Annotated in this window: 50 protein-coding genes and 1 tRNA gene (2 of these 51 only partly in view); 36 read left to right on the top strand and 15 right to left on the bottom strand. The window is 45.0% G+C overall.

The features are described from left to right. Window positions 1–223 carry the 5' portion of an exodeoxyribonuclease V subunit alpha gene (recD, locus tag NXS09_RS05395; protein ID WP_259291535.1) on the bottom strand. It extends 1,532 nt beyond the left edge of the window, so the window shows 223 of its 1,755 coding nt (coding positions 1–223); the start codon lies at window positions 221–223; the stop codon falls past the left edge of the window. A gap of 222 nt (window positions 224–445) precedes the next feature. Here recD and NXS09_RS05400 point away from each other — a divergent pair, with 222 nt between their 5' ends. Continuing rightward, window positions 446–1,645: an amino acid aminotransferase gene (locus NXS09_RS05400; RefSeq protein WP_259291536.1), complete on the top strand. Its 1,200-nt coding sequence runs from the start codon at window positions 446–448 to the stop codon at window positions 1,643–1,645. 154 nt (window positions 1,646–1,799) lie between these two features. Then, window positions 1,800–2,336: an RDD family protein gene (locus NXS09_RS05405; protein WP_259291537.1), complete on the top strand. Its 537-nt coding sequence runs from the start codon at window positions 1,800–1,802 to the stop codon at window positions 2,334–2,336. Window positions 2,337–2,431: 95 nt separating this feature from the next. Here the strand turns inward: NXS09_RS05405 and NXS09_RS05410 are convergent, their stop codons facing one another. Further along, entirely contained in the window at window positions 2,432–3,331 is a 900-nt protein-coding gene (locus NXS09_RS05410; protein ID WP_259291538.1) for a DUF3089 domain-containing protein, read from the bottom strand. A gap of 412 nt (window positions 3,332–3,743) precedes the next feature. Between NXS09_RS05410 and NXS09_RS05415 the strand changes: the two genes are divergently transcribed. Beyond that, entirely contained in the window at window positions 3,744–5,222 is a 1,479-nt protein-coding gene (locus NXS09_RS05415; RefSeq protein WP_259291539.1) for an efflux transporter outer membrane subunit, read from the top strand. Between the two features lie 156 nt (window positions 5,223–5,378). On the opposite strand, the gene NXS09_RS05420 is transcribed toward NXS09_RS05415, so the two are convergent. Continuing rightward, window positions 5,379–6,242 carry a tetratricopeptide repeat protein gene (locus tag NXS09_RS05420; RefSeq protein WP_259291540.1) on the bottom strand — a complete coding sequence of 288 codons (864 nt, stop codon included), beginning with the start codon at window positions 6,240–6,242 and terminating at the stop codon, window positions 5,379–5,381. Between the two features lie 299 nt (window positions 6,243–6,541). Between NXS09_RS05420 and radA the strand changes: the two genes are divergently transcribed. The 9 genes from radA to NXS09_RS05465 all read left to right on the top strand — a co-directional run bounded on the left by radA (window position 6,542) and on the right by NXS09_RS05465 (window position 18,478). Continuing rightward, window positions 6,542–7,921, top strand: a complete 1,380-nt coding sequence (gene radA, locus NXS09_RS05425) for a DNA repair protein RadA (RefSeq protein WP_259291541.1) — start codon at window positions 6,542–6,544, stop codon at window positions 7,919–7,921. Window positions 7,922–8,471: 550 nt separating this feature from the next. Further along, complete coding sequence (locus NXS09_RS05430) at window positions 8,472–10,640, top strand: ornithine decarboxylase (protein WP_259291542.1); 2,169 nt, start codon at window positions 8,472–8,474, stop codon at window positions 10,638–10,640. Window positions 10,641–10,755: 115 nt separating this feature from the next. Further along, a complete protein-coding gene (gene potE / locus NXS09_RS05435) occupies window positions 10,756–12,069 on the top strand; it encodes a putrescine-ornithine antiporter (protein WP_259291543.1) in 1,314 nt (437 codons plus the stop codon). Between the two features lie 622 nt (window positions 12,070–12,691). Next, entirely contained in the window at window positions 12,692–13,555 is an 864-nt protein-coding gene (gene ygfZ / locus NXS09_RS05440; protein WP_259291544.1) for a CAF17-like 4Fe-4S cluster assembly/insertion protein YgfZ, read from the top strand. Between the two features lie 148 nt (window positions 13,556–13,703). Continuing rightward, window positions 13,704–14,264, top strand: coding sequence for a DUF4442 domain-containing protein (locus tag NXS09_RS05445; protein ID WP_259291545.1), 561 nt, complete (start codon window positions 13,704–13,706; stop codon window positions 14,262–14,264). A gap of 150 nt (window positions 14,265–14,414) precedes the next feature. Next, the gene (locus NXS09_RS05450) at window positions 14,415–15,440 is read left to right on the top strand and encodes a hypothetical protein (protein WP_259291546.1); all 1,026 of its coding nucleotides are present in this window, start codon (window positions 14,415–14,417) and stop codon (window positions 15,438–15,440) included. Between the two features lie 603 nt (window positions 15,441–16,043). Continuing rightward, window positions 16,044–16,322: a FeoA family protein gene (locus NXS09_RS05455; protein WP_259291547.1), complete on the top strand. Its 279-nt coding sequence runs from the start codon at window positions 16,044–16,046 to the stop codon at window positions 16,320–16,322. 126 nt (window positions 16,323–16,448) lie between these two features. Then, window positions 16,449–18,326 (top strand): ferrous iron transporter B, encoded by a 1,878-nt coding sequence (gene feoB / locus NXS09_RS05460; protein WP_259291548.1) that lies wholly within the window; start codon window positions 16,449–16,451, stop codon window positions 18,324–18,326. Next, window positions 18,326–18,478, top strand: a complete 153-nt coding sequence (locus tag NXS09_RS05465) for a FeoB-associated Cys-rich membrane protein (RefSeq protein ID WP_259291549.1) — start codon at window positions 18,326–18,328, stop codon at window positions 18,476–18,478. Before feoB ends, NXS09_RS05465 begins: the two co-directional genes overlap by 1 nt. 167 nt (window positions 18,479–18,645) lie before the next feature. Here NXS09_RS05465 and NXS09_RS05470 read toward each other — a convergent pair whose 3' ends face one another. Continuing rightward, window positions 18,646–19,335: a hypothetical protein gene (locus NXS09_RS05470; RefSeq protein ID WP_259291550.1), complete on the bottom strand. Its 690-nt coding sequence runs from the start codon at window positions 19,333–19,335 to the stop codon at window positions 18,646–18,648. 79 nt (window positions 19,336–19,414) lie between these two features. Between NXS09_RS05470 and NXS09_RS05475 the strand changes: the two genes are divergently transcribed. From NXS09_RS05475 to NXS09_RS05495, 5 genes are all read left to right on the top strand, one after another. Continuing rightward, complete coding sequence (locus tag NXS09_RS05475) at window positions 19,415–19,765, top strand: arsenate reductase (protein ID WP_259291551.1); 351 nt, start codon at window positions 19,415–19,417, stop codon at window positions 19,763–19,765. 214 nt (window positions 19,766–19,979) lie between these two features. Next, complete coding sequence (locus NXS09_RS05480) at window positions 19,980–20,528, top strand: carboxymuconolactone decarboxylase family protein (protein WP_259291552.1); 549 nt, start codon at window positions 19,980–19,982, stop codon at window positions 20,526–20,528. 117 nt (window positions 20,529–20,645) lie between these two features. Next, on the top strand, window positions 20,646–21,749 hold the full coding sequence (locus NXS09_RS05485; RefSeq protein WP_259291553.1) for an acyl-CoA dehydrogenase family protein: 1,104 nt from the start codon (window positions 20,646–20,648) through the stop codon (window positions 21,747–21,749). A gap of 13 nt (window positions 21,750–21,762) precedes the next feature. Continuing rightward, entirely contained in the window at window positions 21,763–22,560 is a 798-nt protein-coding gene (locus NXS09_RS05490; RefSeq protein ID WP_259291554.1) for an ABC transporter ATP-binding protein, read from the top strand. Between the two features lie 98 nt (window positions 22,561–22,658). Next, window positions 22,659–23,828 (top strand): ABC transporter substrate-binding protein, encoded by a 1,170-nt coding sequence (locus NXS09_RS05495; RefSeq protein ID WP_259291555.1) that lies wholly within the window; start codon window positions 22,659–22,661, stop codon window positions 23,826–23,828. A 108-nt stretch (window positions 23,829–23,936) separates the two neighbouring features. Here the strand turns inward: NXS09_RS05495 and NXS09_RS05500 are convergent, their stop codons facing one another. Beyond that, window positions 23,937–24,545 carry a CNP1-like family protein gene (locus NXS09_RS05500; protein ID WP_259291556.1) on the bottom strand — a complete coding sequence of 203 codons (609 nt, stop codon included), beginning with the start codon at window positions 24,543–24,545 and terminating at the stop codon, window positions 23,937–23,939. Window positions 24,546–24,762: 217 nt separating this feature from the next. Here NXS09_RS05500 and gyrA point away from each other — a divergent pair, with 217 nt between their 5' ends. The 6 genes from gyrA (at window position 24,763) to NXS09_RS05530 (ending at window position 32,615) form a co-directional block, all read left to right on the top strand. Continuing rightward, window positions 24,763–27,576: a DNA gyrase subunit A gene (gyrA, locus tag NXS09_RS05505; RefSeq protein ID WP_259291557.1), complete on the top strand. Its 2,814-nt coding sequence runs from the start codon at window positions 24,763–24,765 to the stop codon at window positions 27,574–27,576. Between the two features lie 88 nt (window positions 27,577–27,664). Further along, window positions 27,665–28,381, top strand: a complete 717-nt coding sequence (gene trmB, locus NXS09_RS05510) for a tRNA (guanosine(46)-N7)-methyltransferase TrmB (RefSeq protein WP_259291643.1) — start codon at window positions 27,665–27,667, stop codon at window positions 28,379–28,381. A 387-nt stretch (window positions 28,382–28,768) separates the two neighbouring features. Beyond that, the gene (locus tag NXS09_RS05515; RefSeq protein ID WP_259291558.1) at window positions 28,769–30,097 is read left to right on the top strand and encodes a DEAD/DEAH box helicase; all 1,329 of its coding nucleotides are present in this window, start codon (window positions 28,769–28,771) and stop codon (window positions 30,095–30,097) included. 111 nt (window positions 30,098–30,208) lie between these two features. Next, window positions 30,209–32,116 carry an ATP-binding cassette domain-containing protein gene (locus NXS09_RS05520; protein ID WP_259291559.1) on the top strand — a complete coding sequence of 636 codons (1,908 nt, stop codon included), beginning with the start codon at window positions 30,209–30,211 and terminating at the stop codon, window positions 32,114–32,116. 54 nt (window positions 32,117–32,170) lie between these two features. Continuing rightward, window positions 32,171–32,470: a hypothetical protein gene (locus NXS09_RS05525; protein ID WP_259291560.1), complete on the top strand. Its 300-nt coding sequence runs from the start codon at window positions 32,171–32,173 to the stop codon at window positions 32,468–32,470. A gap of 54 nt (window positions 32,471–32,524) precedes the next feature. Beyond that, window positions 32,525–32,615: transfer RNA gene (locus tag NXS09_RS05530), tRNA-Ser, on the top strand. 127 nt (window positions 32,616–32,742) lie between these two features. Here NXS09_RS05530 and lepB read toward each other — a convergent pair. Continuing rightward, complete coding sequence (gene lepB / locus NXS09_RS05535) at window positions 32,743–33,753, bottom strand: signal peptidase I (protein WP_289623070.1); 1,011 nt, start codon at window positions 33,751–33,753, stop codon at window positions 32,743–32,745. Then, window positions 33,753–35,546 carry a translation elongation factor 4 gene (gene lepA, locus NXS09_RS05540; RefSeq protein ID WP_259291561.1) on the bottom strand — a complete coding sequence of 598 codons (1,794 nt, stop codon included), beginning with the start codon at window positions 35,544–35,546 and terminating at the stop codon, window positions 33,753–33,755. Before lepA ends, lepB begins: the two co-directional genes overlap by 1 nt. A gap of 262 nt (window positions 35,547–35,808) precedes the next feature. Here lepA and dusA point away from each other — a divergent pair, with 262 nt between their 5' ends. The 7 genes from dusA (at window position 35,809) to NXS09_RS05575 (ending at window position 42,708) form a co-directional block, all read left to right on the top strand. Next, window positions 35,809–36,825: a tRNA dihydrouridine(20/20a) synthase DusA gene (gene dusA / locus NXS09_RS05545; RefSeq protein WP_259291645.1), complete on the top strand. Its 1,017-nt coding sequence runs from the start codon at window positions 35,809–35,811 to the stop codon at window positions 36,823–36,825. Between the two features lie 134 nt (window positions 36,826–36,959). Next, window positions 36,960–38,345: a mechanosensitive ion channel family protein gene (locus NXS09_RS05550; RefSeq protein WP_259291562.1), complete on the top strand. Its 1,386-nt coding sequence runs from the start codon at window positions 36,960–36,962 to the stop codon at window positions 38,343–38,345. Between the two features lie 33 nt (window positions 38,346–38,378). Continuing rightward, window positions 38,379–38,828 (top strand): dihydroneopterin triphosphate diphosphatase, encoded by a 450-nt coding sequence (gene nudB, locus NXS09_RS05555; protein WP_259291563.1) that lies wholly within the window; start codon window positions 38,379–38,381, stop codon window positions 38,826–38,828. Between the two features lie 76 nt (window positions 38,829–38,904). Then, window positions 38,905–39,408 (top strand): Fe-S protein assembly co-chaperone HscB, encoded by a 504-nt coding sequence (gene hscB / locus NXS09_RS05560; protein WP_259291564.1) that lies wholly within the window; start codon window positions 38,905–38,907, stop codon window positions 39,406–39,408. A gap of 180 nt (window positions 39,409–39,588) precedes the next feature. Beyond that, the gene (locus NXS09_RS05565; RefSeq protein ID WP_259291565.1) at window positions 39,589–40,251 is read left to right on the top strand and encodes a membrane lipoprotein lipid attachment site-containing protein; all 663 of its coding nucleotides are present in this window, start codon (window positions 39,589–39,591) and stop codon (window positions 40,249–40,251) included. Between the two features lie 92 nt (window positions 40,252–40,343). Then, the gene (locus tag NXS09_RS05570) at window positions 40,344–41,297 is read left to right on the top strand and encodes a nucleoside hydrolase (protein WP_259291566.1); all 954 of its coding nucleotides are present in this window, start codon (window positions 40,344–40,346) and stop codon (window positions 41,295–41,297) included. Window positions 41,298–41,490: 193 nt separating this feature from the next. Further along, complete coding sequence (locus tag NXS09_RS05575) at window positions 41,491–42,708, top strand: aspartate kinase (protein WP_259291567.1); 1,218 nt, start codon at window positions 41,491–41,493, stop codon at window positions 42,706–42,708. A gap of 78 nt (window positions 42,709–42,786) precedes the next feature. On the opposite strand, the gene greA is transcribed toward NXS09_RS05575, so the two are convergent. Further along, window positions 42,787–43,263 carry a transcription elongation factor GreA gene (gene greA, locus NXS09_RS05580; protein ID WP_259291568.1) on the bottom strand — a complete coding sequence of 159 codons (477 nt, stop codon included), beginning with the start codon at window positions 43,261–43,263 and terminating at the stop codon, window positions 42,787–42,789. A gap of 540 nt (window positions 43,264–43,803) precedes the next feature. Between greA and earP the strand changes: the two genes are divergently transcribed. Both earP and efp read left to right on the top strand, forming a co-directional pair. Continuing rightward, window positions 43,804–44,955, top strand: coding sequence for an elongation factor P maturation arginine rhamnosyltransferase EarP (earP, locus tag NXS09_RS05585; protein WP_259291569.1), 1,152 nt, complete (start codon window positions 43,804–43,806; stop codon window positions 44,953–44,955). A gap of 46 nt (window positions 44,956–45,001) precedes the next feature. Next, window positions 45,002–45,562, top strand: a complete 561-nt coding sequence (efp, locus tag NXS09_RS05590; RefSeq protein ID WP_259291570.1) for an elongation factor P — start codon at window positions 45,002–45,004, stop codon at window positions 45,560–45,562. An 82-nt stretch (window positions 45,563–45,644) separates the two neighbouring features. Here the strand turns inward: efp and NXS09_RS05595 are convergent, their stop codons facing one another. The 5 genes from NXS09_RS05595 to NXS09_RS05615 form a co-directional block, all read right to left on the bottom strand. Continuing rightward, window positions 45,645–46,616, bottom strand: a complete 972-nt coding sequence (locus tag NXS09_RS05595) for a class 1 fructose-bisphosphatase (RefSeq protein WP_259291571.1) — start codon at window positions 46,614–46,616, stop codon at window positions 45,645–45,647. 222 nt (window positions 46,617–46,838) lie between these two features. Beyond that, a complete protein-coding gene (locus NXS09_RS05600) occupies window positions 46,839–47,762 on the bottom strand; it encodes a CobW family GTP-binding protein (protein WP_259291572.1) in 924 nt (307 codons plus the stop codon). Then, complete coding sequence (locus tag NXS09_RS05605) at window positions 47,753–48,220, bottom strand: Fur family transcriptional regulator (RefSeq protein WP_289623071.1); 468 nt, start codon at window positions 48,218–48,220, stop codon at window positions 47,753–47,755. The genes NXS09_RS05600 and NXS09_RS05605 overlap by 10 nt, the downstream gene beginning before the upstream one ends. 149 nt (window positions 48,221–48,369) lie before the next feature. Further along, window positions 48,370–49,113, bottom strand: a complete 744-nt coding sequence (locus NXS09_RS05610; RefSeq protein WP_259291573.1) for a toxin-antitoxin system YwqK family antitoxin — start codon at window positions 49,111–49,113, stop codon at window positions 48,370–48,372. A 9-nt stretch (window positions 49,114–49,122) separates the two neighbouring features. After that, window positions 49,123–50,472: an aldehyde dehydrogenase family protein gene (locus NXS09_RS05615; protein ID WP_259291574.1), complete on the bottom strand. Its 1,350-nt coding sequence runs from the start codon at window positions 50,470–50,472 to the stop codon at window positions 49,123–49,125. Window positions 50,473–51,410: 938 nt separating this feature from the next. On the opposite strand from NXS09_RS05615, the gene NXS09_RS05620 reads away from it, so the two are divergent. Together NXS09_RS05620 and pntB are read left to right on the top strand one after the other, a co-directional pair. Further along, a complete protein-coding gene (locus NXS09_RS05620; protein WP_259291575.1) occupies window positions 51,411–52,952 on the top strand; it encodes a Re/Si-specific NAD(P)(+) transhydrogenase subunit alpha in 1,542 nt (513 codons plus the stop codon). Window positions 52,953–52,963: 11 nt separating this feature from the next. Beyond that, window positions 52,964–54,346, top strand: coding sequence for a Re/Si-specific NAD(P)(+) transhydrogenase subunit beta (pntB, locus tag NXS09_RS05625; RefSeq protein WP_259291576.1), 1,383 nt, complete (start codon window positions 52,964–52,966; stop codon window positions 54,344–54,346). Window positions 54,347–54,484: 138 nt separating this feature from the next. On the opposite strand, the gene NXS09_RS05630 is transcribed toward pntB, so the two are convergent. Then, a complete protein-coding gene (locus NXS09_RS05630) occupies window positions 54,485–55,399 on the bottom strand; it encodes an NAD(P)H-hydrate dehydratase (RefSeq protein ID WP_259291577.1) in 915 nt (304 codons plus the stop codon). A gap of 102 nt (window positions 55,400–55,501) precedes the next feature. Between NXS09_RS05630 and NXS09_RS05635 the strand changes: the two genes are divergently transcribed. Then, window positions 55,502–56,161, top strand: coding sequence for a cytochrome b/b6 domain-containing protein (locus NXS09_RS05635; RefSeq protein WP_259291578.1), 660 nt, complete (start codon window positions 55,502–55,504; stop codon window positions 56,159–56,161). 72 nt (window positions 56,162–56,233) lie between these two features. Here NXS09_RS05635 and htpX read toward each other — a convergent pair whose 3' ends face one another. Beyond that, window positions 56,234–57,079, bottom strand: a complete 846-nt coding sequence (gene htpX / locus NXS09_RS05640) for a protease HtpX (RefSeq protein WP_259291579.1) — start codon at window positions 57,077–57,079, stop codon at window positions 56,234–56,236. 334 nt (window positions 57,080–57,413) lie between these two features. Here htpX and glnD point away from each other — a divergent pair, with 334 nt between their 5' ends. Further along, on the top strand, window positions 57,414–57,671 hold the beginning of the coding sequence (gene glnD, locus NXS09_RS05645) for a [protein-PII] uridylyltransferase (RefSeq protein ID WP_259291580.1). Its footprint extends 2,313 nt past the window's final position; only the first 258 of its 2,571 coding nucleotides appear in the window; its start codon is at window positions 57,414–57,416; its stop codon lies off the right edge, out of view.

Consider the following 57,671-nt stretch of genomic DNA (forward strand, 5'->3'; position numbering starts at 1 on the left):
GCGGCGTATTGCCTTTATCGCTGACAATGGTTTCCAGTTTGCGCAGGGTGTCGGCTTCGTCGTCATCCAGCCATAAAAAAGCGTGCCCTTCCTGCAAGGCGGCAAACAGGCGGTACACATAATCTTTAACCGCTGCCGTCTCTTGCGGCGCATGGCGTTGTAATACCTCAACCGCGGCTTCGGCGGCGGCCTGATTTAAATCTGCAACGGGAGCTGGCTGCATGGTTCCGATTCCTGACTTTGAAAATAATCATATGGATAAATGATGGATAAGTGCCGATTATAAGGCTTTATTTGTCGGTATAACATCAATCGGGCCGTCTGAATGAATAAAAAGGATAATATTTTCAGACGGCCTTAGATTGTTTTGTTTAAGCCTTTATGCCAAAATCCCCAAAATACTTTTACACAACCCCCTTACCTCTATATACAACAGGAAACCAATATGTTTCAGCATGTGGCATACTATCCCGGCGACCCGATTTTGGGTTTGGTCGATACGTTTAATCAAGACCGGCGACCTCATAAAGTAAATCTCAGTATCGGCATTTATTTTGATGAAAACGGCAAACTGCCGGTATTAGATTCAGTGCGTAGTGTCGAAATAAAACGGGCCGAATCCGCCCAACCGCGCGCCTATCTGCCGATGGAAGGCTTGGAAAGCTACCGCAAAGCCGTTCAAGCATTGTTATTCGGTGCGCATCACCCTGCCCTTCAAGAAAAACGTGTGGTCACCATGCAAACCATCGGCGGTTCGGGCGCATTAAAAATCGGTGCCGATTTTTTATACAATTGGTTTCCGAAATCTGAAATTTATGTCAGCGATCCGACTTGGGATAATCATAAAGGCATTTTCGAGGGCGCGGGCTTTAAAAAAGTCGGCACTTATCCGTATTACGACCCGGCTACTAACGGTGTGAAATTTGAAGAAATGTTGGCATTCTTTATGCACCTGCCGGAAAATAGTGTTTTGCTGCTCCACCCCTGCTGCCACAATCCCACCGGTGCGGATTTAACCCATGCCCAATGGGATGCGCTGCTGGAAATCGTACAAACCCGCAAACTGATTCCGTTTATGGATATCGCCTATCAGGGCTTCGGGGAAGATTTTGAAAGCGATGCCTATGCTATCCGCAAAGCGGTAGAAATGGGTTTGACTTTATTTGTGAGCAATTCTTTTTCTAAAAATATGTCGCTCTATGGCGAACGTATCGGCGGTTTGTCGGTGGTATGCCCGAATGCGGAAGAAGCCGAATTGGTGTTCGGCCAATTGAAACTGAATGTGCGCCGCATTTATTCGAGTCCGCCGGTACATGGTGCGTTTGTAGCTACCGAAATATTGAATACGCCCGAATTGTTCGCACAATGGCAACAGGAAGTTTATGTGATGCGCGACCGTATCCGCGCCATGCGTCAAAAACTTTATGAAGTCTTAACGGCAAAAGTGCCGGGTAAAAATTTTGAATATTTGATTAATCAAAGAGGTATGTTCTGCTATACGGGGCTGACGCAAGAGCAAGTGCAACGTTTGCAACAAGAGTTTGCCGTTTATTTGTTGGCATCGGGCAGAATGTGCGTTGCCGGTTTGAACGAATCGAATATTGCTTATGTAGCCGATGCCTTTGCAAAAGTGATGGAATCATAAGCACTCACCATTATCATCAATACGGGCGGGATTTATTTATCCGCCCGTTTTTACTTTAATGATGTGTAATAACCGTCGCTTTTTCAGGGCTGCCCAAGAATAAGGCTTTCTGTTAAGATATTTTCAACCTTTCCCGAATTTTAAATCATTATTTATGGCCTCTTTCCATACCGTTTCCCTTAAACGCCGTTTTGCCGCCCTTTTATATGAATCGCTATTAATTGGTGCCGTTAGCATGCTTGCCGGTTTGTTGGCAGGTATCGTTACCATCCTATTAAACCCTGTTTCTTTAATGCTTTCCAGCTTTGCCGCCACCGTGATTTTTATTGCGGCATGGTGGTTTTATTGCAAAGCCAACTGGCACAAACAGGGGCAGACCTTGCCGATGCGGGTATGGAAAATCGGTTTGGTGAATACTGCCGGCCACCGCCCTGCCCTTAACCAATTGCGCCTGCGTTTTATTTGGAGCTGTATTTTTATCGTGTTTGTGCCTATGCTGGCTTATGCCGCTTTACGGCATTTAAGCGGCATTCCGCCCAAGCCGGCATTCGGCGCCGCATTGATTTGGTGGATTTTGCCGTGGGGATTTGCGTTATTGAATCCTGACCGTCAGTTTTTATACGACTATCTGGCCGGAACGCGTTTGATTGATTTAAGGGTGGATAAACCATCAAATACCGATAGCCAGTAATATAAACATTAAAAGGCCGTCTGAAAGATTGATTTCAATATCTTTCAGACGGCCTTTTACATACCAATTCAAACAATGCTTGGGCTAAATAGTTATCACAGACCCCGTTGTGTTTTTTCCTGCCATGCTTTTAAGCGCTCGGCCACATTTTGTACGATATTGCCGTAGAAGAAATTATAATCATATATGTGATAGACTTCTTCACCCATTGGCATAAGCAATTCATCAATGATTTCCGGCGTAGGAATCACTAACGCACCATTATCATCAATTTGGGCAGAGGTAAAATGCGGAATTTTCCTGCCATTTATATAAGCGTAAGTGTTTTTACTATTGGGTTGATTTTGTTTGCTATTAGTCCAATCAAGCGGATTAACCGCCAACGCACCTTCTTTAATCACTATCGATTGTCCGCCTTTGCCAATGGTGTTCCAAGTAATCAAGGCAGGCGTTTGCGTTGGTGTAATCCCAAGCGGCACGCCGATTTTCTCAATATCTTGTTCGGTAACGGTATAACCAATCGCATAAATACCGACTAAATTCTCTTTCGGAATACTGTTTGGCTGTTCAACAAGCATATCCTTAATGTTATTCGAGCCTTGACTATGGCTTGCAATAAAATAAGGTTTGTTTTGATTAATGTTATCTCGATAATACTGCCATGCATTTTCAACATCTTTACGGCCAAAATCCAGATACTGCTTACCTTCCTCGGCAGGTAATGTTAAAACATTGATTGAGGCCTGACGGTATTTAGGGGCATAAATATTACAGCTTTCGGCGAATGTGCCTACTAATTCCTGTACCAATTGCGCCGTAAATGCGTTTAACGCCACATTATCCAAACGGGCGTTCATACCGTCGCTTTCGTCAAGATAAGTGGTCGGATGTACAAAAAATACATCGCACGGCTTATTGCCGTTATTTTCAAAAGCAACCCAATTGTCTTTTTGGGAATAATCGATTTGTTGAACGGTTTTTTCTGTGTGGGTCATTGTTTGTAAGCCTATATTGGAGCAGCCGGTTGTTAATGTTACTACTGCGATGCTACTAATTTTTTATTAGTACACATCTTTATTAAAAAGTTGCATTTCGTACCATTATAGTCCGAAATAGGATTTCGTAAGGCATTTAATGATGTTATGAATAGTGGGATTCCGCCGAAAACAACGTTCGGGGTTACATTGGTTTGGCATTGGGATGTGCACTATTAGATCCGAATAATCGGTTTTTATACGACTATCCGGCCGGAACGTGTTTGATTGATTTAAGGTCAGATAATCCGTAATCTTAAAAAAATTAAAAAGCAGCCGTATTAACAATATCAATAAAAGAAAATATTCAAATATGTATCGAAATATCTTTCAGACGGCCTTTTATAACGGTATGCACTTATAAGGAAGAATTATGAACATCCGTTTTCCATCTTTTCCGGTTGCATTGCTTGTTTCATTTATCACCGCAGCCTGTCAAAGCCATACCATTGCGCTTGACAGCAAGGTCGACGTCCCCACCGCTTTTAATCAGACCCAAGCCGCGCAAGGCAGTGCTGATATCCGCCATTGGTGGCAATCTTGGCACGACCCTGTTTTAAACAACTTAATCGAACAGGGTTTGCAAAAAAACTTCGATATTCAAACCGCCCGCAGCCGCTTGAACGAAGCCCGCGCCAATGCCCGCCTTGCCGGTGCCGATAAGGGGCCTGCTGCGGTTTTAAGTGCGGATGCGGCGCATTCGGAAGGCCGGATTCGTAATCCTTTAAACGATACGGTACGCAACAACTTGCGCGCATTTCCACAAGCAGCCCCGTTCACTGCCGACCATTTTAACCTTGACGGCAATAGCTTAAGCGGCGGTTGGTCCGTTTCATGGGAGCCGGATATTTTCGGCCGCAAAAGCAGCGATGCCGATGCCGCCCGCGCGGCGGCGATGGGGGCGCAGGAACAGGTTTACGGCGCGCAATTATTGGTTGCCGGCGATATTGCCGACAATTATTTTAAAGCCCGTGCCGCCGAACAACAAATGCGAACGGCCAAACACAGTATCGATACTTTGGCCCATTTGGTGCGTTATGTGAAAGGCCGTTTTCAGGCCGGGCACCTGACGGCTTATGAAGTCGGCGAAGCCGAAAGCCGTTTAAGCGCATTACAGGCTAAATACAGTACCTTGCAGGCACAACGGGACGCTTATATCCGCAATATTGCCGTATTAACCGGGCAGACACCGCAAACCTTCCGCCTGCCCGATAGCGCCGTCGATATTTTGGCAACGGCGCCTGCCGCACCATCCGGCCAAACCCCGCAAGGGCTGCTGGAGCGCCGCCCCGATATTCGTGCACGCGCAGCACAAGTGAAAGCTTATGCCGCGAAGTTAGCCAGCGCCCAAGCCGATCTGCTGCCCCGTTTTTCGATTGATTTTTTAGGACAGAGCTCCATCAGCGTTGATAGCGATAGCGGGCTCAGGGGCTGGGGCAGTCTGCTGAAAGCCGGCATCAGCGTTCCTATTTTTACCAACGGCCGTATCCGCGCCAATATTGCCGCCGCAGATGCACGGCTTCAGACGGCCTTATTGGAATACGACCAAAACATCCTCAAAGCTTTAGGGGAAGTCGACAGCAGTTATCAAACCTATTACGCCTTAAACAGGCAAAGCGCCCTACTTGCGACCGCACACCAACAAGCCGCCAAACAAGCTGCCGATGCCGAAAAACTGTTTAAATACGGCAATCAAACGCTCGATAAAACCTTAACGGCACGTTTGGAAGAACAACAACGGCAGGAAGACTTAATACAATCGCAACTTGCGCGCGCCCAAATATTGGTTTCACTTTATAAAGCATTGGGCGGCGGTTGGACGGCCGAGCAAACGAATACGGAAAAACCATAAAAAAATGATAACTTTCCGATTGAAAAGTTATCATTGGCTTCAATATTGTTAGAGGCCGTCTGAAAAAGTCGACATCAACAATAAATAAATTTTATCCAAGTTTTAAGCAAGACGGACAAACAAATAAGTTACCTTGGTATAAACTAAACCACGGTTTTATTGTTGAGGTTGGAACTCCGGCTCGGGTTTTTCTATAAAATCTTGTTGCGGCTGTTCCACCACTTCGGCATTAATCAGCCGACAGGCATCTTCATCGCCACCTTTACAGGCCAGTTCAAACAATGCTTGGGCTTTTTCAACATTTTTTACAACGCCGCGGCCGTCAAGATACATACCGCCCAAATTATATTGGGCAATGGTATTGCCCTGATCGGCTGCCTGCGTATACCACAAAGCCGCTTTTTCCGCATCGGCGGCCACACCTTCGCCGGAATCATACATAAAGCCGATTTCCGCCTGCGCTTCCACCAAGCCTTGGCGTGCCGCCTTTTCATACCATTGCGCCGCTATCGGCATATTTTTTTCAACGCCCGCACCTTGTGCATACATATAGGCCAGATTTTTTTGCGCCGTACTTTCACCGTTTTCGGCAGCCTTTTGAAACCATGATAAAGCCTTCTGATAATCCTGCTTCACCCCATATCCGTAGAAATACAGGCGGCCCAGGTTATTTTGGGCATATGTATTGCCCTGCTCGGCGGCTTTGCTATACCAAGATAGCGCCCTTTTCAAATTGGCTTTAACACCACGCCCTTCCTGATACAGCATACCTAAATTGGCTTGGGCATCAGCATGCCCCTGCCGTGCCGCACGCTGATACATCTTCGCGGCAGCCGCATCATCTTTTTCAATACCGTCTCCGGTTTCATAAGCCAGCGCCAATTCATATTGCGCCTGCTTATCGCCCGTAGCCGCCAGCTTTTGGCGCAATGCGATTTCTTCCGCTGTGGCAGCAAAGGCGGAAAAAGCCAAACCGCATAAAATGATTCCTACTGTTAAGCGAGTTTTAATGACATTCATTTCTTTATTCCCGTTACAATATACGCGAAATAAATAATAACAAACTTGATATACCGCTTAATCATAATCATGACATACGGGCATTTTTTGGCACTATAAGGTTATAAATAATGCATTTTGCAACTTATTTTTAAATGTATAAGCCTAAAACGCCAATCAACCGAATTCGTTTCGTTATAAAAGAAAATATTTTTCAGACGACCTGAAAGTATTTATCAAACCGTAACGGATAAGCAGGGCTTCCGTTATAATTCCAAATTTACCCAAGAAACCAATTTACCGAACCAATAGGATTTTTTATGGCCAAGGCACCGAAAACCGTTTACCAATGCAGCGAATGCGGCGGAACCACGCTCAAATGGCAGGGCAAATGCCCGCATTGCGGCGAATGGAATACGTTGCAGGAAAGCCTGGCCGCGCCCGAACCGAAAAATACCCGCTTTCAATCTTGGGCGGCCGACAGTGCCCATGTTCAGGCACTCTCCGAGGTAACGGCCATCGAAATACCGCGCCAACCTACCGGCATCGGCGAACTTGACCGTGTGCTTGGCGGCGGTTTGGTCAACGGGGCGGTGATTTTGCTGGGGGGTGATCCGGGTATCGGGAAATCGACATTGCTGTTGCAAACCATCGCCATGATGGCGGCAGACCGCAAAGTGTTGTATGTATCCGGTGAAGAATCCGCGCAACAAGTCGCCCTGCGTGCGCAGCGGTTGGGCTTGCAAAGCGACGGGGTCGATTTATTGGCGGAAATCCGCATAGAAGCGATTCAGACGGCCTTAAAACAACATGAGCCTGCCGTAGTCGTGATTGATTCGATTCAGACCATGTATTCCGACCAAATCACATCGGCGCCCGGCTCGGTTTCGCAAGTGCGCGAATGTGCCGCCCAATTAACCCGCATGGCCAAACAGATGGGGATTGCTATGATTTTGGTCGGCCATGTCACCAAAGACGGCGCCATTGCCGGCCCGCGCGTATTGGAGCATATGGTCGATACGGTTTTGTATTTCGAGGGCGACCAGCATTCCAACTACCGAATGATACGCGCCATAAAAAACCGTTTCGGTGCTGCTAACGAGTTGGGCGTATTCGCCATGACCGAACACGGCTTAAAAGGCGTATCCAACCCCTCGGCGATTTTTCTGGCCAGCTACCGAGATGACGTGCCCGGTTCTTGCGTATTGGTGACACAAGAAGGCAGTAGGCCGTTATTGGTCGAGATTCAGGCCTTGGTAGATGATGCACACGGTTTCACCCCCAAAAGGCTGACGGTCGGGCTCGAACAAAACCGTTTGGCGATGCTATTGGCCGTCTTAAACCGCCATGCCGGCATTGCCTGCTTTGACCAAGATGTGTTTTTAAACGCAGTCGGCGGCGTTAAAATCAACGAACCGGCCGCAGACTTGGCCATTATCCTCGCCATGCTTTCCAGCTTCCGAAACCGCCCGCTGCCTGAAAAAATGGTCGCTTTCGGCGAAATCGGCCTTAGCGGCGAAGTGCGCCCTGTTGCCCGCGGTCAGGAACGCTTAAAAGAAGCGGAAAAACTCGGCTTCAAACGTGCCATCGTGCCCTATGCCAACCTACCCCGCAACCGTAAAGATTTTCCGGGTTTACAGATAGACGGCGTGAGCAGTTTGCAAGAGGCGGTTGAAATATGTAGGAATGGGGACGGATAAAATACAGATAAAACAATATCCTCCTAACCTTATAATATTATTCTATATATGATATTTTGATATATGATATTTTGATATTGTCAAAAACGGCAATATCCCGCTCTTATACTTCACATCAAGCCGTCTGAAATTCAGACGGCTGTTTTGATAACTATCTCGACTTATCAATAGCTAATTACTTATAACTATCTAATATTCAAACTAATTTTTAATATATGTAATCAATAACTATAGAATTATTTAATACTTAATAGTTTAAGTAAAATGATGAACTTTTCTTGATATAGCTTCTTCTTAGGTAAGTAAATGCCCTAGAAAAATTATCCCTTTTGTATTTTATTTCGCTTTTAAAATAAAAATAAATTATTGTTTTTATTATCTATTTACTCAATTTAAATTAAATAAAAATATTTTTATTTTGATCGGATACACAACTTAAAAATACCTCGATACCAAATTCGTCGTCATATTTTTTGTAGTGCAAACCGGTACACCTGTATTTCTTTAATGTGTACAACATAAGAAGTTTCTAACCAACAGGAGTGGCAAAATGAAATATTTGAAAATTGCAGCCTGCCCGTCCGTTCGAGACGGCTTTATTACCGATTATGAGATTGTCGATACCCACCATACGGATTTTACCAATATCGGTGCGGTTGCCGTTTCGGCCGAACATGCCAAAGAAGTGGTGAGAAAAGTAAAGGAAACCGGTTTCGGTATTCCGATATTTATCGCTTTGCAACCGGATGAAGAAATCCCCGAAGGGGTTTTGCCTGCTTTAAGCGGTGTTTTCCAACTCGGCTTCGGTAACCGTCATTTCTACGGCAAACAGATTACCGCCGCCGCCGAACAATACGAATCCAAACTTGCCCCTCCGTTTTTCAATGCCTTAAAAGCCTATACCCAACGCGGCTATTCTGCTTTCGACTGCCCCGGCCATCAGGGCGGACAATTTTTTTCCAGACACCCCACCGGCCGTGAGTTTTTTAATTTCTTTGGCGAAACCCTGTTTCGTGCCGACTTATGTAATGCCGATGTCCGTTTGGGCGACCTTTTGATTCATGAAGGCCCGGCATGCGAAGCGCAGCAGCATGCCGCCAAAGTTTACAATGCCGATAAAACCTACTTCGTTTTAAACGGTACATCGACTTCCAATAAAGTGGTTACCAGCGCCTTATTGGCAAAAGACGACTTGGTTTTATTCGACCGCAATAATCATAAATCCATCCATCTCGGTGCTTTGATGATTTCAGGTGCCGTTCCGGTTTATCTGCAAACCGCCCGCAACCCTTACGGCTTTATCGGCGGGATTGATTCCAGCTGTTTTGAAGAACAATATATTCGCGAAGAAATCCGCAAAGTTGCCCCCGAACGCGCCGATGAAGAGCGCCCGTTCCGATTGGCGATTATCCAGTTGGGCACTTACGACGGCACCATCTACAATGCGCGGCAGGTTGTCGACCGTATCGGCCATCTTTGCGACTATATTTTGTTTGATTCCGCTTGGGTCGGTTATGAACAATTTATTCCGATGATGAGCGAATGCTCGCCTTTGCTGCTCGAATTGAATGAAAATGATCCGGGCATTATCGTGACCCAATCGGTGCATAAACAGCAATCGGGCTTTTCGCAAACATCTCAAATTCACAAAAAAGACAAACATATCAAAGGGCAAAAACGCTATTGCAACCATAAACGCTTTAATAATGCCTTTATGATGCATGCTTCCACCAGCCCGTTTTATCCGATGTTTGCCGCTTTGGATGTCAACGCCAAAATACACGACGGCGTTGCCGGGCGGAAACTATGGCGCGATTGCGTTGCCGTCGGTGTGGAAGGCCGCAAATTGATTTTGAGAAACTGTTCGATGATTAAACCTTTCGTGCCCGACTATGTCGACGGTGTACGCTGGGAAGATTATCCCACCGAGCAGATGATTGACGACCTACGCTTTTTCAAATTCGAGCCGGGTGCCAAGTGGCATGCTTTTCCGGGTTATGTGAAAGACCAATATTTTGTCGATCCGTGCAAATTTATGCTGACCACGCCGGGCATTAATGTGGAAACCGGCGAATATGAATCTTTCGGTATCCCCGCCACCATCTTGGCCAACTTCTTGCGTGATAACGGCATTATTCCTGAAAAATGCGACTTGAATTCGATTCTGTTTTTGCTGACGCCGTCTGAAAACATGGCCAAAATCCAGCATTTGGTCGCCATGATTACCCGCTTCGAGCAACATATTAAAAACGACAGCCCGATGAGTGAAGTATTGCCGGGTGTTTACAGCCGTCATGAGTCTTATTACAAAGGCTATACCATCCGCCGCCTGTGTCAGGAAATGCATGATTTCTATGCCCGCAACAATATGAAAGAGCTGCAACGGGAAATGTTCCGCTCGGACAGCTGGCCGAAACAGGCCATGAGTGCCTATGACGCCCAACAGGCCTTAATTCGCAATCAGGTGAAACTGGTTAAGCTGAGTGAAATCGAGGGTGAAATTGCTGCCGAAGGAGCGCTGCCCTACCCGCCCGGCGTACTGTGTACCATTCCGGGTGAAGTCTGGGGCGGTGCGGTGCAGAAATATTTCCTTGCCTTGGAAGAAGGCATTAACAGCCTGCCCGGTTTCGAACCTGAGATTCAAGGGGTTTATCTGCAATCTCAGGAAGACGGCAGCCGCCGTGCCTTCGGCTATGTCATCGATAAAGAAGCAGACTGATACACAAACAGGCCGTCTGAATATTCGTTTTGATAAACACTGTTTTCAGACGGCCTATTCTGCCTTTCTTTTCTCAAACAATTCCTTTTAACAATTAAAAGAAAAGGATAGCATCATGGCAAATTCCAGAAGCAAAATGAGTGTGTTACAGCTCACTATCCTCACTGTGGTCAATATGATGGGTTCCGGCATTATTATGTTGCCGAGCAAATTGGCGCAGGTCGGCACTATTTCGATTTTATCTTGGCTGGTGACTGCCGTCGGTTCTATGGCTTTGGCCTATGCGTTTGCCAAATGCGGCCGCTTTAGTAAAAACACCGGCGGTATGGGCGGCTATGCCGAGTATTCGTTCGGTAAATCGGGCAACTTTATGGCCAACTATACTTATGCGGTATCGCTGCTGATTGCCAATGTGGCCATCGCAATTACCGCAGTGGGCTATCTCAGTGTGTTTATGGGTTGGAATCTGTCGCCGTTGCAAGTTGCCCTGATGACGATTGCGTTTGTTTGGGCAACGATGGCGGCAAACTTTGGCGGTGCTTCCATTACCGGCAAAATCAGCAGCATTACCGTTTGGGGCGTGGTGATTCCGGTTATCGGCGTTTCCTGTATCGGTTGGTTTTGGTTTAGCGCCGATATGTATGCCGGTGCATGGAACCCGCATAATATGCCGCTTACCCAAGCCGTTCCGGCTTCTATCGCGATTACCTTATGGGCGTTTCTCGGATTGGAATCGGCTTGCGCCAACTCCGAAGCGGTGGATAATCCTGAGAAAAACGTTCCGATTGCCGTGCTGGGCGGAACCTTGATTACGGCCATTATCTATATTGTTTCGACCAATGTGGTGGCGGGTATTATTCCTAATGCGCAATTGGCCGCCTCAGACGCGCCGTTCGGTTTGGTTTTTGCCACTATGTTTAACCATACCATTGGTCAGATGGTGATTGCATTGATGATTATGTCTTGCACAGGCTCCCTGCTCGGCTGGCAATTTACTATTGCGCAAGTATTTAAAGCCGGTGCCGACGAAGGTTATTTCATCAGGCCTTTCGGCGTTGCCACCAAACACAATGTACCGATTGTCGGTATGTTGATTATTGCCGCCGTTCAAACTGCATTGGCGATGATGACCATCAGCCCGAGTTTGGGCAGACAATTTGATATTTTGGTGAATCTGGCAGTGGTTACCAATGTGATTCCTTATATTTTATCGATGTCATCCATTATTGTTTTACAAAAATCGGCCCATGTACCTGCCAGAGAAATGATAGTGACCAATATTATTGCGTTTATCGGTAATTTATACAGTTTTTATGCCTTATACAGTTCGGGTATGGAAGCGATGTATTGGGGCAGTCTGGCCGTATTTGCCGGTTGGGTACTCTACGGTAAGGTGGTTTCCAAAAAATATGATTTGAAAGAATCCTAGCAATGACATTTGATTAAAATAGGCCGTTTGAAATCTTTTTAAATATTTTTTCAGACGGCTTGATGTTTTCAAAAAAATGGCGGCAGCCTGATTTTAAAAGAGTTTCCCGCATTATTCACAAAAGCTGTGGATAAATTTGTGGATAGTCTGTGAAATTGTCGTATTTGCCCCGATAAATCAGGCCTTGCACACAATTGCCCAAAAATTAAGCCAATTAATAAATTTTATATTTATCAAAAAGTTACATAGTATTTCATCTTGTCAAGTATCTTCATGGCTATTTTGGTAAATCAATTGTGACGCCATGTGGATAAATATTTGACCACTTGACAAAGCCGCTGGAAATAATAACCCTGTCAAGCCAAGTATTTATCATAACGAATCTTAAATATTGCTTTCAGACGGGCTAATATCTTACCCGATAATATCTTAATTTATTACCATTCGGAATGATGTATCTGAAAGCGTATTGACATGATTTTTTTCTTTTTCAGAATCCGTAAACATGAGCCGGATTTTATTTGATAATATCATTTTGGCATTAAAGATGAGGCGCTTGGTTATTCGAGCTGTTTGGCGATAGAATACCCATATATAACCCCACACACTAAGGATAAGTTTCATGCAGACCCGTTTACCTTTTTTCGGTATTGTGCGCGTATCCGGAGACGACCGCGCCACTTTCCTACACGGACAGCTTTCCAACGATATTAACAATCTACCGCCTAACCAAGCCTGCTATGCCACTTATAACACGCCCAAAGGCCGCGTAATCGCCAATATGGTGGTGCTCAACCGTGGTGAAGATTTATTATTGGCGATGGCTGCCGATTTGGTGGAAACCGTTGTGAAACGTTTGCGGATGTTCGTATTGCGTGCCAAAGCGGTTTTTGAACCGTTGCCGGGCTATGCCGCTGCAGGCAGCTTACCGGATGATATACCGCCCCACGCTGCCGAAGCACCTTCGCTGGCGTTTCCCGCTACCGAAGAAAACGGTGTCTGGCAGATTGCCCTGCCCCATCAAGGCCGTCTGAATATTGGTGCCGAAGAGAATCTGCCCGCATACGATAAAGGTGTGGAAAACCTTTGGAATGTACACGAAATCACCAGCGGCTATCCGTGGATTAGCGCCGCAACCACGGAAACCTGCGTCGCCCAAATGCTCAACCAACACACTATCGGCGGCGTACACTTCAAAAAAGGCTGTTATCCCGGCCAAGAAATCATTGCACGGGCGCAATACCGCGGACAGGTAAAACGCGGCTTGGCGGTATTATCGGGCACGGCATTGGAAGCAGCCGGAGCGGCGGTAATGCACAATGATGAAGATGTCGGTTTATTTATTAATAGTGCGCTTACCGAAACCGGCAGCATCAGTTTGGTGGTGATCAAGTTCTCAGCCGCCGATATCGACCTCACCGATTCAGACGGCCATATCTTGAAACAAGAACGGCTGTTTTTCCAACCGGAAGCCAAAGCATCATAATAAAAATAAGCATTCTGTTTCAGACGGCCGTCTGAAACAGAATGCGCTTATCATTATAAAAAAGAATTGGGGATTTATCCCATTATACTTAAACAATATTCGCCCTTTTGCCGTTAACCACATCAACCGGATATGTGCACAAACCATTATGCTTAAAATGAGAATCCGCACCGACAGTGCCAAATTTACCAAATTTTTATTGAACATCTGGCCGCCGTTATTTTTCAGCGGCATCCATATTACCGAGCTTTCCGATGATTTCCGACACATGAAAGCCACCCTCAAAGACTGGGCCAGCACACGCAACGTTCACGGTGCCCAATTCGGCGGCAGCCTGTTTGCGCTAACCGATGCCTCTTATTCCGCCATGCTCAACGGCATGATAGGCAAACGTTATTATGTTTGGGATAAATCCGCCCATATCGACTTTATCAAGCCCGGCCGCGGCGCAGTATTTATTGAGTGCAATATTACCGATGAAATGCTGGAGGATATTTACGAACACACCAAAAACGGCGAGAAATACCTGCCCGAAATGCCTGTCCGTATTTTCGACAAACAAGGCGAAACCGTTGCCATTGCCAAACGGACACTTTATATCCGTCTCAAACCGACGTTCAGACCCAACCCACCGGCCTCTGAAAAAATAGAAGCAAATAACGGCGAAGCAAATAAATCAAAAAAACATACCGATAATACGGCGGTTTAAATAAGCCGCCTATCCGATTTTTCAGACGGCCATAGGTTTGGAACACTATCGACCATTATTTATACCGACATCTTTTTTTACATGGCTTGTAAAGAGTTATTGCGCACGGTTATGATGGCAACGTGTTTTTAATACAGGCCGTCTGAAAAAATGAAACAAGCGTTTATTCTCAGTGATTGCGAACCGCCCGTATGCGAAGAAAAGCCTTACGCACTGCTCACGGCCAATGTTACCAAAGGCCACCACTTTATCGCCCAAACCGAACAACGCCAGCATGCTTTTAATACCCATGTTAATCCGCAAAATCAAAACGTTTACCGCTTCGGTTTGGAAATGTTCAGAAAGCCTTATCATGGTCAGGCCAATAGCGTGAATATTGAAAACAATTTAGAGGTCAACAATCTCTATACGCTTTCCTTTGTCGAAGGCAACGGCGGTAATCAATATAATCTGGAAAACTGGTTCAGCCGTTATGAAAGCGGCTATGAAGATGCCTGCAATATGCTGAAAACCATCCGCAGCGGCAAGCAGAAAGTCCCCCAAGCCTTATGGCGGATTTTGCAACTGAAAATGCTCGGCATTTTCCGCAACCCCTATAACCACAACAGCCTGTTCGCCAATCATTTGCATAAAGCCATATGGCGGCAACTACCGCATATCAGCACTGAGTTTGTGACGCTGATTGCCGCCCGCCCACACGAACGTGTCGCACGGATACTGCAAAATTTTGCTTTTTCCCCCGACGGCTACACCCGCTGGCTGGCCAATCTTTACGGCATGCTCAGCGACGGAGTGATGCAGCCTTCGGTATTCGAACGCTTGTTTGCCGCCGTGTTTGCCGATCCCGACAGTGTAAAAATCGAATTATTCCGTTACAGCGAAGAATCGGACTGCTGTTTTTTTGCCGATACCGGCTTTTGCGTACAATCGTCTAAAGAATTATCCAGTGTCGGCATCAGCATTTCCGCCGATATGTTTGCCATTGTCCATATTCAAAACCGCTATTGGTCGGCGATTAAAAATCATTTTGCCGAACACGTTAGCAAGCGGGCGGAAATGGATGTGACGGTATTCGACAATAATCAACAGCAACGGATAACCTACAACCGACTTTGCGTCCGCGAAGCACGCGAAGCGGTATTCGGCAAGAGTAACCGGCGGGAAGATTATTTTTGATAATAGACTGAGCAATATAAAATCCCCGGCATGTATTGTCGGGGTTTTTTGTTGTTTATCGGTATTGTTTAGTTCAATCCCTTTTAAGCCGTCTGAAAAATATGGTTTTTATGGTAATGAAAAGTTAAAAAATACATCAATATATTCAATTTAAGTAAATTAAACACATATAAAATCAAACTGTTTTTTATTGAATAAGGCAGTTGGGAAAATTTCATAGCTACTATGCAGATATTGACGCATACCAATTACCACGGCAGCTTGGTAAAACCAATATGTTTAGGCGTTAATTTTATTGATAAATATCAAACAATCTTCATTATTTTTAAAAAAAATGAATAATACGATTGCATTTTATATTTTAATCAAGATATTTAATAAATTGATTTTAATTAATAAATATAGATTTTTTTAAAAATTAAATTACGATAACAATAATCATATATAGTAATATTTCCAACTTGGATTGAATATGGATTTAAAAGGGATTAAGATAAAAAATAAATAAGAAAAAATATCAATATTAATTGCATTTAGAGTGAGAATGCCTGTTTCCACCTTGTTTTTAATTTAAATTAATCAACATAAAAAAGGTTAAATACCATGTCTGCCATTCCTCTATCAAATCTTCATAAAGGTGCTTCCGCCTATATCGAATCTATTCAGGAAAACCCTGAGTTCGGCGAACTTGATTTCTTGGTTACACGCCGTCTGAGCGATTTAGGTTTTTCTAACGGTATGTCTTTAAAGGTAATGGCTGTCGGCGGCTTGGGTAAAGGGCCGTTTGCCGTACGTTTGGGCAACCAATCCCAATTTGCCTTGCGCGAGCCCGAAGCTTCCAAAATCATGTGTCGGTTGACGCAAGAAACCCAGCAACAATAAATATTTTATTTTTAAGTGATTTTTAATTTTAAGTTTCAGACGGCTTTATAACTCCGTCTGGAAGATTTATTGTTTTCAAACAGATATCAAAAAATATTTAGTTTTTAGTTTTAGGAGAGGAACCCAATGAGTGCCGAAGCAGTATCTTTAAGTTATTTTGCGCTAATTGGTGCGCCAAACTGCGGTAAAACCGTATTATTTAACGGCCTAACCGGCGCACACGCCAAAGTCGCCAACTATCCCGGTGTGACCGTCGACCGCCGTGAAGGGGTGTTTGTCGACGACAAATCCATTCATATTATCGACTTGCCCGGCACATACAGCCTGCGCACCACCAGCTTGGATGAAGCCGTTGTGCGCAATGTGGTTTTGGGTAAACTCGGCCAACAACCCGATGCGATTATCGCCGTAGCCGATGCCACCAACCTGCGGATGACGCTGCGCATGATGTTGGAATTGAAAACGCTCGGCCTGCCGATGGCAATTTCATTGAACATGAGCGATGTGGCTCGCGCACGCGGTTTGAAAATCGACGCTCAAAAATTAAGCGAACTTTTAGGCGTGCCCGTTTTGGAAACCGTTGCCGTTAGCAAAGACGGTATTCATGCCGTTCGTGAAGCGGTTGCCAAATTACCGCGCCGTTTGGAAAAACCGATTAATCCGGAAGAAGTCGAACAGGTATTAAACAATTTGGACAGTAACCAACTGTATGAACAAGTAGAAGATATCCTGCATCAGGTGGTGCGTACGGAAATGCACATGCCCAACTGGCACCGTCGCTTAGATGCGGTTGTACTGCATCCGGTATGGGGTTTTGCCATCTTATTGGTGATTCTGCTGCTGGTGTTCCAAGCGGTTTATTCTTGGTCGGAACCGCTGATGGATATGATTGAGGGCGGGTTCGGCTCGCTCGGAGAATGGGTCGCAACAGTCATGCCGGAAGGCATTCTGCGGGATATGATTGTTGAAGGTGTGATTGCCGGTTTGGGTAGTGTGTTGGTGTTCTTACCGCAGATTGCCATTTTGTTTGCATTTATTCTGCTATTGGAAGATTCCGGTTATCTGCCCCGCGCGGCGTTTCTTTTGGACAATATGATGTCGAAAAGCGGTTTATCCGGTAGATCGTTCATTCCCCTACTTTCCAGCTTTGCCTGCGCCGTTCCGGCGGTAATGTCGGCACGAACCATTCAAGACCCGCGCGAACGCTTGGTCACTATTATGATTGCGCCGATGTTGACCTGTTCCGCCCGCCTACCGATTTATGCCCTGATTATTGCGGCGGTGATTCCGTCCCAAACGGTATGGGGTGTGTTCAACCTGCAAGGTTTAACCTTATTCGGTTTATATGTGGCCGGTATCGCTTCTGCCGCACTCACTGCTTATGCGATGAAATTGATTGCACGCGGCAAAGGCAGTATTCAGCAATTCCCGCTATTAATGGAATTGCCGACTTACCGTATGCCTAACTTCAAACACATTATGATCAGTTTATGGGATCGGGTGAAAGCGTTCTTAAAACGTGCCGGTACTATTATTTTTGCGTTAACTGTTGTATTGTGGGCGTTAGTAAGCTTCCCTGCCGCACCCGAAGGCGCCACCGGAGCCGCTATTGATTATAGTTTTGCCGGTATTATCGGTCATTATCTCGAACCCATATTCGCACCTATCGGCTTTACTTGGCAGATGTGTATCGCCATGATTCCGGGTATCGCCGCGCGCGAAGTGGTGGTGGCTGCATTGGGTACGGTTTATGCCGTAGGTGCCGGATCGGAAGATGCCGTACAAAATGCGTTGATTCCGATTGTTCATAGTAATTGGGGGTTGCCGACAGCATTCGCCTTCCTAGCTTGGTATATCTATGCGCCGATGTGTATGGCCACGATAGCTGTGATCAAACGTGAAACCAAATCCAGTGCACAAACGGTGATGATTACGATGTATCTGTTTGCGTTGGCTTATCTGTTTGCATTTATTGTGTATCAAGTAACATCGAGGATATTCTAATGGTACAATATATTATTGTCGGCATTATTGTTGCCGCATGCGCATGGTATGTATTGCGTAGATATGTATTCAAACCGAAAAACGCAGCTTCCGCCGCCTGTGAGGGTTGCGACCGCTGCGGCGGAGGCGGTAAAAGCAGCTGCTGCCATTAACCTTGAAAGGTCAAAACAGCAGTATTGACTGCTCCGTATATGAAACAGGCCGTCTGAATATTTTCAGACGGCTTTTTATATTGGATTATTTTAGAAAAAATTTTGAAAAATTTAAACGGCTGCTTTATTTATTATCAAAAAAAGCAGCCGTCTGAAATCTCAGCCTTTTAGCGTAATTCGCGGATATTGCGCCAGCCATCGTTGGTTTTCACCATCGTTGCGGTCATGGTGCGCGACATATCGGGATGATCCCAAGGCCTACCGCCTTTTTCGAGCATTTTTTCCGCCCATTTTTCAGCATCGACTTTAACTTCATAAGATACTTTGGAAATGGTTAAACCGTTAGAAGCTGTCGGCTCGGTAAACCAATTCACTTTCACGACTTTCTGCTTGCCGACACACATTAACGGTCTCATACGGCCGCGTCTGATTTGTTTTTTGCCTTTGTCGGTTAATTCATAAACGGCTACTTTCACGTCACCGCTGCCATTTGGTGCGGCCATGGTTTCCGTTGTTCTTTTCCGATAGAAACCTTCGTCATCCAATACATCTATCTGATCAAGCACCTGCTTATTAACTCTTTTACCGTCTGCATTACGTTCGACAATTCTAATCTGCGGCGCACCAACTACCACGCGGTTATTGGTGATGCCGCTGTTTTGCACATTAAACGTTAACGGTACGCAGATACGTTGTTGTTCTGCATAGCGGTTAATGGCTTTTTCAAAAGCACGATTACTCGCGCCGTTATTATCGGAACAAGCCGACAATAATAAAGCGGCGGAAACGGCGGAAACAGTAAAAATCTGCTTAAACATTGCACACTCCTCAAGCATCCATACAAATGGGAACAGCATAGCGGTTTTTCCCGCGCATGACAAACCCTATGTCCGCCCTTACAATAGAAGCCATCTGAAAAAAACAAACGGATTAATCATGACTACCCTATACGGCATTACCAATTGTAATACAGTTAAAAAAGCCCGCACATGGTTGGATGAAAACCATGTCGGCTATGAATTTGTCGATTTCAAAAAAAGCCCGCCTGATGAAGCCTTGATTAAGCGCTGGCTAAAAGATATTGATCTGGCTGTTTTACTCAATAAGCGCGGTACCACTTGGCGCAAACTCAATAGCGAGCAACAGGCTGCTGCCGAAACCGAAGAAGGTGCCATTCAACTGATGGTTGAAAATCCCAGTTTGATTAAGCGGCCGGTGTTAAACCATAACGGCCATTTCCAAGCCGGTTTTCAGACGGCCTCATATGAAGAAACATTCGGCAAATAAAGCCAAGCCCCCAGGTATTCTGAGGGCTTTTTTAATTGTCTATATAATCATGAGTTCTATGCAAATAATGAATTATTATTTGCATTTAAAACCGAACACCCTAATTATATAGAAGAACTAATATAGGCAGGCATTGTTTGGGAAAATACTATTCCGAATAGTTGCCGCCACCATCTGTTTATTTTAAGTTTTTTCTAGAAAAGGAAACACCTTAATGGCCCGTTTAACCGTACACACCGTCGAAACCGCCCCCGAAGCCGCCAAAGCGCGCGTGGAAGCCGCTTTAAAAACCAACGGCTTTTTGCCCAATCTGATTGGTGTGCTTGCCAACGCTCCGCAAGCATTGGCTTTTTACCAAGAAGTCGGCAAATTGAATGCCGCAACCAGCTTAACTGCCGGTGAAATAGAAGTGGTGCAAATTATTGCCGCTCAAACCAACCAATGCGGTTTTTGTAAAGCCGGCCATACCAAATTGGCTACTTTGAAAAAACTGCTTTCAGAGCAATCGATTAAAGCCAGCCGCGATGCAGATCCGAAAGAGTTTGATGATGCCAAATTGGCTGCGTTGGCAACTTTCACCTTGGCAGTAATGGCCAATAAAGGCGCAGTATCCGATGCCGAATTGAAAGCTTTCTTAGATGCCGGTTATAACCAACAACAATCTGTTGAAGTGGTGATGGGTGTGGCTTTGGCTACTTTGTGCAACTACACCAACAATCTGGCTCAAAGCGATATCAACCCCGAATTGAAAGACTACGCCTAATCAGCCGATATTGTTTGATAAGGCCGTCTGAAATCCATATTCAGACGGCCTGTTTAAAAAACCATCTATTTGTTTTATTTTCCCCCGAATATTTGATGACACATACCGGAGAACCCCATGTCTCGTGACAGCTTGCTGCATAACGTTGCCGAATTGGTTAACACGCAATTAAGACCTTTAGTAGAAGACATCGACCGCAAAGGCCTTTACCCCGAATCTTTTTTACGCGAATTAGGCAAGATAGGCGGTTTTGCCTGTGTCGGCAGCCAAGAAGAAGGCGGCAGCGGTTTGGGATTGGCAACGCAAATCGATGTTTTGCGTGAAATCGGTAAAGCCTGCGGTGCAACGGCATTCTCGGCTTGGTGTCAGGCTGCCTGCGCTTGGTATTTGCACCAAACGCCCAACGAATCGGTGAAACGTTATCTGCCCGATGTGTTGAGCGCCAAAGTATTGGCCGGAACCGGTATGTCGAATACCGTAAAACATCTTGCCGATATTGAAGCGCATTTGCTTCAAGCCAAACCGGCCGACGGCGGCTATATCGTTAACGGCATGTTGCCTTGGGTTTCCAATCTTGGCGACAACCATATTTGGGCCAATGCCGCCCAAACACCCGACGGCTATGTGATGTTTATTACCGGTGCGGAACACGAAGGCGTTTCGCTGATTGAATGCCCGGAATTTTGCGCACTCGAAGGCACGCGCACATTCGGCATTAAATTCGACAATGTTTTTGTACCGCATGAAGACGTTTTAGCCGAGCCCGACCAGTTTGAAGACTATATTAAAATCATCAAACCGGGCTTTATTTTGCTGCAAAACGGTATGGCGGAAGGCATTATCGACGACTGCCTGAAAGAAATCGAAATCGCCAATGTCGGCAGTGAAACCAATTATTTCCTTGAAAACGGTATCGAAGAATTAAGCAAACGCCACCATACGCTATTGCTAAAAACCAAAAAACTGGCCGATGATGCCGATCAAAATCAAGCCAATATGTTGGAAACCCTGCAATTGCGTGCAGACATTTCCGTTTTAACATTGGATGCCGCTCAATCTGCCGTTTTACATGCCGGTGCCAAAGGCTATCTGATGAGCAGCCCGGTACAACGCCGTGCCCGTGAAGCGGCTTTTGTGGCGATTGTTACCCCCGCACTCAAACACTTATTAAAAGAAATCAGCGAACTCGAGTTTATGGGTAGCGATGAGTTCTCTATTTGAAACGGCCAAAATAATGCATGCACTTTCCGTTCAAAACCTTTCACTCGGTTATCAAGAACAAGGCCGTCTGAAAACCATTTTGCAAGATTTCTCACTGGATATCGCGCCCGGCGAACTTATCAGCCTGCTCGGCCCCAGCGGTGTCGGCAAATCATCGCTGCTGCGGGTGTTGGCCGGGCTAAACCGCCCGCTTGAAGGTAGCGCCAGTTTGTTTGGCGAAGCCATAGAAAAACCGCATCCGCGTGTGGGCTTTATGTTTCAGACGGCCTCTTTATTGCCGTGGTTGAATGTGCGCGATAATGTGGCATTCGGCTTGGATTTTAAAAAACAGCCTAAACTTGATGCGGCCGAATTAAATAAACGCGTAGAAAGTGCATTACAGGAAGTCGGCCTCGGTCATGCCGCCGATAAATTCCCCAGCGAACTTTCCGGCGGTATGGCGCAACGTGTTTCCCTCGCGCGTGCACTGGCCCGCCAGCCCCAAGTATTGTTGCTTGACGAACCGTTTTCCGCACTCGACGAAGTTATCCGCACCCAGATGCAGGATTTATTACGGCAAATTATCCAACACCGCCAAACCGCCGCCGTGATGGTAACGCATGATATTGACGAAGCCCTATTGGTTTCCGACCGCATTATCCTGATTGGCGGCATGCCCGGCCATATACTCGGCATCTGGCAGCCGGAATACAGTTTCCCTCGCCATGACAAACTATGGGAAATGAGCATGATGCGCAGTGAAATCCTAAAATCGCTACACGACGCGCAACAATACAATATTCAAGCAAACACTGTTGATTTTATTATTTAATTCACCATAAAAACCCTAGCATAAACACCGGTTTTCAGACGGCCTGATTGTAAAACGGTTTATCAATATTCAGGCCGTCTGAAAATAGGAATATGCTCATGCACACCCGCCGCGACTTTCTCAAACTTTCCGCACTCTTCACCGCAAGCGCCGCCCTGCCGTTGCTGCAAGCCTGTACTCAGCGTGCCGCTGCCGAACCCGATGCCCCGCTCACCATCGGCTATCTGCCGATTCTGGATGCAACCCCGCTCTTAGTGGCACACGGCAACGGCCTGTTTCAACAAAACGGCATTGAAACGGTAAAACCCGTTTTGTTCCGCTCTTGGGCCAGTTTGGTAGAAGCGTTTCTGAGCGGTCAGGTGAACCTTATTCATGTGCTTTCCCCGATGAGCGTTTGGATGCGCTACAGCAGCAAAGCCCCGGTGCGCGCGCTGATGTGGAACCATACCTGCGGCTCCGCCCTAACCGTCCGCCCCGAAATCGAAAGCGTACATGATTTACAAGGGCAAACCGTGGCGATTCCGTTTTGGTATTCGATTCACAATGTGATTGTGCAGCAGATGATACGGCAGGCCGGATTAGAAGTGGTTGAAAAAGACCCCCAAGCCGGGCAAATACGCCTGGCCGTTATGTCGCCCTCCGATATGGTGCCCGGCTTGGCTTCCGGCCAGATTGGCGGCTTTATTGTGGCCGAGCCGTTTAACGCATTGGCAGAAGCCAAAGGCGTAGGCAAAGTGCTGCGCTTCAGCGGCGACATCTGGAAAGACCATGCCTGCTGCCTATCGATGATGCACGATCACGATATTCAAAACCGCCCGGATTGGGTTCAGGGCGTGATCAATTCATTGGTACAGGCTTCCGCATGGGCGAAGAGCCACCGAGTGGAAACCGCCGCCCTACTCGCCAAACAAGGCATTCAAAAATATACCCCCCACGATGCCGCCGTTTTACGCAGCGTGTTGCAGCCGGAGCCGGTAGTTTGGGCCGAATACAACCGCGACGGCGCCATCCACCACCCCGAATGGCACCAACACCGGATTGATTTCCAACCCTATCCGTTCCCGTCTTACAGCGAAATGCTGATAAAACTGCTACAACAAACACACCTCGCCGGCGTCAACCAATTTCTACTCGACTTAAATCCGGCAGAAGCTGCAGAAGTTTTGTTCGATACCCGATTTGTGGAAAAAGCCCTTAATCAACAAAATCTTACCGGAACATTCAATCTGCCCGAAAATTTACGACGGCGGGAAGTTTTTGAACTTTGAGTTCATCGCGATTTGGATAGGTATTTTTATCTTATTTTAAATAAAGGGGCCGTCTGAAATATTTTCAGACGGCCTCTTTTCAATAAATGCCTTTATCTATAAAAACAGTTATTTATACAAATTACGCAAAGTAAGATTCCTATCTCCGGCACGTTGTATTATCCGTTCGCGCAAACCCTCTGCTGTCGAAGGCTTGCCGTCTTCGCAGAATGAACGATAAAGCACACCGTGTATCGGGTCGGCATCATTTAAAATTGATCCAATCGATTTCCATTCGCCCTTTCTCAAAGGAATCCAGCGTTTGTTTACCGTATCGCCGTATGCATATACTTTAAACGACGAACGTTTGCTGGCATCTTTGGAAAATGATGTCGTGGCTGCGCAGAAAAGGCCTTCGGCACTCAGGTTGTCATAACCACGGCTCGAGCGGGCATTTAATATATAACGGATACTGCCGTCTTCGGCGGGGGTGATACTCTCTAATAAGATTCTCGGCTGTCCGTTAAAAGTATTACCTGCATAAATATCGAACCAGCCCTCGCTGTTCATATCCGGAAAAGCTGGTAAAGGTAGCTCGGCTTCTTTAAATTCGCGGGCGTTTTTTTCCGCCTCGCTTTCCTGATAACGGTCATTAATGAGTGCGTTTTTCATGGCGCGGGGTGCGGCAAATGCCTGAGCGGCCATTAAAACCGAAGCGCATAAAAGAATACGGCGCATTGCGCGTTCTCCTAAAGTTGGTATGTCGGTATTGTAAAGGTGTTGGGCTTGAAGGTGCAACCGAATAGGCCGTCTGAAACAGATGTTTACGATAAATAACCATACTATCATGATGGCGTAACATCTTCATCATAAAGATTCTTTGCTATCCACCAATCCAAGCCGGTTTCATGTTAAAATTACGCCAAATTATTCCGAATAAAATATCTAACTGATTATGACCGACGCAACCATCCGCAACGACCATCACTTCGCAAAAGAAACCATCCCCATCAGCCTTGAAGACGAAATGCGCCGCAGCTACCTCGATTACGCTATGAGCGTTATCGTCGGCCGCGCGCTGCCTGATGTTCGGGACGGTTTAAAACCGGTGCACCGCCGCGTTTTATACGCCATGCACGAATTGAAAAACAACTGGAACAGCGCTTATAAAAAGTCTGCCCGTATTGTCGGCGACGTCATCGGTAAATACCACCCTCATGGCGACAGCCCCGTTTATGAAACCATTGTGCGTATGGCGCAGCCGTTTTCGCTACGCTATATGTTGGTTGACGGTCAGGGTAACTTCGGCTCGGTCGACGGCGACGGTGCCGCTGCCATGCGTTATACCGAAATCCGTATGGCGAAAATCGCCCATGAAATGTTGGCCGATATCGAAGAAGAAACCGTTAATTTCGGCCCCAACTACGACGGTAGCGAACACGAGCCGCTGGTTTTACCCACCCGTTTCCCCGCCCTGCTCGTTAACGGTTCTTCCGGCATTGCCGTCGGCATGGCCACCAATATCCCCCCGCATAATCTAACCGATACCATCAATGCCTGCCTACAGCTATTAGAAGACCCGGAAACCGATATCGAAGCGCTAATCAGCACCATTAAAGCCCCCGATTTTCCCACCGGCGCGACTATCTACGGCTTAAGCGGTGTACACGAAGGCTACAAAACCGGCCGCGGTCGTGTGGTAATGCGCGGTAAAACCCATATCGAACCCATCGGCAAAAACGGTGAGCGTGAAGCCATTATTATTGATGAAATTCCCTATCAGGTGAACAAAGCCAAGCTGGTTGAAAAAATCGGTGATCTGGTGCGTGACAAAACACTGGAAGGCATTTCAGACCTGCGCGACGAATCCGATAAATCGGGTATGCGTGTCGTTATCGAATTAAAACGCAACGAAAACGCCGAAGTTATCTTAAACCAGCTCTATAAACAAACCCAGCTGCAAGACAGTTTCGGTATCAATATGGTGGCTTTGGTCGACGGCCAGCCGCGCCTGCTGAATCTGAAACAAATTTTGTCGGAATTTTTGCGCCACCGCCGTGAAGTGGTCACCCGCCGCACCTTATTCCGCCTGAAAAAAGCCCGTCATGAAGGCCATATCGCCGAAGGTAAAGCCGTTGCGCTATCCAATATCGACGAAATGATCCAACTGATTAAAGAGTCGGCCGACGCCCCCGAAGCCAAAGAAAAACTATTGGCACGCCCTTGGCAGTCCGGCTTGGTGAGCGACATGCTTTCGCGTACCGATTTGGATTTGCAAATGGCACGCCCGGAAGGTTTGCCCAAAGGTTTAGGCTTGCAAAACGGCGGTTATTTTTTAAGCGAAATACAAGCCGATGCCATTTTGCGCATGAGCTTGCGCAACCTAACCGGATTGGATCAAGATACCATTATTGCCGACTATAAAAATATCATGGAACACATTATTGATTTTCTCGATATTTTGGCAAAACCCGAACGCGTTACCCAAATCATTCACGAAGAATTGGAAGAAATCAGAAGTGGTTTCGGCGATGAACGCCGCAGCGAAATCAATCCGTTCGGCGGCGACATTGCCGATGAAGATTTGATACCGCCGCGCGAAATGGTGGTTACCCTCACCCATAGCGGCTATATCAAAACCCAACCGACCACCGATTATCAGGCGCAACGCCGTGGCGGGCGCGGTAAACAAGCAGCAGCCACCAAAGACGAAGACTTTATTGAAACCTTATTCGTTGCCAATACGCATGACTATCTGATGTGTTTCACCAACTTCGGCAAATGCCACTGGATTAAAGTGTACAAACTGCCAGAAGGCGGACGCAATAGTAGAGGTCGGCCGATTAATAACGTCATCCAATTGGATGAAGACGAAAAAGTCAGCGCTATTTTAGCTGTGCGTGATTTCCCGGAAGACGAATATGTATTCTTCGCCACTGCACAAGGCATGGTGAAAAAAATCCAGTTAAGCGCATTTAAAAATGTCCGCAGCCAAGGCATCAAAGCGATTGCCTTAAAAGAAGGCGATTCATTGGTCGGCGTGGCCAAAACATCGGGAACCTGCGACATTATGCTGTTTTCGAACTTGGGTAAAGCCATACGCTTTAATGAATACTACGAACGTACCCATGAAACCGATGATGAATTGGATGGCGAAGATTCAGACGGCCTGAACGATAACGGCAGCGATGAAACCGAAACCGATGACGGCAACGATACGCTGGTGCTCAAAGGCAATGGTGTTCGCCCGTCCGGACGTGGTAGCGGCGGCCTACGCGGTATGCGCTTGCCCAAAGACGGTCGCATCGTCAGCCTGATTACTTTCCCGCCCGAATCCGAAGAAGAGGATCTGCAAGTCTTAACCGCGACTGCCAACGGCTATGGCAAACGTACACCGATTAGCGATTACAGCCGCAAAGGTAAAGGCGGACAAGGCAATATCGCTATCAATACCGGCGAGCGAAACGGCGATTTGGTAGCGGCCACCTTGGTTGCCGAAGCAGATGATTTAATGCTGATTACCAGCGGCGGCGTATTGATTCGCACCAAAGTAGATCAAATCCGCGAAACAGGCCGTGCCGCTGCCGGTGTGAAGCTGATTAACTTAGATGAAGGCGAAACCTTAGTCAGCCTAGAGCGCGTTGCCGAGCCTGAAGAAGACGAAGAAAACGAAACCGATGTGGCTGCCGAAAGCAACCATGAAGAAAATCCAAACGGTGAAGCCTCTTCTTCCGATTCTGATGATGAAGCCAATAAATCCGAAGAGTAACAAACAATAATGTTTGCAGAGGCCGTCTGAAAGCATTTCCAAACTTTCAGACGGCCTTTAATGATGAATAAAGACAATATATAAAATGATGACTGAAAACAACGAAACCCAGCACCAACCTTCAGATGCCGAAAGCCCCAAACGCGGCATCCGCAGCTTCGTATTACGCCAAGGCCATATGACCGCCGCCCAACAACGTGCCATTGATACCATGTGGCCGCAATTCGGCGTTGACTATCAAACACAAACACTGGATTTAAACACCTTATTCAACCGCCCTAATCCCAAAGTATTGGAAATCGGTTTCGGTATGGGCACGGCCACTTTAGAAATCGCCAAAAGGCTGCCCGAAAAAGATTTTCTGGCTATTGATGTGCACGGCCCCGGTGTCGGTAATTTATTAAAGCTAATTGAAGAAGAAAAAGTCAACAATATCCGCGTGATGCGTCATGATGCTGTCGAAGTAGTCGATAATATGCTGGCAGATAACGCCCTGGATGGTATTCATATTTTCTTCCCCGACCCATGGCATAAAAAACGCCATAACAAACGCCGTTTGATCCAAATTCCTTTTGTTGCAAAATTACTGCCAAAACTCAAACCGGGCGGCTATATCCACTTGGCAACCGATTGGGAAGAATATGCAGTGCAAATGCTTGAAGTATTAAACAGTTTTGAAAGCTTGCAAAATACCGCCGAAGAATATGCCCCTACACCGGCATACCGTCCGGAAACCAAGTTTGAAGCGCGCGGCAAACGCTTAGGGCATGGTGTTTGGGATTTGGTTTTTGTTCGTCATGAATAATCCTCTTCAATTAATAAAGGCCGTCTGAAAACCGTTTAGTTGGGTAGTTTCAGACGGCCTTTATTGAAATATTTTATCCATCGCTTTGAAATTAAATTTGTTTCACTTGACTAAACATTTATAAAAATTTAAAATTGAAATCTTTGCTTTGAAGCCATCGTCTTCAGCCAACTTCCTTCGAGCCTGATTAAAGGCTTTCTGATTTGCTTTTATCATTATGTATCTAAAGCAATACCTTGCAGGTTGTCGCCGATGTTAACTACAGGCCAACAGTGTCTGCGACAACCCTGCGTATATCATTTTTTATGTGCGTACGTTATCTTTAGCTTCAAGACCGTTTGAATATTTCAAACGGGAAATGTGTTGTTGTGTCCGTTCAGGAAAAACATGTCTTTAAAATTTACCGATTTAAACCTCGATAAAAACCTCTTATCTGCTCTAACCTCTGCCGGTTACACATCCCCTACTCCCGTTCAAGCACAAGCCGTTCCCTATGCCTTAGAAGGCCGCGATATTATGGCTTCGGCACAAACCGGTTCGGGTAAAACCGCCGCTTTTTTATTGCCGACTTTACAGCGTTTGATGAAACGCAGCGAAAAACCCGGTAAAGGCCCTCGCGCATTGGTACTCACCCCTACCCGCGAATTGGCCGCGCAAGTTGAAAAAAATGCCCTCACTTATTCTCAAAATATGAAATGGTTCCGTACGGTCAGTATTGTCGGCGGTTCTTCTTTCGGCTATCAATTGCGCGCCTTAAGCAAACCGATTGACTTGGTTGTGGCCACTCCGGGCCGCTTGATGGATTTGATGAGAAGCGGAAAAGTCGACTTCAACCGCCTTGAAGTGCTGATTCTCGATGAAGCAGACCGTATGTTGGATATGGGCTTTATTGAAGATATCGAAACCATTGTTGCCGCTACTCCGGAAGACCGTCAAACCTTATTGTTCTCGGCAACATGGGATGGCGCAGTAGGCAAGTTAGCACGCAAACTCACTAAAAATCCTGAGGTTATCGAAGTAGAACGTGTCGACGACCAAGGTAAAATCGAAGAGCAGCTTATCTATTGCGACGATATGCGCCACAAAAACCGCCTGCTCGACCATATTCTGCGCGATGCCAATATCGACCAGTGTGTTATCTTTACATCGACAAAAGCCATGACCGAAGTTTTGGCAGACGAATTATATGAAAAAGGCTTTGCCGCCAACTGCCTGCATGGTGATATGCCGCAAGGCTGGCGTAACCGCACATTGATGGATTTGCGTAAAGGCCGCTGTAAAATTTTGGTAGCGACAGACGTTGCCGCACGCGGTATTGATGTACCAACCATTACCCACGTTATCAACTACGACTTGCCCAAACAGGCAGAAGATTATGTTCACCGTATCGGCCGTACCGGTCGCGCAGGCCGTACCGGCTTAGCGGCAACTTTTGCCGAAGTCAATGAATACATTAAGGTTCATAAAATTGAAAGATACCTCAATAGAAAACTGCCTGAAGTGACTATCGAAGGCATGGAGCCGACCAGAAAACGTTCTAAGCCTGCCGGAAAAGGAAAAGGCGGATGGGGCGGCCGCAAATCCGGCGATAAACGCTTCGGCGAGAAAAAATTCGGCGACAAGAAATTTTCAAACAGAAAACCTGCGTCCGGTAAGCCTAAAAGCCAAAGTTCCGGCAGTAGAAGAAAACCGACCGCCGGTAGCTTTATGAAATAATGATGCTTGATATAAACCAAAATCATTAGGTTTAAGGCCGTCTGAATATTCAGACGGCCTGTTGTTTTAAAATCAGTTAAAATATACCTCTTTTTATTGCCCACAAAAATTATGAATATCCTGCAAGCAGAAAACCTTTCCTTTGCCGTCGGCCATGTCGCCCTGCTCGACAAAGCCTCATTCCAACTCGATAGCGGTGAAAAAGTCGGCCTTATCGGGCGAAACGGGGCAGGAAAATCATCATTTTTAAAAATTTTAGCGGGTGTTCAAAAACCGGACGACGGCCAATTAATTTTACAAAACGGCTTAAAAACCGTTTATGTACCTCAAGAAACGTTTTTTGATGCCGAAGCTTATGTGTTTGATGTGGTGGCGGAGGGATTGGGCGCACTGCACGCTCTGCTTAGCCGTTACCACCAAGTCAGCCGACAACTCGCCAATGCCAATAACGAAACACTGCTTGAAGAACTGCATACATTACAAACCGAAATCGAAGCGCACGACGGTTGGCAGTTTGATGCCGCCATCAAACAAGCCATTAGCGAATTGGGACTGCCTGAAAACGAACGTATCGGCAACCTTTCCGGCGGTCAGAAAAAACGTGTCGCTTTGGCACAAGCATGGGTACAAAAACCCGATATATTACTGCTTGACGAGCCGACCAACCACCTTGATATTGAGGCCATTATCTGGCTGGAAAATTTATTACAACAATTTAGCGGCAGCCTGATTGTCATCACCCACGACCGCCGTTTTCTCGATAATATCGCCAGCCGTATTGTCGAACTGGATCGCGGCATTTTGCGCTCTTACCCCGGTAGCTTTTCCAAATATACCGAAAAGAAAGCCGAAGAATTGGCGGTAGAAGCCGAGCACAATCGTTTATTTGATAAATTCCATGCACAAGAAGAAGCATGGATACGCAAAGGCATAGAAGCCCGCCGTACAAGAAATGAAGGGCGTGTCAAACGTTTGGAAGAGTTGCGTAAACAACGTGCTGCGCGTCGTGATCGGCAGGGACAGGTTAATTTCAAACTCAATAGCGGCGAGAAAAGCGGCAAAATTATTGCCGAATTGGAACATGCTTCATTCGGGTATGGCGATAAAGTGATTATGAAAGACTTTTCCGCCATTATCCAACGTGGCGACAAAATCGGTTTAATCGGCCCGAACGGTATCGGCAAAACCACTTTCTTAAAACTGATACTCGGCGAATTGCAACCTGATAGCGGTAAAATCCGTTTGGGCAGCAAACAGGAAGTGGCTTATTTCGACCAATTCAGAAGCGCGCTTAATGAAAACGATACCGTATTCTATACACTCGGCCAAGGCAATGATTATGTGGAAGTCGGCGGCAAGAAAAAACATGTGATGAGCTATCTGGAAGATTTTTTATTCCACCCTGCCCGCGCCCAAAGCCCCGTCTCTTCACTTTCCGGCGGCGAACGCAACCGCCTATTGCTGGCCAAACTATTCACCCGCCCGGCCAATATACTGGTGCTTGACGAACCCACCAATGATTTGGATATCGACACCCAAGAATTATTGGAAGAACTGCTGCGCGATTATTCCGGCACTGTTTTTCTTGTTAGCCATGACAGGATGTTTTTAGACAATGTGGTTACACAAAGTATTGTTTTTGAAGGTGAAGGCCGTCTGAAAGAATATATCGGCGGTTATCAGGATTATATAGATGCCAAACAGCGGGAACAAAATCTTCAGACCGCTGCAAGCACTCAACCTGCCGACAACCAACCCGTTAAAAATAAACCTAAAGCCAATCGGACGGTCAAACTCTCTTATAAGGAGCAACGCGAATTAGATGCCCTGCCTGAAGAAATTGCCGCTTTAGAAACCGAGCAGGCACAAATCAACAGCCAACTTTCCGATCCTGATGTTTTCAAAGATTACGAAAAAGCCGGCACACTACAAAACCGTGCCGAAGAAATCGAAATGGAACTATTGGAAAAGCTGGAGCGTTGGGAATTATTGGAAAACAAACAAAACGGTATCGCATAGTGCGTACCCGCCGGCTACCGTTTTCTTCTCAATTCATGAAAAAGTGGTTTAAATATGGCAAATACAGAAACAAAAACTTCAAAAAATATGCTGATTCGCTGGCTGGTTATCTGTCTCATTCCTGCAGCCACCATTGCCGTATCGATTTTAACCCAACCGCATGATCAGGCAAATTATTTGATTTTTGGTATTGCCATCGCATGTGAGATTGTTTTTCTATTTAAGTTTGTTTTGTTTGAGGTCATCAAACACCGCTTGAAAAATGAAAATGTTTTGGCTAAACAAACTGCCGTTCTATTTTTGCCCTTATTGGCATTTATTATTTATCTGTTTCATTATTTCGGCGCATTTTAAGCAAAAACGCATGTTGCCAGTATAAAATAAACGCCGTATAATCCGACCTTCCATAGAGAGGTGGATGAGTGGTTTAAGTCGCACGCCTGGAAAGCGTGTATACGTTCATAGCGTATCGAGGGTTCGAATCCCTTCCTCTCTGCCAAGATATGAATCCCAAGCCCAAAAGCTTGGGATTTTCATTTAGCTATTCAAAACAAAATATCCAATAAAAAGCCGAAGGCCGTCTGAAAAAAATCAGATAACCTTCGGCTTTTTTATTTTTAAAAAACTTAATGAATGGTTTGGCCGATACGGCTCATATCGTTGAAATTCATCCAAATTAAGAAAGCTTTGCCGACAACCAATTTATCGTTGATAAATCCCCAATAACGAGAATCGGAGCTGCCGTCGCGGTTGTCACCCAAAGCAAAATAGCTTCCTTCCGGCACTTTGCACACAAAGCCGCTACCATCTTCGGCATAACGACAGTTTTCAGCCAAGCCGCTATCAATGCCTTCTTCTTCCATACGATGTTGTACAAAATTCAGCGAACCGATATCTACAGACGGATAACCTTCCATTTTCAATACGGCGAATTCACGATTATCCAAATTGGATTGGTAGTATTGTGCTTCGCGTATTATTTCAGGGTTTTGATCCTCCGGATAACGATACATGCCGTCGGGAATATCTTTTTCTTCCACCCCGTTCACCGTTAAAACCTTATCTTTGTATTCAACCGTATCACCGGGCAACCCGACAACCCGTTTAATATAGTTGATTTTGGTGTCTTCCGGATAATTAAACACAATCACATCGCCGCGCTCTACTTTGCCGGTAGGAATCAAAACATTATTGATAATCGGCGTGCGGATACCGTAGGCAAATTTATTCACCAAAATAAAATCACCCACAATCAAACCCGGCCGCATAGAGCTAGACGGAATTTGGAAAGGTTCTGCCACGAAAGTTCTCAATACGAATACCAATAAGATAATCGGGAAGAAGCCGCTCATATAATCGAAAAAGTGATTGGCGCGTGCCTGTCCGGCCTGTTTTTTCAGACGGCTTTTATGAATAAACCAAACCACCCCTGTAAACAACACAAAGATTAGTAAAACGGCGGTAAAGCTCATAAAAGCAGACAACACCCCGAAAACACCGACCATCATCAGCAAATAGCCCCATTGCAGGCTGTTGCTCCATTCGCCGGTTTCTTCGCGTTCTTTATTGCTCTTCGCAAACATCAATAAGCCGATAATAAAGGCGGCAATCGCAGCATATAATAGGTTGTTCGTCATTATTTATCCCCCACTTGCAAAATAGCCAAGAATGCACTTTGCGGAATTTCCACATTGCCTACCTGCTTCATGCGGCGTTTACCGGCTTTTTGTTTTTCAAGCAGCTTTTTCTTACGGGTAATATCGCCGCCATAACATTTCGCCAATACGTTTTTACGCAGTGCTTTAACGGTTTCACGGGCAATAATCTGGCTGCCGATGGCCGCCTGAACAGCAATATCAAACATTTGACGCGGAATCAACTCACGCATTTTCGCTGCCAATTCACGGCCTCGATATACGGCATTGGAACGGTGAACAATCAAGCTTAATGCGTCTACTTTTTCACCATTTACCATAATATCGAGTTTAATCAAATCGGCCGCCTGAAATTCTTTAAATTCGTAATCCAATGAAGCATAGCCGCGCGAAGTGGATTTCAACTTATCGAAGAAATCCATCACCACTTCGTTCATTGGTAAGTCATAAGTCAGCATCACCTGCCGCCCCATGTATTGCATATTTTGCTGTACGCCGCGTTTTTGATTACACAAAGTCATCACCGCGCCGACATATTCCTGCGGCACCAAAATAGTTGCCGTAATAATCGGCTCGAATATGGTTTCGATAGTACCGATATCAGGCAGCTTAGAAGGGTTTTCCACTTCTATTTTTTCGCCGTTTTTCAATAACACTTCATAAACCACCGTCGGTGCAGTGGTAATCAGGTCCATATCGAATTCACGTTCCAAGCGTTCTTGAACGATTTCAAGGTGCAGCAATCCTAAGAAGCCGCAACGGAAACCGAAACCTAAGGCTTGGGAAACTTCCGGTTCGAATTTTAACGAGGCATCGTTAAGCTGTAATTTTTCCAGCGCATCGCGCAAGGCTTCGTAGTCGTGACTTTCCACCGGATAAAGTCCGGCAAAAACTTGCGATTGCACTTCTTGGAAGCCCGGTAACGGTTTTTCCGCCGGGTTGGCCGCTAAGGTGATGGTATCGCCGACTTTGGCGGTATGCAGCTCTTTCAGGCCGGTAATCAAGAAACCTACCTCACCGGCGGATAATTCTTGTTTTTGAACCGACTTAGGCGTGAAAACCCCCAATTGCTCGACTTGGGTTTCCGCCTTAGTGCTCATAAATAGCAGCTTGTCTTTGAGTTTCAGACGGCCTTCTTTCACTCGGATAAGCATCACAACGCCGACATAATTATCAAACCAAGAATCAATAATCATGGCTTGTAAAGGTGCGTTTTCATCGCCTTCCGGCGCCGGAACTTTGGCGACGATTTCTTCTAATACGTCTTCGACACCCAAACCGCTTTTGGCAGAGCATCTAACTGCCTCGGTTGCATCGATACCGATAATATCTTCAATTTCTTGAGATACCCGATCAGGGTCGGCAGCCGGCAAGTCGATTTTATTCAAAACAGGCACGACTTCGACACCTAAATCAATTGCGGTATAGCAGTTGGCAACGGTTTGCGCTTCTACGCCTTGCGAAGCATCCACCACCAATAAAGCACCTTCGCAGGCTGAAAGCGAACGGGATACTTCGTATGAGAAATCGACGTGTCCCGGTGTATCAATTAAGTTGAGTTGATAGGTTTGGCCGTCTTTGGCTTTATAGTTCAGGGCGGCAGTCTGCGCTTTAATGGTAATACCGCGCTCTTTTTCAATTTCCATCGAATCCAGCACCTGCGTGCTCATTTCGCGCAAATCCAAACCGCCGCAATATTGGATAAAGCGGTCGGCCAGAGTAGATTTACCATGGTCGATATGGGCGATAATAGAGAAATTTCTAATATTTTTCATTGAGTTAGACATGCTGCTTTTTATTCTGTATGAGGCCGTCTGAAAAAGTTTAAAACCCTTTTCAGACGGCTTGATAAATCGGAAAGAAATAGCGGCATATTTTAGCTGAAAAAAGTGATTTCCGCTAATTCAAACAGCATGAAAGACCTATATAAATTAAAATATCTGCTTTAATCTTGAATAGCTGTCGAACGCTAAGCTATATCTAGTGAATAAAAAAACTTATAATACGCCGTTCACACTTTATTTTTTCTTATTATTTATGCCTGAAGCACTTCCTCCCCGCCGTCTCTCGGTTGCCCCGATGCTCGATTGGACGGATTCTCACTACCGTTACATGGCCCGCCAAATTACCCGAAATACTTGGCTTTACAGCGAAATGATCAATGCCGGTGCGATTGTTTATGGCGATGCCAATCGTTTTCTGGCATTTAATGATGGCGAACAACCGCTTGCTTTGCAATTAGGCGGCAGCGATCCTCATGATTTGGCCAAAGCCTCAGCCATTGCAAGCGGGTATGGTTACAATGAAATCAACCTGAATTGCGGCTGCCCCAGCCCGCGCGTTCAAAAAGGAGCCTTCGGCGCCTGCTTAATGAATGAAGTCGGCTTGGTTGCCGATTGTGTGAATGCCATGCAAGATGCCGCTCCGGATATTCCGGTTACGGTTAAACACCGTATTGGTGTCGACCACCAGACCGAATACGAAACCGTACAGGATTTTGTCGGCACTTTGGCAGAAAAAACCGCATGCCGTACTTTTATCGTACATGCGCGTAATGCATGGTTGGATGGTTTATCCCCCAAAGAAAATCGGGAAATCCCGCCTTTAAAATACGAATATGTTTACCGGCTCAAACGCGATTTCCCAACTTTGGAAATCATTATTAACGGCGGTATTACCACCAATGAGCAAATTGCCGAACATCTGCAATATATAGACGGCGTCATGATTGGTCGTGAGGCGTATCATAATCCGATGATTATGCGCGATTGGGACAGACTGTTTTATGGCGACAGCGGGCAGCCGATAGAATACGAAGAGTTGGTAGAACGGCTTTTTCAATATAGCCGTATGAAAATCAATACCGGTAATGGCGTTATTCTGCGCCACATTGTCCGCCATGCACTCGGTTTGATGCATGGATTGAATAAAGCCCGTGTATGGCGGCGTATGCTTTCGGATGCCGGTTTGTTAAAAAACAATGATGGCAGCCTGATTTTAGAAGCTTGGCAGGAAGTTAAAAATGCCAATCATTGGACAACAGAAACTGTGTAAATATTTAGTATTTCAAGCTAAGGCCGTCTGAAACATAACAATCATTCAGACGGCCTCAATAAACGAATGGCTTGATTTAAGTTATAATTCATCCTTTATTTATTTTAAACTTCAACATTTTTATTACGCACACCATGTCAAACTTATCTTTAACAGTACATCAAATTCTTGAAGAATCAGGGCTTTTAAGCTTGTTTGCCCGCAAACAGTTTACCTCACAACTACTCGAACGCAGCTTCAATAGTACAAGCGGCTGGCTAGAGCTTACGCTTGTTATTGTCATCATGGCTGTTACTTTCGGACTATCTACTTATTTAACAAAAAAATACCCTTTTTCCAAAACCGGCAAATGGGGCTTTTTACATCATGTTGTATTGCGCATTCTTTGGCCGCTAATGATGCTGGTTATTTCAGTTATCGCTCTTTCCTCATGGAACTTGGCCGGTAACGATGCTATGTGGCTGCAATTATTGGCTATGGCCGCGCGATGGATGATTTTAATCCGAATTGCCGTAGCCATTGTTCACGCTGCGCTACCTAACAATAAAATGACCGATTCCCTAGAAAGGTTTTTATCCGGCGCACTTTGGCTAGCCTTTGTTTTATGGGTATCGGGTGTTGATGATATTCTGATTAGAGATATGAAATCCGTTGAATTACCAATCGGTTCAACAACATTAAATCTTTATACGATGTTAACCGGCCTATTATGGGTAGCGGTAATTATTGTGATCGCATTATGGATTGGAAGATTTATTGATGATAAATTGATGTCTACGACTCGTTTGGATATTAACCTGCGTATTGTATTATCCAAAATTATCAAAGCGTTCATGATTGTTTTATCGGTTTTAATTGCATTACCATTAGTTGGTATAGATTTAACCGTGTTATCGGTATTCGGTGGTGCAGTCGGCGTCGGTATCGGTTTTGGTTTGCAAAAAGTCGCCAGCAATTATATTTCCGGTTTTATTATTTTAGGCGACCGCTCTATCCGTCCCGGTGACCGTTTAACTGTTGATAATTTCACCGGCTATGTCACTAAAATCACGTCCCGTTTTGTCGTGTTGAAAAGCCTTACCGGTTCGGAAGCATTGATTCCTAATGAAACCTTCGTAACATCTACTGTTATCAATGAATCTTACAGCAGTAAATCTTTATGGCAGAGCTTAGATGTTCAAGTAGCATATGCAACTGATTTAACACAGGCTATGCAGATTTTAGAGGAATGTGCCGCTGCACAAGATCGTGTAGACACTTCCCCTGTTCCGAGGGCCTTGGTATTGGGCTTCGGTGATAATGGCATTGATTTACGCGTCGGTTTTTGGGTCAAAGATCCTGAAAACGGTTTTGCTTTACTGTTTTCCAATATCTTATTTGCCATTTGGCAGCGATTTAACGAGGAAGGTATTGAATTTCCCTTCCCTCAACGTGAAGTGCGTATTCTTAATGAATATCAAGCATTGGATGGTTCGGCCAATATTCAAGTACCTCAACCAATGCAATCTGATAATCATTGAGAAAGTTAATCTGAACAATATCGGTTAAATAAAATGTTTCAAAAACCATTAAAACAACCTATATCGGTATTGGTTGTTTTGCATGACGGTAACGGTAACGTACTGCTTATCAAACGGGCGGATTACCAAAACTTTTGGCAATCCGTTACCGGCAGTGTAGAACCCGGGGAGCGTCTTATTGAAACAGCGCTCAGGGAAGTTTATGAAGAAACAGGAATTCTGTTATTAGAAAATCAAATAACAGATTGGCACGAAAGCAGTCAATATGAGATTTACCAACATTGGCGGCACCGCTACCCCGAAGGGGTGACGCATAATACCGAACATGTGTTTTCTGCAAAAATAAACCATAACAGCCCGATAAAGCTTAATCCTAAGGAGCATACGGCTTACGATTGGATGCCCATTAAAGAAGCTGCAGATAAAGTATTTTCGCCTTCCAATAAAGCTGCTATTTTAAATTTGCATAAGCATTTGTTTTAATATTCGTTTTATAGGATAATTTAAGAAATGTAAATCAATATGGTAATTTAGAACGTTGCCTGATTTGTTGAGAGCTATGAGCCAATATTTTACTTTATTCCAGCTTGAAGAACGTTTTGATATCGACGTTTCAACACTTGAGCAAACCTATCATGCACTTGCCGCCAGATTCCATCCGGATAAATTTGCGGCGGCATCTGCTTTCGACCAAAAACAAGCTATGATGATGGCTTCGACAATTAACGAAGCCTACCGTGTTTTAAGAAATCCAACTGATAGGGCTGCCTACCTGCTCCAGCAAAAAGGTATAGATGCAGATGCGCCGGAACATACCTCTTATGCACCTGAATTTCTAATGCAGCAGATGGAATGGCGGGAAACATTAGAAGAAGCACGGGCAGAAAAAAATCAAACCCGTCTCAATAATCTTCAAACAGAAATTAAAACAGAACAACAAAAATTATATGCCCTGCTTCAGACGGCCTTTATTGAAGAACAATATGATAATGCGGCCGAATATGTCCGACAAAGCCGGTTCTTAGATAAACTCAATCAGGAAATACAGGCGTCTCTATCCTAAAAGAAGACAGTTTGTAAAAATTACTATAAATTTATTATAAATCAGGTAAAATTATACTAATCTTACTTTATGGATTCAGTGCTAGGAATTTACCGATTCCGATAAATTAAATTTAACTCACCACCCTGCAGTTTATTTTTGATTAACCTGACACATTTAATTTTAAATACAGTGGAAAAAATGAAACGGATTACTTTACTCATTACCGCCGCATTGACTTTATCGGCCTGTAACTTTTATCAAGACGAAAGTCGGCAAAGTCGAATTCTTCGTTTTACTGCATCACACCCTGTTGCAGCTCAAGCTATTGGATTGAAAGATGAAAGCTCTTCCAATATCACCAGTATCGTTACTCGAATCTCTACCCGCGTCGGTTTGGATGATAAAGCCAATGGCGGCGGTCGTGGTACGCAGGTTAATGCATTACGTCATACTCTTTGGCAGGCAGCTATTTCATCTCGGTTTGGTAAAAAAATAGCTGAAGAAATCGGTAATGCATATGAAACCGATCCTTCTGTTAGAGAAGTTAAAACCAAATATTTCAGCCGTTTTGCATCGGATCAGGCGGTAGATTTGCGCAATAACCGTATCGGCCGTTTTCTTGGTGCATCCTATCCAAATACGGATATCAAAACACTGGCACAAATTACATTAAAAAGGTTTTATGAAGACGGATTGTGGACTGCAAATCTAGTAAATGAAAAGGGTAGAAGCTCTTGGCGTATCGGTTTAACAAAGCTCAAGCGAAGCGAATATAAAGCAGCTTTAGATAAATTAAATAAATTGAATGACAACGGCTTTACAGAAGATGAGCAGCAAAATGAATTAATAAGAATAGAATAAACCCCGTCTTTAATTTTTAAATATGATGCAAGTAAGACAAATATGAAATAAATCTTTCTCTTTAAACTCTTTAAATTACATAAGGAGCTGTTATGACCGCAAAGCCTCGATTAATTATCGATACCGATCCCGGCCAAGATGATGCTGCCGCCATTCTTATGGCGCACGGGTTGGCAAAACGCGGTCTGATAGACTTTATCGCCCTAACCGTAGTAGCCGGTAATGTGGATTTGCACCATACCGCAACCAATGCCCGAATTATATGCGATTGGGCAGGTGAAAAAAATTTCCCCGTTTATGCAGGTGCGGTCAAACCGCTATTGCGCTCTTTAGTAACCGCCGAAGAAGTACACGGCAAAACAGGATTGGACGGGGTTGAATTGCATGACCCCGAATGTCCGCTACAACCTGTCCATGCCGTCCCTTTCCTCATAGATACCTTGCGCAAAGCAGAAGATGCCAGTATTACCATCTGCCCCATTGGTCCGTTAACCAATATCGCCCAAGCCTTAGCACTTGCGCCCGATATTGTTCGGGCCATTAAACATATAGTTTTAATGGGCGGTAATTATTTTGAAGCAGGCAATATCACCCCTGCCGCCGAATTCAATTTTTATGTCGACCCCCATGCCGCACAAATCGTATTACAAAGCGGTGCACCTATTACTATTTTGCCGTTAGACGTTACCCATAAAGCGTGTATTACCACCAAACGTATGGATGTTTTACGCCAACAGGATAATATTAACGGCCCGCGTTTGGCCGATATATTGCAAAGCTACGAGCGCTTCGATATACAAAAATTCGGCCTTGACGGCGGCCCTCTGCACGATCCTTGTGCCATCACTTGTGCGGTATTTCCGGAAATGTTCGGCGGCAAAGATTGCCATGTCGCAGTCGAAACACAAAGCGAATTAACAATGGGTGCATGTGTTGTTGATTGGTGGAACAGTACAGGTAAACCCGCCAATGCTTATTGGATCACCGAAGTGGATGCAGATAAAATGTTTGCCGAATTGGCCGAATCTATCCGACACCTTCCCTAACAGACAAGTTATCTATAACAATCTAATTACCGGCTTTGATATCACTCTATATTAACCTGCTTTAAAATCTTGTTTTATGCAAAAAAACTGGTGATAATGCTACCCTTAAAAAATAATTAGCAGCAGTTTAAACAAGCTTTATCTTTTCCGAACTGTTGTCATTGAAAAATTTAAAAAGAAAGAAAGCACGAACATGGCGTTAATCGTACAAAAATACGGCGGTACTTCGGTAGGTTCCGCCGAGCGTATTAAAAATGTTGCCAACCGTGTTGCCAAAGCCCGCGCCGAAGGACATGACGTGGTTGTGGTGGTTTCAGCGATGAGTGGTGAAACCAACCGTTTGGTAGCCTTGGCACATGAAATGCAGGATTTTCCCGATCCACGAGAATTAGACGTAGTTCTTTCTACCGGCGAACAAGTGACTATCGGCTTATTGGCCATGGCTTTAAAAAATATCGGCGTTCCCGCCAAAAGTTATACCGGCTGGCAAGTTGCCGTTAAAACCGACAATGCCCACACAAAATCGCGTATTGAAGAAATCGATGATGAAGCAATGCGCAACGATTTGAAAGAAGGAAAAGTCGTTATTGTTGCCGGCTTCCAAGGTGTAAATAGTCAAGGTGATATCACCACTTTGGGACGTGGCGGTTCCGATACTTCGGCCGTTGCACTGGCTGCGGCATTGAAAGCCGATGAATGCCAGATTTACACCGATGTTGACGGTGTTTATACCACCGATCCGCGTGTCGTACCCGAAGCCCGCCGCTTGGATACGGTCACCTTTGAAGAAATGTTAGAGTTGGCGAGCTTAGGCTCGAAAGTTTTACAAATCCGTTCGGTAGAGTTTGCCGGCAAATACAAAGTACGCCTGCGCGTTTTAAGCAGCCTTCAGGAAGGCGGCGAAGGTACATTAATCACCTTTGAAGAGGATAATAATATGGAAAGAGCTGCCATATCCGGTATTGCATTTGATAAAAACCAAGCACGCGTTAATGTACGCGGTGTACCCGACAAGCCCGGCGTTGCCTATCAAATTTTAGGTGCGGTTGCCGAAGCCAATATCGACATAGATATGATTATTCAAAATGTTGGCGCTGAAGGTACAACCGACTTCTCTTTTACCGTACCAAGAGGTGAATATAAACCGGTATTGGATCTGCTTAATGGCTTAAGAGACAGCATTGGTGCTACGGAAATAGACGGTGACGATACAGTATGTAAAGTTTCTATTGTCGGTTTGGGTATGCGTTCCCATGTTGGTGTTGCATCTAAAATGTTCCGCACTTTAGCGGAAGAAGGCATTAATATTCAAATGATTTCCACATCGGAAATTAAAATTTCCGTATTGATTGATGAAAAATATATGGAGCTGGCAACCCGTGTTTTACATAAAGCATTTGATTTAGCTTAATAATAAAAAAATCAGGCCGTCTGAAATCTTTTCAGACGGCCTGATTTTTATGCAAAAATCTATTTAATAAAGGTTATTTTAAATATACTCTACTGTAATAATATCGTATTCACGCACTCCGCTAGGTGCCTGTACTTCCGCAACATCACCTTCTTCTTTACCGATTAAAGCCCGTGCAATAGGCGAACCAATATAAATTTTATTGGCTTTAATATCTGCTTCATCTTCACCTACGATTTGATAGCGTACCTGCTCTTCCGTATCCAAATCTTCTAAAGTTACTGTCGCCCCAAAAACAATTTTACCTTCGGCATGTATTTCTAAAGGGTTAATCACATGGGCAACCGATAATTTATGTTCCAATTCGGCAATACGGCCCTCAATAAAGCCTTGGCGTTCCTTTGCTGCTTCATATTCGGCATTTTCAGACAGATCGCCATGTGATCGTGCTTCTGCAATCGCTTCGATAATTTGTGGGCGGGCAACGCTTTTTAATTGTTGTAATTCTGTTTTTAATAATTCGGCACCGCGTACGGTTAACGGAATTTTTTTCATGTAACTACTCTCCGAGTAAGCAACAGCCGTTTTCGGCCATAGATTATAATATGTAAATAAAAATACAAGCCGCCCGAATGGCGGCTTGTATCAAAAAATTGTCTGGGTGCAATTATACCGAAACCGGAATCTGATAGCAAACAAAGTATTTCTCTGTCTAAATTAATCCATATATGATTAACTTCATCAGGTATATTATGATTGAATTATGCCATTTTAATAATGACAATTAGATAATATAATAAATATTAACCGTTTTTTAAGTTACTCACAAAAGCTGTGGATAAAGATGTGGATAGTCTGTGAAATAGTACTATTTTTCTAGAAAAATAAAGCCTTCCTAATGATTGCACAAAAAATAAGCTTTGATAAAAAATACTTTAATATCAATTAATTAAATATATTTAAGCTTTGTCAAGTATATTGGTAGTAATGGTAGTTTCTTTAGGTACTATAATGTGGATAAATTTATTTTAATGTCTTGACAAAACGATTTTAAGCTATAATTTCCGACCGTTCAAAGATTTAACACGGCCTATCATGCCATCTGAAAAAATATCGCTCAAAACCTGTTGGATTTTTTGTAATGTTATCGATAATTTCGGTGACATCGGTGTTTCTTGGCGATTATCACAAATGCTAGCCAATGAATGCGGCTGGCAAACTCATCTTTGGGTAGATGATGCGAACGCATTGCGTGCACTTTGCCCTGACTTAGGTAGTCTGCCTTGCTGTTATCAAAATATTCATATTCATCAATGGCGTGCCGAATTGGCTGATAATGTGGATACTACCCCTATTCCTGACGTAGTGATTGAAACTTTTGCCTGCAATTTGCCTGAGAATATTTTAAAGATAATCACCGAAAACCGCCCTTTATGGCTGAACTGGGAATATCTCAGTGCGGAAAGCAGTAATGAAAAACTGCATACCTTGCCCTCACCCCAAGCTAACGGTATTCAAAAATATTTTTGGTTTATGGGCTTTAGCGAACAAAGTGGTGGCTTATTGCGTGAACGTGATTATGAAACCCGAAGCCGTTTTGATTATCAGGCCTTTCGTAAACAGCTCAAACTACCATCCAAAACCGCGCCTGAATGGCTGCTTTTTGGTTATCAACGCCCTATCTGGGCAGAATGGCTGACCATGTGGCAACAGTTTGGCGAACCGCTTACCCTACTCCTGGCCGGTAATCAAATTATAGACAGCTTAAAAGCAGCGCAATCCATTCCCGAATCCGCACTAAAACAAGAAGGCGATATTTTTCAGACGGCCAATGTTACATTGATTAAAATCCCATTTATCCCTCAAGCTGATTTTGACCGTTTACTGCACCTTTCAGACGGCCTGATGATTCGCGGTGAAGACAGTTTTGTACGCGCTCAATTTGCAGCGAAACCTTTTTTCTGGCATATCTACCCGCAAGATGAAATGGTACATATTGATAAGCTGCATGCTTTTTGGGATAAAGCTTATGCCGAATATACCGACACGGTGCAAGCAGCCCATCAATCTTTATCCGATGAATTAAACGGTGCATTAACATTAACCCCGCAACAACGCTTATCGGCATGGCAAACTTTAATGCAGCATCGGGAAAGCTGGCAGCAAAGCACAAAAAAATGGCAACAATACCTATTTACCCAACCCTCTGCGGTGGAAAAACTAGCCAAGTTTATCGAATCCCGTTAAAATAACGCGTTTATTTTTACCAAATTACAGAGATTGGAAACAGATAATGAAAACCGCACAAGAACTGCGCGCAGGTAATGTATTTATGGTCGGCAACGACCCGATGGTGGTTCAAAAAACCGAATACATCAAAGGCGGACGCTCTTCAGCTAAAGTCAGCATGAAATTGAAAAACTTGCTCACCGGTGCCGCAACCGAAACCATTTATAAAGCCGATGATAAATTCGACGTGGTGATTTTGGCCCGCAAAAACTGTACCTACAGCTATTTTGCCGATCCTATGTATGTATTCATGGATGAAGAATTTAACCAATACGAAATCGAAGCCGAAAATATCGGTGACGCTTTGAAATTCATCGTAGACGGCATGGAAGACGTTTGCGAAGTAACTTTCTACGAAGGCAACCCGATTTCAGTAGAACTGCCGACAATTATTGTTCGCGAAGTAGAATACACCGAACCTGCCGTTAAAGGCGATACTTCAGGTAAAGTGATGAAAACCGCACGCTTGGTTGGTGGCACTGAAATTCAAGTAATGTCTTACATTGAAAACGGTGACAAAGTTGAAATCGATACCCGTACCGGTGAATTCCGTAAACGTGCTTAATCGTTTATTGATTGAATTTTAATGATAAAAAGCCGTCTGAAAAATATTCAGACGGCTTTTTTAATATAACCACCTTATTTACTTAACGGTGCAGTTTCTCAATATATTCCACTTCTTCACGGCTGCCCATCACAACCGATACCCGTTGGTGCAGGCTTTCCGGCTGTATATCGAGCATATTTTTTACCGTATTGCTGCTTGCACCGCCGGCCTGTTCCAAAATCAGGCTCAACGGATTGGCTTCATACATTAAACGCAATTTACCGGGTTTGGCCGGATCTCGCGCATCTTGCGGATACATAAACACCCCGCCACGCATCAGAATACGGTGGATTTCCGCTACCATCGAAGCCACCCAGCGCATATTGTAATTTTTACCGCGTACGCCGGTATCCCCCGCCAATAGTTCTTCAATATATTGCTGCATCGGCTTAAACCAATGGCGTTGGTTCGACATATTAATGGCAAACTCTTTGGTTTGTTCGGGCACTTTCGGATTGGCTTGTGTTTGCACAAAATTGCCATCCGCATCTAAGGTAAAAACAAAAACCCCATGTTTCATGGTTAAAACCAATTGCGTTTGCGGACCGTATAACACATAGCCGCTGGCGGCCTGATCGCGTCCGGCTTGTAAAAAAGATTGCTCGCTTAAAGAACCTTGCGGTTTATTCAAAATAGAAAAAATGGTGCCCACAGAAATATTGACATCAATATTAGACGAACCGTCAAGCGGATCAAACAATACCAGATAACTGCCGTTTTCATTGCAAGCCACGAAAGTATCTTCTTCCTCACTGGCCAAGCCGGCAATATCGGCATTGGTTCTCAAAACATCAATTAACAGCTGATTGGCAATCACATCCAATTTTTTCTGATCTTCACCCTGCACATTGCCCGTACCGGCTTCTCCCAAAATACCGGCCAATGCCCCTTGCCGAACCTGACGGTTAATTTGTACGCAGGCTTTTGCTACAGAATCGAAAACCCCGCCTAATGCAGTAGGAAGGTTGTTTTGCTGCACATGTTCGGTAAGAAATTGGGATAAAGTAGTCATAAATATTCTCGCTTTAGTCTATGAGTTTCAGACGGCCTGTCTGAAGATGATTGTGTGATATTGCCGAAAAAATAAAACCATAAAGATTTTAATAGAATTCACCTGCCTACGCTACTGATATACGGTAACAGTAATAACCACGCCCTATTCTATGATGATAAGGCCGTCTGAAAACAATGAATCAATTTTGTTTCAGACGGCCTCATAATCGTTATCAATAATTTATTCCAAAGCTTCTTTCAGCTTTTGTTCGATTAAATCGGCATCGAACGATTTGGCAATCAATTCAAAACGGCTATCACGCCGCCATGAAACTTGGTTGGCACCCCATCTGCCATCAACCCAATTGAGCCATACCCAAGTGCCCAACACTTGAAACACACCTTTGGCGCGTATCAAGCCTTCGGTCATTTTCGGCAATTCATCAAAGAAACGGGTTAAACGTTCGCCGTCAAAATCTTTTCCAGCCGGAAAGGTAAAGCCTTGCGACTGATAGCCCATAGTATTATCCGGCAATGCTTTTAAGCGGTAGCGCGATTTTTCGACAACGGGAATATCCAACCATTCGATATTCATTTTGGCATTTTCCACCTCAACCACTTTGGCTTTAGGCGGAAACAGTTTGGCCGCTTTTTCGCGGAAATCGGCCAATATTTCAGGCGTGCATAAATCGGTTTTACTGGCGACCAAAACATCACACACGCCGATTTGGTCTTTATATAGTGCTTGTTGCGCATAATTCGGATCAACAAACTGGCGCGGATCCACTACGGTAAAAACGGCTGCAATATCCAATTGTTCGTTAAGCGGTTTTTCTTTTAGTTCGTCAATCACACTGGCCGCATGCGCCAAGCCGCTGGCCTCAATCATCAGACGGTCGGGTTGGGTATCGCGCAGCATTTTTTGAACAGTCGTCGATAACTGCGGCCCTGCGGTACAACACAAACAACCGCCGGCAATTTCGGCAACCGGAATGCCGTTGTCACTCAATACGGCGCCGTCAATACCGATTTCACCGAATTCGTTCACAATAATCACCCATTTTTCATTAGGGTCTTTTTGTTCCATCAAACTTTTTAAGGCAGTGGTTTTCCCTGTTCCGAGAAAGCCCGAGATCAAATGGACTTTGGTTTTTTTTATTGGCATTTCTTACAAACTCCTGTTAATACAACGTGTTCCTCTTTAAGAGAAAATCCACTTGCTGCTACACCGGCACGCAAGGCCGCCCATTCTTTACTGAGCGTTTGTTCGTCGACCGCGCCGCATTCGGTACAAACCAGAATAAAGGCACTATGGTGTGCGGATTCGTCTTCATCATGACAATGCGTATTGCAATCGTGTTGGGCATGGCTGCACAACACATAGCCGTTTACGGCGGCAATTTTATGCAATACGCCCTGCTCCGCCCAGAAATCCAAGGCTCGATAAGCAGTCGGCGGTGCAACCACGCCATCACTTTGTTGCTGCATTTGCGAAAGCACGTTATACGCTTTAATCACACCGGAAGATTTTAAAATAATATCAAGCACTTGTTCACGCAATGCGGTGACTTGTGCACCGTCATGTTTGGCTTGGGCAAGGATTTTTTCTTTGATAGTGCTCATAATCAAACTTAAACTACCTGCTGTTGGTGGTAATGATTTTATTATAACCCTGTTACAGAGTGAATGGTTAAAGGCCGTCTGAAAACCTTTTCAGACGGCCTTATATATTAAAAAAACATATCGAATTTAAATATGCAATATTATCCTGCTTATTCGGATAATACATACCCCTCGTCATCCCAGATGGTTTTTTTCACCAAAGTGCCGTTAAAATAAACCGTTTCCGATTTTTTGGCACCATTGGGATGCCAATCTAATATCACACCGGTGCGGCGGTCATCTTCAAAAGTCATTTCAGAAAGCAGCATACCGTCTTCATTCCAGCTGACAATACTGGTCGGCTTACCGTCTTCCATCAACATTTCCGCTTTCGGCTGACCATTGGGATACCACTGCTTCCAATAGCCGTTGGCTTTATCATTTTTAAACTGAATTTCGCTTTCTTTATTTCCATTGCGATAATAACGCGAACCGACTCCCTCATTCATACCTTGTACATAAGGGATAACGGCCGATTTTTTACCGCTCGGATACCAACTGACCCATTCACCGTCGGGCTTACCGTTTTTATAGTGGCCGACTAATTTTTTCCGGCCGTTAAAGTGCCAGAAAGTCACCGTACCGTTTTCCAAAGTAGGTACAAACACTTTAACTTGACCCACCGGTATCTGATAGGGATCGGAATATTTTTTCATAGACGGATAATAAAAATCCTGCACATTAGCGATTTTATCTTTCACATCGTAATGGCGCACATACGCCACCGACGACATGGCATCGGTTACCTGTCCCTGTCGGTTAAAATATATTTCTTGTTCTTCTTGTGCCACAGCCGCCTGAGGCATTCCCACAAGCACTGCGGCTGCAACACCTGCATACCATAATGGTTTCATTTTAGTTATCTATTTCTGCCAATAAGACTTTATATTTACAAACTCGTATAAACCGAACTCCGACAACTCCCTGCCGTAGCCCGATGCTTTAATCCCGCCGAAAGGCAACCGTAAATCACTGCTGGTATGGCGGTTGATATAAACGGCACCGGTTTCCAGCTTGGATCCGTATGCCCAAGCTTTATCATTGTCTTGCGAATAAATACTTGCACCCAAACCGAACGGCGTATCATTGGCCAATGCAATCGCATGCTCTTCGCCCAGTGCCCGTATAATCGAAGCCACAGGGCCGAACACTTCTTCATGATAAACACGGCAATGATGGTTTACCCTATCCAATACCGTAGCGGGATAAAACCACCCCGGTTCGGTTACTTCCGGAATTTCGCCGCCACACAACAAATCAGCTCCGTTTATCAAGGCATCAATAACTTGGGCATGTATCATTTCGCGTGCATTACGGCTATGCAGCGGTGCCAATGTGGTTTCCGGATCCATCGGATCACCGGTTTTCAACTTCGCACATTCTGCTAAAAACAAGGCGATAAATTCTTCGGCTACCGATTCGGTAACAATAATCCGTTTGGCCGCATTACAAGATTGCCCTGCATCACGAAAACGCGAATAACACGCATCTTTTGCCGCCAGTTCTAAATCGGCATCATCCAATACAATAAAGGCATTGCTGCCACCCAGCTCTAAAACGGTTTTTTTCAAATAAACCCCGGCTTGTGCAGCCAACCGCCGCCCAGTATCGGCCGAACCGGTAAAAGCTAAAGCATCGGTACAGCCAATCGCTTTCCGAGTATCATGATGATCTAACCAAGCCGGTATAAACGGCAAATCATCACCGACAATCTCAAACAAAGCCTCTGTTACTTTGCCCACACTCGGTGCCGGTTTAACGGCACACGCATTACCGGAACACAAAGCAGGGACGGCAAAACGTAAAATCTGCCATACCGGATAATTCCACGGCATCACCGCAAAGATGACGCCTAAAGGTTCGAACCTTACCTGACTAAGACTCGCCTGAGTCGCAATAGTTTTATGTGCCAGCAATTCCGGCGCAATTTCTGCATAATAACGGATGAGTGCCAAAGATTTATCCAGCTCGGCTTCGCATTCACGCAAACAGCGACCTACTTCTTCGCATATCATCACCGCCAACCGGTTCCGATTGGCCTCCAATCTATTGGCAAACAGTGTTAATAGGTCGGTTCGTTCCTTTAAGCTTAAGGCAGAAAAAGCCAGTTGCCGCTTTCGTAACTGTCTTAGTTCATATTCGAACTCATCCCACTCTTGTGGCATACGCTCGTATAAAATTTCTCCGGTCAGAATATGCCTGCTACGAAACACGGCCTGCTCCTAAAAATACGATAGTGAAAAATTTTGTTAAACAATACCGTATAAAATAAATAAACGTTTGAATGAGTTATTCTACCATTGTATTTATCATTTTAAATGCCATTTAAAAAAAAGATGCATTATTTTCTAAGTTTATAAATATGAAACCTTAGATAATAGTGATTATATACCTTTATATATCAAATATATAGCTATAATAATATGATTAATATAATTTATTTCTTCATATCATTCATTATATTTTTTACTAAATAAACCGCTAACCTAACTTAGTTAAGATATTTATTTTATTTGTAATATAACCACTCTTTAAATATCTAAAAATATTTTATTTATTACAATAAATAATCACTTTATTTATACTTTCTATGTAGTTTCACCTTTTTGCCATTTCCAGTAACCAAATCGACACCATTGATACTTATCAAAATCATATTATTCTTGTTTCAAAGCTACTAAAAAACGGTGAATTTGTCTGTCCTCCACAACCCTTATACAGTTGCAAAACGGGGATTGGTATCCGTTACATAAGTAAGAGTATATCGGGATTGCTGTCCGACTTAGTAGCTTTTTTCATAGTATTTTCAGCACCGCCATTAGGCGGTATTTTTATTGCTAACATACGATGTTTTTAAATAAAGATAACTTCTTTATGGCAATTATTATTATAAAAATATACTTAAGCTACTCAATCAAAACAAATAACTGCCTCAATTAAGGTATTATCTGAAAACCATACCATGCAGCACGTTATGCCTATTATTTCCTAGGTTTTAATAGACAACCCATCTATTCATTATATGCAAATGTTCTATCTGATTTCTAAATAGATTTTAAGTTGTATTCTTGCTTAAAATTCGCTATAAAGAGGATATTAATTTATTATTTTATTGTTTACGTTTTTAAACGTGTTTGGAAAGGAAATCGATATGAGAATTGGTATTCCGAAGGAGTCCCTTGCCGGTGAAACCCGGGTCGCCTGTACCCCTACAACGGTAGCCCAGTTGCAAAAATTGGGCTTCGAGGTGGTGGTCGAGAGCGGCGCCGGTGCATTGGCAAGTTTGGATGATGCTGCCTATCAGGCAGCCGGTGCAACAGTAGCCGATACCGAAGAAACATGGGCTTGCCCGCTGCTTTATAAAGTTAACGCGCCTACCGAAAATGAAATAGGCCGTCTGAAAGAAGGACAGACCCTAGTCAGCTTCTTCTGGCCGGCACAACATCCCGACTTGGTGCAAACACTGGCAGAGAAAAAAGTTAACGTATTGGCTATGGATATGGTACCGCGTATTTCGCGTGCACAATCTCTAGATGCCTTATCTTCTATGGCCAATATCAGCGGCTACCGTGCCGTTATCGAAGCGGCCAACGCGTTCGGCCGTTTCTTCACCGGTCAGATTACTGCTGCCGGTAAGGTACCGCCGGCACAAGTATTGGTGATTGGTGCCGGTGTGGCCGGTTTGGCCGCCATCGGCACGGCAAACTCGCTCGGCTCGGTTGTCAGGGCATTCGATACCCGTTTGGAAGTGGCCGAGCAAATCGAATCGATGGGCGGTCAATTCTTGAAACTCGATTTCCCGCAAGAATCCGGCGGCAGTGGTGACGGCTATGCCAAAGTAATGAGCGAAGAATTCATCGCCGCTGAAATGAAGTTGTTTGCCGAGCAGGCCAAAGAGGTCGATATTATTATCACCACCGCCGCTATTCCGGGTAAACCCGCACCGAAGCTGATTACCAAAGAGATGGTTGAAAGCATGAAAGCCGGTTCGGTGATTGTCGATTTGGCAGCGGCTACCGGCGGTAACTGCGAACTCACCAAACCCGGCGAACTTTTTGTTACCGACAACGGCGTGAAAATTATCGGTTATACCGATATGGCCAACCGTTTGGCAGGCCAATCTTCACAGCTTTATGCTACCAACCTGGTGAACTTGAGCAAATTGCTCAGCCCCAATAAAGACGGTGAAATCACTTTGGATTTCGAAGATGTGATTATCCGCAATATGACGGTTACCCGCGACGGCGAAGTCACCTTCCCGCCGCCCGCCATTCAGGTTTCCGCCGCACCTCAGGCTCAAGCACAACCGCAAGCTGCGCCGGCCGCCAAACCGGAACCGAAACCGGTTGCAGCATGGAAAAAACTGGCTCCTGCGGTTATTGGTGCGATTTTGGTTTTGTGGATGGGTGCCGTTGCGCCAACCGAGTTTTTAAACCACTTTATCGTTTTCGTTTTAGCCTGCGTGATTGGTTATTATGTGGTTTGGAATGTCAGCCATTCGCTGCATACCCCGCTGATGTCGGTAACCAATGCCATTTCCGGCATTATCGTTGTCGGTGCGTTGCTGCAAATCAGCCAAGGTAACGGCTTGGTATCTTTCTTGGCATTTGTTGCCATCTTGATTGCCAGCATCAATATCTTCGGCGGTTTCTATGTTACCCGCCGTATGTTGAATATGTTCCGTAAAGGTTAAGGAGACGCATAATGTCACATGGATTAGTTACTGCGGCATATATCGTCGCCGCAATTTTCTTTATTTTCTCACTGGCCGGTTTATCCAAACAGGAAACGGCTAAAAACGGCTGCTATTCCGGTATGATTGGTATGGCAATTGCCTTGATTGCCACTATTTTCGGCGACAATACCGCCGGCTTCGGTTGGATTATTATCGCCATGATTATCGGTGGTGCAGCCGGTATTTACAAAGCCCGCAAAGTAGAAATGACCGAAATGCCCGAACTGATTGCCTTGCTGCACAGTTTTGTCGGTTTGGCCGCCGTTTTGGTAGGCTTCAGCAGTTTTATCGAACCGGGCGATGTGTCTTACGATATGGAAACCATTCATTTGGTTGAAGTATTCTTAGGCATCTTTATCGGTGCGGTTACCTTTACCGGTTCGATTGTGGCTTTCGGCAAACTCAACGGTAAAATCAGCAGTGCGCCTTTGCAATTGCCGCATAAACACAAGCTGAATCTGGCCGCTTTGGTGGTATCGTTTATTCTGATGCTGATTTTTGTTTCGGTTGACGGCAGTTGGACGGCTTTGATTCTGATGACCTTAATCGCATTGGCTTTCGGTTGGCACTTGGTGGCATCTATCGGCGGCGCGGATATGCCGGTTGTGGTTTCAATGTTAAACTCATACTCCGGTTGGGCCGCTGCTGCTGCCGGTTTTATGCTCTCCAACGACTTACTGATTGTTACCGGTGCATTGGTCGGTTCAAGCGGTGCGATTCTGTCCTACATTATGTGTAAAGCCATGAACCGCTCGTTTATTTCCGTGATTGCCGGTGGTTTCGGTACCGACGGCTCCGCTCCTGCTGCCGATGGTGAAATAGGCGAATACCGTGAAGCTTCACCGGCCGAAGTAGCCGAAATGCTGAGAGAAGCCAACAGTGTTATCATCACTCCGGGTTATGGTATGGCAGTAGCACAGGCACAATATCCTGTTGCCGAAATTACCGAATTGTTGCGTAAAAACGGTGCGGAAGTACGTTTTGGTATCCATCCGGTGGCAGGCCGCTTGCCCGGCCACATGAACGTATTGCTCGCCGAAGCCAAAGTGCCTTACGACATTGTTTTGGAAATGGACGAAATCAATGACGACTTCCCCGAAACCGATGTGGTGTTGGTGATTGGTGCCAATGATACGGTTAACCCCGCTGCCGAAACCGATCCGAATTCACCGATTGCCGGTATGCCGGTGTTGGAAGTTTGGAAGGCCAAAGAAGTGGTGATTTTCAAACGTTCGATGAATACCGGTTATGCCGGTGTACAAAACCCGCTCTTCTTTAATGAAAACAGTGTGATGTGTTTTGGTGATGCCAAATCTACCGTTGATGAAATTTTGGCCGAACTGAAAAAATAAACCATGCGTATCCGGATAAAATACCGGATAACAACCCAAACACTTGGCCTGATTTGGCCAAGTGTTTTTTAATGATATAAGGCCGTCTGAAAAAAGTTTCAGACGGCCTTATATAGATTTGAATATTTGAAACTGTATTTAATCAGAAGACCCATGTGCGGGATGATGCATGCGGATAATCTGATTGCGCAACCAACGTGCTGCCGGCGCCACCTCGCCGGCCACGATTCCGGTTTCACCGATTTCGGAATCACGCAACACATCTGCTGCCGCACCATGTAGCCAAACGCCTCCACACACTGCCTGCCAAGTTTCTATCCCTTGAGCCAGCAGGCTGCCGATAATACCGCTTAACACATCGCCGCTACCTGCCGTTCCCAAACCAGGGTTACCGCTATGGTTGGTGTATAACTGACCATTGGGATCGCATACCAAAGTTTGGTTGCCCTTTAATACGGTATAAGCTTGAAACATTTCACTGATACGCTGTACCGCCGCCACCCTATCCGCCTGTATTTCGGCAGTGGTGATACCAAGTAGGCGCGCCGCTTCGGCCGGATGAGGGGTAAGTACCAGTGTATGATAGTCTTGTGCCGATTCTTCCAGTTCGGTCTTATGCCTTGCCAAAAGGTTCAGGGCATCGGCATCCAGCAACAGCGGTTTATCCGAATCGGCTTCCAAACGCATCTGTACAATATGCAAGGCATCGTTGTACACATCCAAACCACAACCCACTACCCATGCACTGATGTCCTGCCTTCGTTGCAAAACCGCAGCCGTCGCCAACATAATTTCAGGATGTTCGGGAATAACAGGCAAAGGCAGCATATTTTGATTAAACCCGGCCCATACCTTGCCGCAACCGTTATAAAGCGCGGCTGTTGCCGCTAGAATAATGGCACCGCTCATACCGACCGCACCGCCGATAACGGCCAATGTACCATGCGTTCCTTTATGGCTATCGGCATCACGCGGTATAAAAATATCGGGAAAGTGTGTTGCAGCCTGAACTTGCTCGGATAAATGAAAACTTCGATAAGAGCTTGAAAACATCGCGATTTCCTACTTGTAAACAAATCTATTACAATATTTTCAGACGGCCTTATCAAGCCGTCTGAAACAACACAAACCATCATATAAGAATCAGGATATATTATGAAGCAAAAACTCAAAGTGTGGGATTTACCCACCCGCCTTTTCCATTGGAGCTTGGTATTGGCTATCGCTTTTATGTGGTATAGCGCGAAAACAGGCGGTAATTTGCTGGCATGGCATTTGCGTGTCGGGTTGTTTATATTAGGCTTGATAATATTCCGGCTCTGTTGGGGCCTTTGGGGCAGCGACACCGCCCGTTTTAAAAATTTTGTACGCGGCCCCGCACAAATCAAACGCTATCTGAAAGGCGAAATCAGTGAAAACGAACAACCCGGCCATAATCCATTGGGGGCATTAATGGTACTGGCTTTGATTGGTGCGGTATTATTTCAGGTCGGCACGGGTTTATTGACACCCGATGAAAATACTTTTGCATATCACGGCTATCTTAATCATTGGATAAGTGAAGATGCCGGTAGTGCCATTCGGAAAATACACATCACCTTTTTCAATATTTTATTGGCTTTAGCCGCTTTGCATATTGCTGCGGTGCTGATGTATAAATGGGTGAAAAAACACAATTTGATTACCCCCATGATAAGCGGTTATAAATATTTGGAAGGTAAATTACCGATTTTGAAATTTGCCGGAACGGGTAAATTCTTGGCAGCATTCATCATTGCCGTAGCCGTGGTTGCCATCATATTATTTGTTGCTTAAATATAGTGTCTATACTATCAAACAGGCCGTCTGAAAAAGTTTCAGACGGCCTGTTTGATTCAAATTAACTTCTTAAAATTGTTGTTTCAAGCGTTCGATACGGTTGTTTAATGTAGGATGCGAACTAAGCAGCGAATCTTTTTCTTCACTGGCAATACCCATAGCCGCCATCTCTTTGGGCAAGTCACTGGCATTGCCTTTCAAGCGTTGTAAAGCAGCAATCATTTTCGGCGCCCCTACCAAACAGGCCGCACCTGCATCGGCACGGTATTCGCGTTGGCGGCTGAACCACATCACAATAAAGCTGGCCAGGAATCCGAATACCACTTGTAAAATCATGCTGACCATAAAATAAGTACCTTGCGAGGTGCTGCCGTTTTCATTGCGGGCCACCATGCTCGAAACCACACGCGCTAGAAATACCACAAAAGTATTGACGACACCTTGAATCAGGGTCAAAGTCACCATATCGCCGTTGCCGACGTGTGCCATTTCATGCGCCAATACCGCTTCGACTTCATCTCTGGTCATATGGTTGAGTAATCCGGTGCTGACGGCAACCAATGAATTATTTTTGCTGGCGCCGGTTGCAAAAGCGTTAGGCTCCGGTGAATGATAAATGGCCACTTCCGGTGTTTTTAAATTCCATTGGCGTGCTTGGTGTTCAACCGTTTGCAATAGCCATGCTTCGGTTTCATTATGCGGTTGGGTAATCACTTCTGCACCAACCGAACGTTTGGCCATGGTTTTGGACATCAGTAAAGAAATAATGGAACCGGTGAAACCGATAACTGCCGAATAAATCAGCAGGCTGACCAAATCATTGGGATTTGCACTCACCCCAAGTATGCTAAGCACAATGCCAATAACAACCAAGACCGCAATGTTGGTCATTAAAAATAAAAAAATACGTTTCACAGATTTTCCTTCGGAAGTGGTAATTTATATATTTGTATTTGTGGCGATTCTATGTAACGTGTAAATTGTCGCAAAAAACATGCATTTCGCAAAGAGAGCATATAGAAAAGGTATGCAAATTTATGACTTTATTTACCGCCGTTTATCTGTTTATTTTAACCGTTTGTGCATTTATTACCCTTTTTATCAGATAAGTATGGCAGAGAATCGGCATATTTGATTGTACACTCGATAAATCAATCAGATAATAAACATTTCATCCAACACTCTAAATTATTGATAAATAATATGAAGGCCGTCTGAAACAATTCAGGTTGCCACAATGGAAACTATTATGCAAGCTATTATTCAAGCCGCACTAGATAATCTGACTACCCAAAAGCAGCAGGCGATCGACAGTTATCGCGCCAAACAACGCCCTGCCGTCTTTTTTGCCCGATACGGGCGGGCACTGAGGCAGACATTAACCCTATTGTGGCAGCATCAGTTTGCCGACAGTGCTTTGTGTTTGCTGGCAACAGGCGGCTTCGGGCGTGGTGAAATTTATCCCTATTCCGACTTAGACTTAGCCATTGTTTCCGAGCAAGCCCTT

Origin of the sequence: Neisseria montereyensis (assembly GCF_024834045.1) — a bacterium.
Taxonomy (GTDB): domain Bacteria; phylum Pseudomonadota; class Gammaproteobacteria; order Burkholderiales; family Neisseriaceae; genus Neisseria; species Neisseria montereyensis.

What these genes read in the sequence shown, in the direction of transcription:
- NXS09_RS05400 (WP_259291536.1), top strand. Translation starts at nt 446, where the DNA reads ATGTTTCAGCATGTGGCATACTATCCCGGCGACCCGATTTTGGGTTTG.
- NXS09_RS05405 (WP_259291537.1), top strand. Translation starts at nt 1,800, where the DNA reads ATGGCCTCTTTCCATACCGTTTCCCTTAAACGCCGTTTTGCCGCCCTT.
- NXS09_RS05410 (WP_259291538.1), bottom strand. Translation starts at nt 3,331, where the DNA reads ATGACCCACACAGAAAAAACCGTTCAACAAATCGATTATTCCCAAAAA.
- NXS09_RS05415 (WP_259291539.1), top strand. Translation starts at nt 3,744, where the DNA reads ATGAACATCCGTTTTCCATCTTTTCCGGTTGCATTGCTTGTTTCATTT.
- NXS09_RS05420 (WP_259291540.1), bottom strand. Translation starts at nt 6,242, where the DNA reads ATGAATGTCATTAAAACTCGCTTAACAGTAGGAATCATTTTATGCGGT.
- radA (WP_259291541.1), top strand. Translation starts at nt 6,542, where the DNA reads ATGGCCAAGGCACCGAAAACCGTTTACCAATGCAGCGAATGCGGCGGA.
- NXS09_RS05430 (WP_259291542.1), top strand. Translation starts at nt 8,472, where the DNA reads ATGAAATATTTGAAAATTGCAGCCTGCCCGTCCGTTCGAGACGGCTTT.
- potE (WP_259291543.1), top strand. Translation starts at nt 10,756, where the DNA reads ATGGCAAATTCCAGAAGCAAAATGAGTGTGTTACAGCTCACTATCCTC.
- ygfZ (WP_259291544.1), top strand. Translation starts at nt 12,692, where the DNA reads ATGCAGACCCGTTTACCTTTTTTCGGTATTGTGCGCGTATCCGGAGAC.
- NXS09_RS05445 (WP_259291545.1), top strand. Translation starts at nt 13,704, where the DNA reads ATGCTTAAAATGAGAATCCGCACCGACAGTGCCAAATTTACCAAATTT.
- NXS09_RS05450 (WP_259291546.1), top strand. Translation starts at nt 14,415, where the DNA reads ATGAAACAAGCGTTTATTCTCAGTGATTGCGAACCGCCCGTATGCGAA.
- NXS09_RS05455 (WP_259291547.1), top strand. Translation starts at nt 16,044, where the DNA reads ATGTCTGCCATTCCTCTATCAAATCTTCATAAAGGTGCTTCCGCCTAT.
- feoB (WP_259291548.1), top strand. Translation starts at nt 16,449, where the DNA reads ATGAGTGCCGAAGCAGTATCTTTAAGTTATTTTGCGCTAATTGGTGCG.
- NXS09_RS05465 (WP_259291549.1), top strand. Translation starts at nt 18,326, where the DNA reads ATGGTACAATATATTATTGTCGGCATTATTGTTGCCGCATGCGCATGG.
- NXS09_RS05470 (WP_259291550.1), bottom strand. Translation starts at nt 19,335, where the DNA reads ATGCTGTTCCCATTTGTATGGATGCTTGAGGAGTGTGCAATGTTTAAG.
- NXS09_RS05475 (WP_259291551.1), top strand. Translation starts at nt 19,415, where the DNA reads ATGACTACCCTATACGGCATTACCAATTGTAATACAGTTAAAAAAGCC.
- NXS09_RS05480 (WP_259291552.1), top strand. Translation starts at nt 19,980, where the DNA reads ATGGCCCGTTTAACCGTACACACCGTCGAAACCGCCCCCGAAGCCGCC.
- NXS09_RS05485 (WP_259291553.1), top strand. Translation starts at nt 20,646, where the DNA reads ATGTCTCGTGACAGCTTGCTGCATAACGTTGCCGAATTGGTTAACACG.
- NXS09_RS05490 (WP_259291554.1), top strand. Translation starts at nt 21,763, where the DNA reads ATGCATGCACTTTCCGTTCAAAACCTTTCACTCGGTTATCAAGAACAA.
- NXS09_RS05495 (WP_259291555.1), top strand. Translation starts at nt 22,659, where the DNA reads ATGCACACCCGCCGCGACTTTCTCAAACTTTCCGCACTCTTCACCGCA.
- NXS09_RS05500 (WP_259291556.1), bottom strand. Translation starts at nt 24,545, where the DNA reads ATGCGCCGTATTCTTTTATGCGCTTCGGTTTTAATGGCCGCTCAGGCA.
- gyrA (WP_259291557.1), top strand. Translation starts at nt 24,763, where the DNA reads ATGACCGACGCAACCATCCGCAACGACCATCACTTCGCAAAAGAAACC.
- trmB (WP_259291643.1), top strand. Translation starts at nt 27,665, where the DNA reads ATGACTGAAAACAACGAAACCCAGCACCAACCTTCAGATGCCGAAAGC.
- NXS09_RS05515 (WP_259291558.1), top strand. Translation starts at nt 28,769, where the DNA reads ATGTCTTTAAAATTTACCGATTTAAACCTCGATAAAAACCTCTTATCT.
- NXS09_RS05520 (WP_259291559.1), top strand. Translation starts at nt 30,209, where the DNA reads ATGAATATCCTGCAAGCAGAAAACCTTTCCTTTGCCGTCGGCCATGTC.
- NXS09_RS05525 (WP_259291560.1), top strand. Translation starts at nt 32,171, where the DNA reads ATGGCAAATACAGAAACAAAAACTTCAAAAAATATGCTGATTCGCTGG.
- lepB (WP_289623070.1), bottom strand. Translation starts at nt 33,753, where the DNA reads ATGACGAACAACCTATTATATGCTGCGATTGCCGCCTTTATTATCGGC.
- lepA (WP_259291561.1), bottom strand. Translation starts at nt 35,546, where the DNA reads ATGAAAAATATTAGAAATTTCTCTATTATCGCCCATATCGACCATGGT.
- dusA (WP_259291645.1), top strand. Translation starts at nt 35,809, where the DNA reads ATGCCTGAAGCACTTCCTCCCCGCCGTCTCTCGGTTGCCCCGATGCTC.
- NXS09_RS05550 (WP_259291562.1), top strand. Translation starts at nt 36,960, where the DNA reads ATGTCAAACTTATCTTTAACAGTACATCAAATTCTTGAAGAATCAGGG.
- nudB (WP_259291563.1), top strand. Translation starts at nt 38,379, where the DNA reads ATGTTTCAAAAACCATTAAAACAACCTATATCGGTATTGGTTGTTTTG.
- hscB (WP_259291564.1), top strand. Translation starts at nt 38,905, where the DNA reads ATGAGCCAATATTTTACTTTATTCCAGCTTGAAGAACGTTTTGATATC.
- NXS09_RS05565 (WP_259291565.1), top strand. Translation starts at nt 39,589, where the DNA reads ATGAAACGGATTACTTTACTCATTACCGCCGCATTGACTTTATCGGCC.
- NXS09_RS05570 (WP_259291566.1), top strand. Translation starts at nt 40,344, where the DNA reads ATGACCGCAAAGCCTCGATTAATTATCGATACCGATCCCGGCCAAGAT.
- NXS09_RS05575 (WP_259291567.1), top strand. Translation starts at nt 41,491, where the DNA reads ATGGCGTTAATCGTACAAAAATACGGCGGTACTTCGGTAGGTTCCGCC.
- greA (WP_259291568.1), bottom strand. Translation starts at nt 43,263, where the DNA reads ATGAAAAAAATTCCGTTAACCGTACGCGGTGCCGAATTATTAAAAACA.
- earP (WP_259291569.1), top strand. Translation starts at nt 43,804, where the DNA reads ATGCCATCTGAAAAAATATCGCTCAAAACCTGTTGGATTTTTTGTAAT.
- efp (WP_259291570.1), top strand. Translation starts at nt 45,002, where the DNA reads ATGAAAACCGCACAAGAACTGCGCGCAGGTAATGTATTTATGGTCGGC.
- NXS09_RS05595 (WP_259291571.1), bottom strand. Translation starts at nt 46,616, where the DNA reads ATGACTACTTTATCCCAATTTCTTACCGAACATGTGCAGCAAAACAAC.
- NXS09_RS05600 (WP_259291572.1), bottom strand. Translation starts at nt 47,762, where the DNA reads ATGCCAATAAAAAAAACCAAAGTCCATTTGATCTCGGGCTTTCTCGGA.
- NXS09_RS05605 (WP_289623071.1), bottom strand. Translation starts at nt 48,220, where the DNA reads ATGAGCACTATCAAAGAAAAAATCCTTGCCCAAGCCAAACATGACGGT.
- NXS09_RS05610 (WP_259291573.1), bottom strand. Translation starts at nt 49,113, where the DNA reads ATGAAACCATTATGGTATGCAGGTGTTGCAGCCGCAGTGCTTGTGGGA.
- NXS09_RS05620 (WP_259291575.1), top strand. Translation starts at nt 51,411, where the DNA reads ATGAGAATTGGTATTCCGAAGGAGTCCCTTGCCGGTGAAACCCGGGTC.
- pntB (WP_259291576.1), top strand. Translation starts at nt 52,964, where the DNA reads ATGTCACATGGATTAGTTACTGCGGCATATATCGTCGCCGCAATTTTC.
- NXS09_RS05630 (WP_259291577.1), bottom strand. Translation starts at nt 55,399, where the DNA reads ATGTTTTCAAGCTCTTATCGAAGTTTTCATTTATCCGAGCAAGTTCAG.
- NXS09_RS05635 (WP_259291578.1), top strand. Translation starts at nt 55,502, where the DNA reads ATGAAGCAAAAACTCAAAGTGTGGGATTTACCCACCCGCCTTTTCCAT.